Below are 56,854 nucleotides of genomic sequence, written 5' to 3'. Positions count from 1 at the left end.
ACAGCGGCCGGGTTCCAGCGCACGACCTCCTGGCCGCGGGTCACGGTGTCGCCCTTGTTCACGAGCAGCTCGAAGCCCTCGCCATTGAGCTGCACGGTGTCGATACCGAGATGGGTGAGCACCCCGTGCCCCTCGGAGTCGACGACGACGAACGCATGCGGGTGCAGCGATACGAGGACACCGTCCACGGGCGAAACAGCGGCGGACGGCTCACGCACCGGATCGATGGCGGTACCGGGACCCACCATCGCTCCGGAGAACACCGGGTCGGGCACAGCCGCGAGTCCGATGGCGCGTCCGGCAAGAGGGGACGTCACGGTGGTCATGGGAAGCCTCCCAGGGGTGGAGATTCATCAGGCCGCCGTCACTACCTGTCCTGGACGGCGCACCGTTCAGAAGCGTAAGTCATAAGAACTGACGGTTCCGCATGAGAGACGCCGGTTGCCGTCCGCGAGTCCCGCTGAATCGATTTGCCTCGCCCACACCAGAGCTGTACTGTCTGACACCTGCCCCGGACGGCCAGGACGCAATCAACTGCGTCAGGTTGAGGTGGGCGGCACTCCTAGCGCCTTGATCGCGACTTAAGAATTGCGCTTTCCGCATGCTTGCGGAAAGTAGCGGTTCGAAATCCGGAAAAGGAAATCCGCTAAAGTAGTGATTACGCCGAAAGGCACGGCAACGCAAATTGCCGGACCACGGCGTAACCCCCTCCGACGGGGATTCGGAAACGAATTCGGACCGGCAACGGACCGAGAATCGGATCTGCTAGAGTCGGAAAGGCCCAAAGCGAAAGCCAAACGGCCGGGCCCGCTCCAACAGGGCGCCGGAGACGGAAACGGATCTGGTAAGGTTGGAAACGCGAAGAAGCCGAAAGGTGGAAACGCACCGGCGAAAATCGGGCCCGCAAGGATCTGATAGAGTCGGAAACGCAAGACCGAAGGGAAGCGCCCGGAGAGCCTGGTGAGACAGGCACAAAGGAAGCGTCCGTTCCTTGAGAACTCAACAGCGTGCCAAAAGTCAACGCCAGATATGTTGATACCCCGTCCACCGGAAACACTTCCGGAGGATGAGGTTCCTTTGAAAAGTCCATCGGCGCCCATGTGGTGCGGATGGCACACACAGCGAGGACGCTGTGAACGACCGGACCTATTCCGTCTGGTCGTTCCGCTCTCGTGTGTGTTTCACCCGATTACGGGTAAACATTCACGGAGAGTTTGATCCTGGCTCAGGACGAACGCTGGCGGCGTGCTTAACACATGCAAGTCGAACGATGAACCTCTTTCGGGAGGGGATTAGTGGCGAACGGGTGAGTAACACGTGGGCAATCTGCCCTTCACTCTGGGACAAGCCCTGGAAACGGGGTCTAATACCGGATATGACTACCGACCGCATGGTCTGGTGGTGGAAAGCTCCGGCGGTGAAGGATGAGCCCGCGGCCTATCAGCTTGTTGGTGGGGTGATGGCCTACCAAGGCGACGACGGGTAGCCGGCCTGAGAGGGCGACCGGCCACACTGGGACTGAGACACGGCCCAGACTCCTACGGGAGGCAGCAGTGGGGAATATTGCACAATGGGCGAAAGCCTGATGCAGCGACGCCGCGTGAGGGATGACGGCCTTCGGGTTGTAAACCTCTTTCAGCAGGGAAGAAGCGAGAGTGACGGTACCTGCAGAAGAAGCGCCGGCTAACTACGTGCCAGCAGCCGCGGTAATACGTAGGGCGCAAGCGTTGTCCGGAATTATTGGGCGTAAAGAGCTCGTAGGCGGCTTGTCACGTCGGATGTGAAAGCCCGGGGCTTAACCCCGGGTCTGCATTCGATACGGGCAGGCTAGAGTTCGGTAGGGGAGATCGGAATTCCTGGTGTAGCGGTGAAATGCGCAGATATCAGGAGGAACACCGGTGGCGAAGGCGGATCTCTGGGCCGATACTGACGCTGAGGAGCGAAAGCGTGGGGAGCGAACAGGATTAGATACCCTGGTAGTCCACGCCGTAAACGTTGGGAACTAGGTGTGGGCGACATTCCACGTCGTCCGTGCCGCAGCTAACGCATTAAGTTCCCCGCCTGGGGAGTACGGCCGCAAGGCTAAAACTCAAAGGAATTGACGGGGGCCCGCACAAGCAGCGGAGCATGTGGCTTAATTCGACGCAACGCGAAGAACCTTACCAAGGCTTGACATACACCGGAAACGTCTGGAGACAGGCGCCCCCTTGTGGTCGGTGTACAGGTGGTGCATGGCTGTCGTCAGCTCGTGTCGTGAGATGTTGGGTTAAGTCCCGCAACGAGCGCAACCCTTGTTCTGTGTTGCCAGCATGCCCTTCGGGGTGATGGGGACTCACAGGAGACTGCCGGGGTCAACTCGGAGGAAGGTGGGGACGACGTCAAGTCATCATGCCCCTTATGTCTTGGGCTGCACACGTGCTACAATGGCCGGTACAATGAGCTGCGATACCGCGAGGTGGAGCGAATCTCAAAAAGCCGGTCTCAGTTCGGATTGGGGTCTGCAACTCGACCCCATGAAGTCGGAGTTGCTAGTAATCGCAGATCAGCATTGCTGCGGTGAATACGTTCCCGGGCCTTGTACACACCGCCCGTCACGTCACGAAAGTCGGTAACACCCGAAGCCGGTGGCCCAACCCCTTGTGGGAGGGAATCGTCGAAGGTGGGACTGGCGATTGGGACGAAGTCGTAACAAGGTAGCCGTACCGGAAGGTGCGGCTGGATCACCTCCTTTCTAAGGAGCACTTCTTACCGACCTCTGGTTGGTCAGAGGCCAGTACATCAGCGAATGTCTGATGCTGGTTGCTCATGGGTGGAACGTTGACTATTCGGCACACTTGATTGGTTGTCACTAGTACTGCTTCGGCGTGGAACGTGGGGACGAGTGAAGTGGGTCGGGCACGTTGTTGGGTATCTGAGGGTACGGACCGTTGAGTCTGGACCTTCGCGATGCCGGCCCCGGTAAAGGTCCGCTTCGGCGGGTTGTGACGGGTGGCTGGTCGTTGCTTGAGAACTGCACAGTGGACGCGAGCATCTGTGGCCAAGTTTTTAAGGGCGCACGGTGGATGCCTTGGCACCAGGAACCGATGAAGGACGTGGGAGGCCACGATAGGCCCCGGGGAGCTGTCAACCAAGCTTTGATCCGGGGGTGTCCGAATGGGGAAACCCGGCAGTCGTCATGGGCTGTCACCCGCTGCTGAACACATAGGCAGTGTGGAGGGAACGCGGGGAAGTGAAACATCTCAGTACCCGCAGGAAGAGAAAACAACCGTGATTCCGGGAGTAGTGGCGAGCGAAACCGGATGAGGCCAAACCAGTCACGTGTGATACCCGGCAGGGGTTGCGTGGTTGGGGTTGTGGGATCTCTCTTTCACAGTCTGCCGGCTGTGAGACGAGTCAGAAACCGTTGATGTAGGCGAAGGACATGCGAAAGGTCCGGCGTAGAGGGTAAGACCCCCGTAGCTGAAACATTAGCGGCTCGTTTGAGAGACACCCAAGTAGCACGGGGCCCGAGAAATCCCGTGTGAATCTGGCGGGACCACCCGTTAAGCCTAAATATTCCCTGGTGACCGATAGCGGATAGTACCGTGAGGGAATGGTGAAAAGTACCGCGGGAGCGGAGTGAAATAGTACCTGAAACCGTGTGCCTACAAGCCGTGGGAGCGTCGCGTTGAGTCTTCGGATTCAACGTCGTGACTGCGTGCCTTTTGAAGAATGAGCCTGCGAGTTTGCGGTATGTTGCGAGGTTAACCCGTGTGGGGAAGCCGTAGCGAAAGCGAGTCCGAATAGGGCGTTGAGTAGCGTGCCCAAGACCCGAAGCGGAGTGATCTAGCCATGGGCAGGTTGAAGCGGAGGTAAGACTTCGTGGAGGACCGAACCCACCAGGGTTGAAAACCTGGGGGATGACCTGTGGTTAGGGGTGAAAGGCCAATCAAACTCCGTGATAGCTGGTTCTCCCCGAAATGCATTTAGGTGCAGCGTCGTGTGTTTCTTGCCGGAGGTAGAGCACTGGATAGGCGATGGGCCCTACCGGGTTACTGACCTTAGCCAAACTCCGAATGCCGGTAAGTGAGAGCGCGGCAGTGAGACTGTGGGGGATAAGCTCCATGGTCGAGAGGGAAACAGCCCAGAGCATCGACTAAGGCCCCTAAGCGTGTGCTAAGTGGGAAAGGATGTGGAGTCGCAGAGACAACCAGGAGGTTGGCTTAGAAGCAGCCATCCTTGAAAGAGTGCGTAATAGCTCACTGGTCAAGTGATTCCGCGCCGACAATGTAGCGGGGCTCAAGCACACCGCCGAAGTCATGTCATTGCAGCAATACTCCTAACGGAGGCTGTGATGGGTAGGGGAGCGTCGTGTGCCGGGTGAAGCAGCCGTGGAAACGAGTTGTGGACGGTTCACGAGTGAGAATGCAGGCATGAGTAGCGATACACACGTGGGAAACGTGTGCGCCGATTGACTAAGGGTTCCTGGGTCAAGCTGATCTGCCCAGGGTAAGTCGGGACCTAAGGCGAGGCCGACAGGCGTAGTCGATGGACAACCGGTTGATATTCCGGTACCCGCTTTGAAACGCCCAATATCGAATCCATTAATGCTAAGGCCGTGAAGCCGGCCTGGAGTCTTCGGACAAAGGGACGTGGTGGAGCCGCCGATCCAAGGTGGTAGTAGGTAAGCGATGGGGTGACGCAGGAAGGTAGTCCAGCCCGGGCGGTGGTTGTCCCGGGGTAAGGGTGTAGGCCGTGTGGTAGGTAAATCCGTCACACGTTAAGGCTGAGACCTGATGCCGAGCCGATTGTGGTGAAGTGGATGATCCTATGCTGTCGAGAAAAGCCTCTAGCGAGTTTCATGGCGGCCCGTACCCTAAACCGACTCAGGTGGTCAGGTAGAGAATACCGAGGCGTTCGGGTGAACTATGGTTAAGGAACTCGGCAAAATGCCCCCGTAACTTCGGGAGAAGGGGGGCCATTGCTGGTGATGAGTTTTGCACTCTGAGCTGGTGGTGGCCGCAGAGACCAGCGAGAAGCGACTGTTTACTAAAAACACAGGTCCGTGCGAAGCCGTAAGGCGATGTATACGGACTGACGCCTGCCCGGTGCTGGAACGTTAAGGGGACCGGTTAGTCACATTTCGGTGTGGCGAAGCTGAGAACTTAAGCGCCAGTAAACGGCGGTGGTAACTATAACCATCCTAAGGTAGCGAAATTCCTTGTCGGGTAAGTTCCGACCTGCACGAATGGCGTAACGACTTCTCGACTGTCTCAACCATAGGCCCGGTGAAATTGCATTACGAGTAAAGATGCTCGTTTCGCGCAGCAGGACGGAAAGACCCCGGGACCTTTACTATAGCTTGATATTGGTGTTCGGTTCGGCTTGTGTAGGATAGGTGGGAGACTTTGAAGCGGCCACGCCAGTGGTTGTGGAGTCATTGTTGAAATACCACTCTGGTCGTGCTGGATGTCTAACCTGGGTCCGTGATCCGGATCAGGGACAGTGTCTGGTGGGTAGTTTAACTGGGGCGGTTGCCTCCTAAAGAGTAACGGAGGCGCCCAAAGGTTCCCTCAGCCTGGTTGGCAATCAGGTGTTGAGTGTAAGTGCACAAGGGAGCTTGACTGTGAGACTGACGGGTCGAGCAGGTACGAAAGTAGGGACTAGTGATCCGGCGGTGGCTTGTGGAAGCGCCGTCGCTCAACGGATAAAAGGTACCCCGGGGATAACAGGCTGATCTTCCCCAAGAGTCCATATCGACGGGATGGTTTGGCACCTCGATGTCGGCTCGTCGCATCCTGGGGCTGGAGTCGGTCCCAAGGGTTGGGCTGTTCGCCCATTAAAGCGGTACGCGAGCTGGGTTTAGAACGTCGTGAGACAGTTCGGTCCCTATCCGCTGTGCGCGTAGGAGTATTGAGAAGGGCTGTCCCTAGTACGAGAGGACCGGGACGGACGAACCTCTGGTGTGCCAGTTGTCCTGCCAAGGGCATGGCTGGTTGGCTACGTTCGGAAAGGATAACCGCTGAAAGCATCTAAGCGGGAAGCCTGCTTCGAGATGAGTACTCCCACCCCCTTTGAGGGGTTAAGGCTCCCAGTAGACGACTGGGTTGATAGGCCAGATATGGAAGCCCGGTAACGGGTGGAGTTGACTGGTACTAATAGGCCGAGGGCTTGTCCTCAGTTGCTCGCGTCCACTGTGTAGGTTCTGAAGTAACGACCTGTGTCATGTCCGGGTTGTCATCTTCATAGTGTTTCGGTGGTCATTGCGTTAGGGAAACGCCCGGTTACATTCCGAACCCGGAAGCTAAGCCTTTCAGCGCCGATGGTACTGCAGGGGGGACCCTGTGGGAGAGTAGGACGCCGCCGAACAATTTTTGTTAAAGCCCCTCGGGAACGAAAGTTCCCGGGGGGCTTTTTCGCGTTTCGGTGATCTTGGGACCCGCGGCACGGCGCCGCCGGCGGGGCAGGTAAGGTCAGGGGGCATCGTTGGTACATTTCCCCCAGGAGGCTTCCGCGTGGAGGTCCAGGAGACGCGGGTTCAGACGGATCGCGTCCTCACCATCCCGAATATCCTGAGCATGGCTCGCCTCCTCGGCGTGCCGTTGTTCCTGTGGCTGATCCTGTGGCCGGTATTCGGCGGCCCGACGGCCGATGGCTGGGCGCTGCTGGTCCTCGCGCTGAGCGGTGTGAGTGACTATCTGGACGGCAAGCTCGCCCGGCGCTGGAACCAGATCAGCAGCCTGGGCCGGATCCTCGACCCGGCCGCCGACCGCCTCTACATCCTCTCCACCCTCGTCGGGCTGACCTGGCGCGAGATCCTGCCGGTCTGGCTGACCGCGGCACTGCTGGCACGGGAAGTGATGCTGCTGATCGCGGTCGGATTCCTCGGACGCCACGGTTACGGACCGCCCCAGGTGAACTTCCTGGGCAAAGCGGCTACGTTCAACTTGATGTACGCCTTCCCGTTGCTCCTCCTGAGCAGCGGAAGCGGCTGGCTTCACACACTTGGCACCGTTTTCGGATGGGCGTTCGCAGGATGGGGTACGGCGCTGTACTGGTGGGCAGGAGTCCTCTACGTGGTCCAGGTCCGCCGACTCATCAAAGCGGACACCACGGCCGACTGAGCTTTCCGGACCGGCAGCTGGTGCCAAGGCCCGGCGCCCGTACGCGATAACAGGAACAGTGGGCGAGCTGGACAAGTGAAGTCGGCAAGACCGTCGTCTCTTAGAGGAGGACGCTTCCGACATGAAGGCCGTTGTGATGGCCGGCGGCGAAGGAACACGCCTTCGCCCCATGACGTCCAGCATGCCCAAGCCCCTGCTTCCGGTCGTCAACCGGCCGATCATGGAGCATGTGCTCAGGCTGCTGAAGCGGCATGGTCTCAGTGAGACCGTCGTGACCGTGCAATTCCTTGCTTCTCTCGTCAAGAACTATTTCGGCGACGGAGAAGAGCTCGGAATGGAGCTCACCTACGCCAACGAGGAAAAGCCGCTGGGCACCGCGGGCAGCGTGAAGAACGCCGAGGAAGCCCTCAAGGATGATGCCTTCCTCGTCATCTCCGGTGATGCCCTCACCGACTTCGACCTCACGGATCTGATCCGGTTCCACAAGGAAAAGGGCGCGCTGGTCACCGTCTGCCTCACGCGGGTCCCCAACCCGCTCGAGTTCGGTATCACCATCGTCGACGAGGCCGGCAAGGTCGAGCGCTTCCTGGAAAAGCCCACCTGGGGTCAGGTCTTCTCGGACACCGTCAACACCGGCATCTACGTCATGGAGCCGGAGGTCTTCGACTATTTCGAGCCCGATGTGCCGGTCGACTGGTCCGGGGATGTCTTCCCGCAGCTCATGAAGGAAGGCAAGCCGATCTACGGCTATATCGCCGAGGGCTACTGGGAAGACGTCGGTACGCACGAGAGCTATGTGAAGGCCCAGGCCGATGTGCTCGAGGGCAAGGTCGATGTGGAAATCGACGGTTTCGAGATCTCGCCGGGCGTATGGGTCGCTGAGGGCGCCGAGGTCCACTCCGACGCGGTGCTGCGCGGCCCGCTGTACATCGGCGACTACGCCAAGATTGAAGCCGGGGTGGAGCTGCGGGAGCACACCGTCGTCGGCTCCAATGTCGTCGTCAAGAGCGGTGCGTTCCTGCACCGGGCCGTGGTGCACGACAACGTCTACATCGGGCAGCAGAGCAATCTGCGCGGCTGTGTGATCGGCAAGAACACCGACATCATGCGGGCCTCCCGGATCGAGGACGGCGCCGTCATCGGTGATGAATGCCTGATCGGTGAAGAGTCGATCGTCCAGGGGAATGTGCGGGTCTATCCGTTCAAGACCATCGAGGCCGGCGCGTTCGTCAATACGTCGGTGATCTGGGAGTCCCGTGGCCAGGCGCATCTGTTCGGCGCCCGCGGGGTGTCCGGGATCCTCAACGTCGAGATCACCCCGGAACTCGCGGTGCGGCTCGCGGGCGCGTACGCCACCACCCTCAAGAAGGGCTCCACGGTCACCACCGCGCGCGACCACTCCCGTGGTGCCCGGGCGCTCAAACGCGCCGTGATCTCCGCGCTTCAGGCCAGCGCCATCGACGTACGGGACCTGGAGAATGTGCCGCTGCCGGTCGCCCGCCAGCAGACCGCGCGGGGCAGCGCCGGCGGGATCATGATCCGTACGACGCCCGGGGTGCCGGACTCCGTGGACATCATGTTCTTCGACGAGCGGGGCGCCGACCTCTCGCAGGCCAAGCAGCGCAAGCTCGACCGGGTCTTCGCCCGCCAGGAGTACCGTCGCGCCTTCCCCGGCGAGATCGGTGATCTGATCTTCCCGGCCAGCGTTTTCGACTCCTATACGGGGTCGCTGCTGCGGGCCGTGGACACCACGGGCATCGGCGAGTCCGGGCTGAAGGTCGTCGTGGACGCCTCCAACGGCAGCGCGGGCCTGGTCCTGCCCAGCCTTCTGGGGCGGCTCGGCGTCGACTCCCTGACCATCAACCCCGGGCTCCATGAATCCCGGCCGACCGAGACCGCCGACGCCCGGCGTGCCGGGCTTGTCCGGCTCGGCGAGATCGTGGCCTCGGCGCGGGCCGCCTTCGGGGTGCGCTTCGACCCCGTCGGTGAGCGGCTCTCCCTCGTGGACGAGCGCGGCCGGATCATCGAGGACGACCGCGCGCTGCTGGTCATGCTGGATCTCGTCGCCGCCGAGCGGCGGGCCGGCCGGGTGGCGCTGCCGGTGACCACCACCCGGATCGCCGAGCAGGTGGCGGCGTATCACGGGACGCAGGTGGAGTGGACGACCACCTCGCCCGACGACATGACCCGGGTGGGCCGCGCCGACGGCACGGTCTTCGGCGGGGACGGCATGGGCGGCTTCATCATTCCGGAGTTCAGCAGCGTCTTCGACGGCGCGGCCGCCTTCGTCCGGCTGATCGGCCTGGTCGCCCGTACCCAGCTCACGCTCAGCCAGATCGACGCACGGATCCCGCGCGCGCATGTCCAGCGCCGCGACCTGGCCACCCCGTGGGCGGTCAAGGGCCTGGTCATGCGGCATGTCGTCGAGGCCGCCGGCGACCGGGACGTGGACACCACCGACGGCGTACGAATCGTGGAGGCCGACGGCCGTTGGGTCCTGGTGCTGCCGGACCCCGCTGAGGCGGTCACGCACCTGTGGGCGGAAGGGCCGGATGACGCCTCCGCTCAGCAGCTGCTGGACGAGTGGTCCGCCGTAGTGGACAGCGCAGGACGCTGACCGGGGCCCCACCGGCGGGCCGTGCATCGGCACGCCGGTGGGGCCATTGGGAGACCGCGCGGCCGACGTGCGACGATGTGCGGCATGTCGCAGCAGCGCCCCGATCGGAGCAACCCGAACACGCCGGCCGCGCGCCCCGATGCGTCCATGTCGCTGCTGACCAACGTGATGGATCACAGTCTCGACGACGGATACGCGGAGGCCGCCGCACGGAAGTCCGAGACCGGGGTGCGGGGACTGCCGCGGACCTTGCGGGCGAAGCTGGGACTTGCGGCCGGTTTGGTGCTGGCCGCGCTCGTGGTGACCGTGGGGGCGGCGCAGGCGCGGATATCAGCACCGACGCTCGCCAAGGAGCGCGAGGAACTGATCAACCGCATCCAGAAGGGCACCGGCGAGGCGGACCGGCAGCAGAAGCGGGTCGACGCGCTCCGGGACGACGTCAGCAGTATGCAGCGCGAGGCGCTGAAGAAGCACGGCGGCGACAAGGCCGAGCTGCTGGCCCTGCTGTCCGGCTCGACGCAGGTCACCGGACCCGGCGTGAAGCTCGTCGTGGACGATGCGAAGGGCGCGGCGTCCAGCGGCGGCGGTCCGCGTGAGAGCAGTGGTTTTTCGGACACCGGGCGGGTACGCGACAGAGATATGCAACGCGTCGTCAACGGCCTGTGGGCATCCGGTGCGGAGGCCATCTCCGTCAATGGACAGCGGCTTACCTCACTCTCGGCGATCAGAGCCGCGGGAGACGCCATACTGGTCGACAACAAGCCACTGGCGCCGCCTTATACGGTGCTGGCGGTGGGGGACGGGCAGCGGCTGAGCACCGCGTTCCAGGACAGCGCCGATGGTCAGTACCTGCACGTGCTTCAGGAGAACTACGGCGTGCGCACCAGGATTTCCGCTGAGAACGAGGTCACGCTGCCGCCCGCGCCCAGCTTGATCGTACGTACCGCAAAGCCGCAGGCCGGTGCCGCCAAGGCGGACGGCGCCGACACAGGGAAGGGCACATCGTGATCGCCGTATTGGGCCTCATCGTGGGAGTCGTGGTCGGACTTGTCGTCCGACCCGTGGTGCCGACGGTGGTCGAGCCCTATTTGCCGATCGCTGTCGTCGCGGCGCTGGATGCCGTGTTCGGCGGTCTGCGCGCCATGCTGGACGGCATCTTCGACGACAAGGTCTTCGTGGTCTCCTTCCTGTCGAACGTCGTCGTCGCCGCGCTGATCGTCTTCCTCGGCGACAAGTTGGGTGTCGGTTCCCAACTTTCCACCGGCGTCGTCGTGGTGCTGGGTATCCGGATCTTCTCCAACGCGGCCGCGATCCGCCGGCACGTCTTCAGGGCGTGAGGCGGATGACCGAGGACGAGACGCCGGAGCCGGAGAAGAGCCCGGAGCAGGACAAGAAGCCGGAACCGGAGAAGAAGCCGGAGCCCGCGGAGAAGGCGGAGCGGCCGGAGCCGGATGAGGACCACGGGCCGGCCGGCCGTCGGCCGATGCCGCCCGAGAGCCGGAAAGGTCCCGAGCCGGCGGAGTCCGGTGACGAAGCCGAAGCTCAAGAATCGGACAGTGCTGGACAGAAGCAGGGCAAAGGGGCAGACTCCTCGACTCCGGACGTCGTCGCCGAGGACGACGGGAGCGCGGAACGCCCGAAGACCGGTCGGGAGCGGCTGGTGGCGAGCCTGTGGCCGCCGCGGCTGACCCGGGCTCAACTGATCGTTGCGCTGCTCCTGTTCATCCTCGGCCTCGGCCTGGCGATTCAGGTACGTTCCACAAGTGACAGCAGTGCGCTGCGAGGTGCGCGCCAGGAGGACTTGGTGCGCATTCTGGACGAGCTGGACAACCGCTCCCAGCGGTTGACCGACGAACAGCGGCGCCTGGAAGGGCAGAAGACCGAGCTGACGAACAGCTCGGACCAGGCCGAGGAGGCCCGTAAGCAGACCGTGGAGAAGGAACAGCAGCTGGGTGTGCTGGCCGGGACCGTCGCGGCGCAAGGGCCCGGCATCAACCTGACCATCGACGACCCGACGCACTCCGTCGAGGCGGACAAGCTGCTGGACACCATCCAGGAGCTGCGGGCGGCCGGCGCGGAGGCCATCCAGGTCAACGATGTCCGGGTTGTTGCGGACAGCTATCTCTCGGACGTCCGGGGTGGCGTGCAGATCGATGGCAAGCGCGTCATGCAGCCGTTCCGCTTCAAGGTCATCGGCAAGCCGGAGGACTTGGAACCGGCGCTGAACATCCCCGGCGGAGTGGTCCAGACGCTGGAAAAGGAGCAGGCCAAGGTGTCTGTGACCCGTGAGAGGAAGATCATTGTGAACGCCTTGCGAGAGGCGAAGCGGCCTGACTACGCTCGGTTGTCATCTCAGTGAGGCGTGCACGTATGTCGAGTGCCCGGGAAGGGCATGAGGTAGCGGGGGGTCGACGCACCGTGCGTGTGGTGTGTGGTGGAAACTGTTTGAAGGCCACGGACGTTCACAGGATGTCCGGATGGGCCGGTGTGTGCATCGAGGGTTCGTCCTGCCCCACGGGCGGGTCTATTTCGTTCAAGGGGAATCGCCCGTGAAGTTGTTTGGAAAGCTGTTCGGCAAGAGCGCACGCCAGGAGGGCGGCAGCGGCTCCGCGCGGCATGCCGCTCCGCGCCAGCCCGACGAGAGCGGTGCGGCCGAGGGTCGTCCGCTCTTCCGTGATGAGGTCAGCGGTCCGTCCGGGGGGTACGGCGCGGGTTCTGTTGACCCCTCCGGTGCCGGCCGCATAGGTTCCCAGGAACCATCAGCCGCACACACGGGTGGAGGGTCGGCCTTGCCGGTTTGTACGAGGTGTGGGAACCAGAACGCCGAGGCGAGCCGGTTCTGCTCCAACTGTGGTGCGCCGCTGCGTGCAGGGGTCCAGCCCGAGCGGGCGTCGGAGACGACGTCGACCATCTCCATTTCGGGGCTGGAGGCCTACGACTCGGAGACCACGGGCCAGAATCTGGCGCCGTCGCTGTCCCCTGAGGCCCAGGCGGCCGTGGATGCTCTCCCGTTGGGGTCGGCGCTGCTGGTCGTCCGCCGGGGGCCGAATGCGGGCAGCCGCTTCCTGCTGGACAGCGAGCTGACCACGGCGGGTCGGCACCCGCAGGGCGACATCTTCCTCGACGATGTGACGGTCTCGCGCCGTCATGTGGAATTCCGTCGCGGCCCGGACGGTCTCTTCACGGTCGCCGACGTCGGCAGCCTGAACGGCACCTACGTCAACCGTGAGCGGATCGACTCCGTTGCCCTCGCCACCGGCGACGAGGTCCAGATCGGCAAGTTCCGCCTGGTCTTCTACGCGAGCCAGCGAGGCGCCGGTATCTGACCGGCCGGGGAAGGCATATGCGCGATACACCGAAAGGCGGCGCCGGTTCTGCCGGTGCCGCCTCCTCGGACGGCAAGCCGGTCAGCATCGGTACGGTGCTCACCCTGCTGCGCGGGGAGTTTCCCGAGGTCACCATCTCCAAGATTCGCTTCCTGGAGGCCGAGGGGCTGGTCGAGCCGAAGCGCACGCCTTCCGGATACCGCAAATTCACGCAGGCGGATGTCGAGCGGCTGGCCGCCGTCCTGCGGATGCAGCGGGACCACTATCTGCCGCTGAAGGTCATCCGGGAGCATCTGGACGCCCTGGAGCGCGGTGAGCAGGTACCGCTGCCGGCCCCGGCCGCACCCTCCCGGGATCTGGTCGAGGGCGTCCACGACCCGGGTACGGAGCGCCCCACGGCTGCCCGGATCGGCCGGGCCGAGCTGCTGGCCGCCGCGGAGGTGGACGAGGCGGCGCTCGCCGACTGGGAGTCGTACGGACTCATCGTCCCTCATGACGACGGCGGATACGACATCGAGGCCGTCACGGTGGCCAAACTTGTCGCGGACCTGGGCCGTTTCGGTCTGGAGCCGCGGCATCTGCGTGCGGTGAAGGCGGCGGCCGAGCGTGAGGCGGGCCTGGTCGAGCAGGTCGTTGCACCCCTTCGGCGGCACCGTAACCCGCAGACCAGGGCGCATGCCGAAGCGACCGCCAGGGAGCTGGCAACGCTGTCCGTACGGCTGCATGCGGCCTTGGTGCAGAGCGCTCTGCGGGTCCGGCTGTAGTGAGCAAACGAGTGCCCGACTACCCAAACCGGCCGGGCACGTCCTAGGGTTGCTGTGTGAACGAGCTCGACGTCGTGGGTGTCCGGGTGGAAATGCCTTCCAGCCAACCGATCGTGCTCCTGCGGGAGGTGGGAGGCGACCGATACTTGCCCATTTGGATCGGGCCAGGGGAGGCCACCGCCATCGCCTTCGCCCAGCAGGGCATGGTCCCTGCCAGGCCGCTGACGCATGACCTCTTCAAGGACGTGCTCGAAGCGGTGGGCCAGGAGCTGACGCAGGTCCGCATCACGGATCTGCGCGAGGGGGTTTTCTATGCCGAACTTGTCTTCGCGAGCGGGGTCGAGGTCAGTGCGCGTCCGTCGGACGCGATAGCGCTGGCCCTGCGCACCGGAACGCCGATCTTCGGTACCGACGGTGTGCTGGACGACGCGGGGATTGCCATCCCGGACGAGCAGGAGGACGAGGTGGAGAAGTTCCGCGAGTTCCTCGACCAGATCTCGCCCGAGGACTTCGGGACCAACAGCCAGTGATACCGGCCAGGCGAACCGCCTGTTTCCGGCCAAACAGTCAGCCCTTCCCCGTGCGGGGTCACGAGAAACCACTCGTAGGGTGATTATCACTCGGCGTGGCGAGCGCGGCGATCGTTGACGCACCCCGAGTGACTGCATACCGTCGATGTGGCAGGTCCCGTCCGGGACGTGGAGGACGGAGGGCGGCGTGGCAATCACCGGCGACGGTATGGCGGCGGAAGGGGCGTTGCCGCTCCACTCGGGCGCAGCAGCGAACCCTGCCCCGGCACCGGCCGCGGCGGTGTCGGGGGACTGCGAGGCGCAGAACATCGGCTATCGCGGCCCGACCGCCTGTGCGGCAGCGGGCATCACTTACCGGCAGCTCGACTACTGGGCGCGTACGGGCCTGGTGGAGCCGAGCATCCGGCCGGCCTACGGCTCCGGCACCCAGCGGCTCTACAGCTTCCGGGACGTCGTGGTCCTGAAGATCGTCAAGCGGCTGCTGGACACCGGGGTGTCGTTGCAGAACATCCGCACCGCCGTCCAGCATCTGCGCTCGCGTGGGCTGGCGGATCTGACGCGGATGACGCTGATGAGCGATGGCGCGACGGTCTACGAGTGCACCTCGCCCGACCAGGTCGTGGACCTGCTCCAGGGCGGCCAGGGCGTCTTCGGGATCGCCGTGGGCGTGGTGTGGCGGGACGTGGAGGGCGCGCTGTCACAGCTCCACGGGGAGCGCGTGGACACCGGCGAGACGCTGGTCGGGAAGAACCCGCACGACGAGTTGGCACGGCGCCGCAACCGGGCCGGCTGAGGCCCCGGCGGAGCGCGCGGCCCGGCATCGGGCCGATTGTCAGTGGCATGGGGCAGCATCGGAGATGTGAGACCTGCCCCGACGATTCTGCATCTGGACATGGATGCGTTCTTCGCGGCCGCCGAGCAGGCGGCCAAGCCGAGCCTGCGCGGTAAGCCCGTGGTGGTCGGCGGTGTCGGCGTGCGTGGTGTGGTCTCCACGGCGTCGTACGAAGCCCGGGTCTTCGGGGTCCGTTCCGCGATGCCGACGGCCCAGGCGCGTCGGCTGTGTCCCAACGCCGCTTATCTCAGTCCTCGCTTCACGCTCTACCGCCAAGTGAGTGACGCAGTGATGGAGCTGCTGCATGCGCTGTCGCCGCTGGTGGAGCCGCTGAGCCTGGACGAGGCGTTCGTCGACCTGGAGGCGGGCGGGGTGCCGGCCGAGACGGCGGCCGTACGGGCCGTGGGGGAGAAGCTGCGGCGGGACATCCGCTCCGCGACGGGGCTGACCGGCTCGGTGGGGCTGGCCGGGGCCAAGATGCTGGCGAAGATCGCGTCCGAGGCGGCCAAGCCGAACGGGCTGGTGGTGATCGAGCCGGGCACCGAACGGGAGCTGCTGGGCCCGATGACGGTGCGGACGCTGCCCGGGGTGGGTCCCGCGACGGCCGAGACGCTGCGCCGGGCCGGGATCCACACCGTCGCGGAGACCGCGGAGGCCGGTGAGGCCGAGCTGGTGCGGCTGCTGGGCAGGGCACACGGCGCGGGGCTGTATGCGATGGCGCTGGGGCAGGACGACCGGCCCGTGGTGGCCGAGCGGGATGCGAAGTCCATCTCCGTCGAGGACACCTTCGAGGTCGATCTGACCGACCGGACGCGGGTGCGGAGCGAGGTGCTGCGGCTGGCGGACCGCTGCGTACAGCGGCTGCGGGCGGCCGGGCGTTCCGGTCGCACGGTGGTCATCAAGGTGCGTAACTACGACTTCTCGACGCTGACCCGGTCCGAGACGCTCCGGGGGCCCACCGACGACCCGGCGGTGATACGGGAGGCCGCTGTGCGCCTGCTGGAGACGGTGGATACCACCGGCGGGGTGCGGCTGCTGGGTGTGGGTGTCAGCGGGCTGGCGGACTTCACACAGGAGGATCTGTTCGCCCAGCTGGCGACGGAGCGGGAGGCGGCGGAGGCCGCGACCGCGGCGGCCGTGGAGCAGGCCGACGGGGAGCGGGAGCCGCACGAGGCCGAGGAGGAGCGGCCGCGGCGCTGGTATCCGGGGCTGGACGTGGTCCACGACGAGTTCGGCGCGGGCTGGGTGCAGGGGAGCGGGGTGGGGAGAGTGACCGTCCGCTTCGAAACGCCATGGTCCGCACCGGGGAGGGTGCGGACCTTTGCTGTCGAGGACCCGGCGCTGCGGCCGGGGGAGCCCCTGCCGCTGGTGGGCGGGGCGCCGGCCGACGGTCAGTCGTCCGAGCCGGCGATCTTGCCGAAGTTCTTGTCGCCGGAGCCGGGGGACACCGGGTCGGTCGGGGAAGAAATATCCAGTCGGTAGTGGTGATAGAGCTGAAGTTCCTGCTCAGGGGAGAGATGGCGGCCCACGCCGAAGTCCGGTGCGTCCTTGATCAGCTTGCGGTCGTAAGGGATGTGCAGGCCCTCACCGACCATCTTGCTGGGCTCCAGGGGGACGAACGCATCCCGGCTGAAGAGTCCGGTGCGCACGGCCGCCCACTCCGGTTCCCCCGTCGCATCGTCGAGGTAGACCTCGTCGATGGTCCCTATTTTCGCGCCATTGCGGTCGAACGCTTTGCGGCCGATCAGGCTTCGGGGATCGATATCGGTTTGCACGGCCCCTCCAATTGGTCGCAACTGCCCTCTGACAACTACCAAACGGCACATTTCATGCCCCGGCCACTCGAAGGAGCCTTCGAGAGCCACGCTGGTAGGCTGGCGAATGGCCGCAGACCCCGTGCGGGAGAGTCCTTGTCGTTCGCGACCAGGGCGCCGAAGGAGCAAATCCTCCCCGGAATCTCTCAGGCACACGTACCGCATGGACGAGGTCACTCTGGAAAGCAGGGCGGGCCGCGGAAGCCACAGTGCCGGGACCCCTCCTCACCGACGGTGAAAGCCGGACCGCCATGCGCGGGCCGGTGAAGCTCTCAGGTTGAATGACAGAGGGGGAGGCCGTCCGGGCACCCGTGCCGTGGTGCCCCTCGTAGGTCGTACCGACCAGGAGGCCCCCGCAGATGACCACCAATCGCATCTCCTTGACCGAGCTGGAACGCGGCACCCCCTTCGAGCGCCGGCACATCGGTCCCGATCACGCGGCGCAGGCGAAGATGCTCGCGCACATCGGATTCGGGTCGCTGGACGAGCTCACCGCCACCGCCGTACCCGATGTGATCAAGAGCGCCGAGGCGCTCGGCCTGCCGCAGGCCCGTACCGAGGCCGAGGTGCTCCAGGAGCTGAAGGACCTGGCGGAGCGCAACGAGGTCCTGGCGTCCATGATCGGTCTCGGCTACTACGGCACGTTCACCCCGCCGGTGATCCTGCGCAACGTCATGGAGAACCCGGCCTGGTACACGGCGTACACGCCCTACCAGCCGGAGATCTCGCAGGGCCGCCTGGAGGCGCTGCTGAACTTCCAGACGATGGTCGCCGACCTGACCGGACTGCCCACCTCCGGTGCTTCACTGCTGGACGAGGGCACCGCCGCCGCCGAGGCGATGGCGCTCTCCCGCCGGGTCGGCAAGGTCAAGCAGGGCGTGTTCCTGGTCGACGCCGACTGTCTGCCGCAGACCATCGCCGTGATCGAGACCCGTGCGGAGCCCACCGGCGTCGAGGTCGTGGTCGCGGATCTGTCCGACGGCATTCCGGCCGAGATCGCCGAGCGCGGGGTGTTCGGTGTGCTGCTTCAGTACCCGGGTGCCTCCGGCGCGGTGCGGGACCCCCGCGCCGTCATCGAGCAGGCGCACGAGCTGGGTGCGATCGTCACCGTCGCGGCCGATCTGCTCGCCCTGACGCTGCTCACCTCGCCCGGTGAGCTCGGTGCGGACATCGCCGTCGGCACCACCCAGCGCTTCGGTGTCCCGATGGGCTTCGGCGGGCCGCACGCCGGCTTCATGGCCGTCCGTGACCAGTTCGCCCGCAGCCTCCCCGGCCGTCTGGTGGGCGTCTCCGTCGACGCCGACGGCAACAAGGCCTACCGCCTGGCGCTTCAGACCCGTGAGCAGCACATCCGCCGGGAGAAGGCCACCAGCAACATCTGCACCGCGCAGGTGCTGCTCGCCGTCATGGCCGGGATGTACGCGGTCTACCACGGCCCCGAGGGCCTGCGGACCATCGCCCGGCGGACCCACCGCTACGCCGCGGTCCTCGCCGAGGGCCTGCGGGCCGGCGGGGTGGAGATCGCACACGGCACCTACTTCGACACGCTGACCGCGCGGGTGCCCGGCCGGGCCGCCGAGGTCGTCGCCGCCGCCCGTGAGGCCGGTGTCAACCTCCGGCAGATCGATGCGGACCTGGTCGGCATCGCCTGTGACGAGACCACCGGGCGGGCGCAGCTGGCCGGCGTCTGGGGTGCCTTCGGGGTGTCCGGCGACGTCGAGCAGCTGGACGCGGCCGCCGCCGACGCGCTGCCGCAGGGGCTGCTGCGCCACGACGACTACCTCGCCCACCCGGTCTTCCACGAGTACCGCTCCGAGACCGCGATGCTGCGCTACCTGCGCACCCTCGCCGACAAGGACTACGCGCTGGACCGCGGCATGATCCCGCTCGGCTCCTGCACGATGAAGCTGAACGCCACGACCGAGATGGAGCCGGTCACCTGGCCCGCGTTCGGTCAGCTGCACCCCTTCGCGCCGGCCGAGCAGGCCCAGGGCTACCTCACGCTGATCCAGGAGCTGGAGGAGCGGCTGGCCACGGTCACCGGCTACGACAAGGTCTCCATCCAGCCGAACGCCGGATCGCAGGGCGAGCTGGCCGGTCTGCTGGCCGTCCGCGCCTACCACCGCGCCAACGGCGACGAGCAGCGCACGATCTGCCTGATCCCGTCCTCGGCGCACGGCACCAACGCCGCCAGCGCCGTGATGGCCGGAATGAAGGTCGTCGTCGTCAAGACCGGTGAGGACGGCGAGGTCGACACGGACGATCTGCACGCCAAGATCGAGAAGTACCGTGACGAGCTCGCGGTCCTGATGGTGACCTACCCCTCCACGCACGGCGTGTTCGAGGAGCACATCACCCAGATCTGCGCGGCGGTGCACGAGGCCGGCGGTCAGGTCTACGTGGACGGTGCCAACCTCAATGCGCTGGTCGGGCTCGCCGAGCCCGGAAAGTTCGGCGGCGATGTCTCGCACCTGAACCTGCACAAGACCTTCTGCATCCCGCACGGCGGCGGTGGCCCCGGCGTCGGCCCGGTCGGCGTACGCGCCCACCTGGCGCCGTACCTGCCCAACCACCCGCTGCAGCCCACCGCGGGCCCCGAGACGGGCGTGGGGCCGATCTCCGCGGCTCCCTGGGGCTCGGCGGGCATCCTGCCGATCTCCTGGGCGTACGTCCGGCTGATGGGCGGCGACGGCCTCAAGCGCGCCACTCAGGTGGCGGTCCTCAGCGCCAACTACATCGCCAAGCGGCTGGAGCCGCACTACCCGGTGCTCTACACGGGCCCCGGCGGCCTGGTGGCGCACGAGTGCATCATCGACGTCCGGCCGCTGACCAAGGCGACCGGGGTGAGCATCGACGATGTGGCCAAGCGGCTGATCGACTACGGCTTCCACGCGCCGACGATGTCGTTCCCCGTGGCCGGCACGCTGATGATCGAGCCGACCGAGAGCGAGGACCTCGCCGAGCTGGACCGGTTCTGTGACGCGATGATCGCCATCCGCGCGGAGATCGAGAAGGTCGGCTCGGGGGAGTGGGACAAGGACGACAACCCGCTGCGCAACGCCCCGCACACCGCGGGCGCGCTCGGCGGCGACTGGGCGCACGCGTACTCCCGTGAGGAGGCCGTCTTCCCGGCCGGTGTCGTCGCCGCGGAGAAGTACTGGCCGCCGGTGCGCCGCATCGACGGTGCCTTCGGCGACCGTAACCTGGTCTGCTCCTGCCCGCCGCTGGACGAGTACGACAACTGAGTCACGGCAGCATCAAGGGCCCTCGGCAGATCTGCCGGGGGCCCTGTGGTACGTGGCGCGCGCGGCGGGTCAGGCAGCGGCGATGACCCGGGCGCGGTGCGGGGCGATGACCTGCCCGTCGGGGAGCAGCTCACCGGTGTCCTCGAAGAGCAGGACGCCGTTGCAGAGCAGGCTCCAGCCTTGCTCCGGATGGTGCGCCACAAGGTGTGCGGCCTCCCGGTCGGTGGAGTCTGCGGACGGGCAGGGCGGTTGGTGCTGACACATGGAAGTTGTCTTTCGCTGCGGTGAAGTGAACGTCGTCGTGCGGCTCGATGAGGTGTTCATGGCCGCTCCCCCGTTTCTGTCGGTCGGTCCCAGTGTTGCCCCACGGACGGGATTCCGCAGGGATTTCGCAGCAGCGGTACTCACTCGGTAGGGACGCGTCACCCATGCGGGCGGTTGCTCCCAATTGCACTCCTCCCCAAGAGGGTTGGGAGTGGTATCCGCGGACTAGGCCGCCTGGGTGAGCGCGACAGAGCGCCCCGTGACCGGACGGGGTCGGGGAGCATGCTCGGGCGCGGCGGCAGGCGCCGGAAGCGGCGCGGGGATCCGCGCCGGCGCCGGTGGATCAGGCGGGTTCGGCGAGGAGCGGGGCGGGCGTGAGCCGCAGGGTGAGCCGGGGGAGCAGATCGGCGATGCGCTGCGGACGGTGTGCGGCGATACCCGGTGGGGCGGGGGCCAGCGGTACGAGCAGGTCGCCGGGCGCGGGCAGCCCCTGGGCGCCGTCGGAAATGAGGTCGTGATGCAACCACAGCGTGAGCATGTACAGCTCGGGGACGGACAGCAGCCGCGGCTGGTAGGGCGTGGCCAGTGACTCGGCCTGTGCCAGTGCCTGCTCGGTCGCCGCGACGTAGGGGCCGCCGCAGAAGCGCCCGAAGGTCCAGCCGTCCGCGGTGAGCACCGTCTCGGCGGTCGCCACGGCACGCTCTCCGCCGCGGACCAGGAAGCGCCATCCGGCCAGTCGGGTGTGCGGGGCGCCGCCGGCCCGGCTGACGTCGTCCCAGACATGGACGGGCAGCGGGTGGTCGGGGCTGAGCGGACCCTGATGGGCGCGCAGCGCGGAGACCGGGGCCTCGCCGACCGCGGTGGGCGAGCCGAGAGCGGCGAGAACGCTGCGCAGGGCGGGTGCGGGGGCAGGGGGGAGGTGCAGCGGCATGGTGGGTCGCCTCTCACTTCGGAGACACGGTGCAGCGTGGCTCGGAGACACGGTGGAGCGTGGCGGGTGCAAACGGCGTTGTCTGCGGGCGGGTCAGAGCGTGGCCGGCCGGGGCGGCGGCCGGGCGGGGGCAGCCGCTGAGCCCGGTGTCGGTGAGATCACCGAGACGCTGGGCGCCAAGTCTCTGCCTCGTCACCGGAGTTTATACGACGTATGTTCTGAAATTGTTTCGGCTACCGGCCTTGTGGATTTCCGGCAAGGTGAAATCCGGACCGCTGCGCGAGGCGCTTTCCACCGCTTTGTGCGGCGTTTTATGGACGCCACCTTGTATTGCCTTGCCGGCGCGGTAGGCCGGAACTCGTCGTTGTTTCTCACGAGTGAATTGCCGCGGGCGAGTGCCTCGCGGATATGCCTATGGGCAGTGCCGGACGCTGCATCACTTCGAGCCTATCGGCACCGGCATGCCCCCGCCGCGTTATTGATCAGATTGCCGGGGCATCATCGACCGTAGCGCGAGCCCCGGCGGTGTCGGGGACGGCCCCAAGCGGCCCGTGGCCGCGGGCTGTTCACTCGAGGAGGGACCCTTCGATGGGGGAGAAGGTCGCCGCGGACGGGATCGACCTGGCGGACCGGGAGCGTTATCGAAGAAAGCTGCACGACTGTCTTGAGGGATTGCACAGGCTCCTGGTGGAGAAGAGGTTCGACCGGCCCAGGAATCTCATGGGTCTGGAGATCGAACTCAATCTAGCCGGCGCCGACGGGCTGCCCCGCATGATGAACACTCAAGTGCTGGAGCGCATCGCCAGTGGTGATTTCCAGACCGAACTCGCCCAGTGCAACCTTGAGGTCAACATCCTGCCGCACCGCCTGAGCGGCCGGGTGCTGGACCAGCTTGCCGAGGAACTCCGTACGGGACTCGGCTATGCCGAAAGGAAGGCCAGGGAGGTCGCCGCCAGGATCGTGATGATCGGTATTCTGCCGACGCTGCACGCCACCGACCTCACGGCCGCCAGCCTCTCCGAGAACGACCGCTACGTCCTGCTCAACGACCAGATGCGGGCCGCCCGCGGCGAGGACTTCGCCCTGGACATCCGCGGCGTTGAGCACCTGGTATCCCGCTCGCCCTCGATCGCCCCGGAAGCCGCCTGTACGTCCGTCCAGCTGCATCTCCAGGTGACACCGGGCCGCTTCGCCGCTGTCTGGAACGCGGCACAGGCCATCGCCGCCGTCCAGGTCGCGGTCGGCGCCAACTCGCCGTTCCTGTTCGGCCGTGAGCTGTGGCGGGAGTCCCGGCCGCCGGTCTTCCAGCAGGCCACCGATACCCGCTCGCCCGAGCTGCAAGCCCAGGGGGTGCGACCCCGCACCTGGTTCGGTGAGCGCTGGATCGACTCCGCATACGACCTGTTCGAGGAGAATGTGCGGTACTTCCCGCCGCTGCTGCCGGTGTGCGGGGCGCAGGAGCCGCTGCGGATCCTCGCTGAGGGCGGGGTGCCCGACCTGGCCGAACTGGTCCTGCACAACGGCACGATCTACCGCTGGAACCGCCCCGTCTACGCGGTCGCCGACGGCGTCGCCCACCTCAGGGTCGAGAACCGGGTGCTGCCGGCCGGTCCCACCATCACCGACGTCATCGCCAACACCGCCTTCTACTACGGCCTGGTGCGGGCGCTTGCCGAGGAGCCGCGGCCCGTATGGACGCGGCTCCCGTTCGCCGCCGCGGCCCGCAACTTCGACACCGCCTGCCGGTACGGCATCGAGGCCGCCCTGGAGTGGCCGCGTCCCGGGCGGGCGGGCGGTACCGCCGAAATCTCGGCCGTACGACTCGTACGCAAGGAGCTGCTGCCGCTGGCGGCCCGCGGGCTGGACGCCTGGGGGGTGGAGCCGGCCGACCGGGACCACTTTCTCGGCATCATCGACGAGCGCTGCCGGCGGCGGGCGAACGGGGCGTCCTGGCAGGCCGCGGCCTTCCACCACGCCCGGCGCCAGGGCCTGGACCGGGACGCCGCGCTCGCCGCGATGACCCGGCGCTACAGCGAGCTGATGCACACCGGGACGCCGGTGCACACCTGGCCGGTCGCCTGGCCGGCCGCCGGGCGTCCGGCCGTACCGGGAGCACGGCAGGCGGCAACGGAAGGGGCGTAGCCGGGGCCGCGAGCCGCTCAGCGGGGGATGTTGCTGCCCGCCGCCATGATGGCCTTGAGCATCACCTGGTGGATCTGCGACGGGTCGCTGACCCGGTGCGTCGAGCCGCCGGTCGGTGCCACGATGCGGTTCAGGGCGGAGGTATCGGCCTCCGGGCCGATCGCGAGGGCGATCAGCGGCACCGGCCGCTTCGGGTCGGAGAGCTTCTTCAGCTCGCCCACCAGGGCGTCCAGGCCGATGCCGTGGGCGTCGTCGTTGGCGCCGTCGGTGAGGATGACCAGCGCGTTGAACTTCCCGCTCGCATAGGTCGAGCGGGCCTTCTGGTACGCGGCGAGCGTGGTGTCGTACAGGCCGGTGGCGCCCTGGGGTTCCGGGGCCAGCGCGCCGAAGGCGTCGGCGAGCGCTTCGCGGTGGCTGCTGCCGTCCTTGTCCCGGCCGCCGAGCCGTTCGGTGGGGGAGAGCTCCACGTAGTCCTTGTCGCCGTCCAGTGAGGTGGCGAACTTCCACAGTCCGATCTCGTCCTCGGAGGTGAACGTGGTCAGCGCCTGGAGGAGGGAATTCTTGGCGAGGTCCATACGGGACCGGCCGTTGTGCCCCGGGACCGGGGCGCCCATGGATGCCGAGGCGTCCACGACGGTGGAGAGCCGGGCGCTCTGCACCGTGATCGTCCACATGCCCATCAGGGCCTGGAGTTCCTTCGCCGTCGGCGGCTCGGCGGGGGCGGCGGAGTACGGCTGGGGGTCGCGCCCGCCGGCCGCCTTGACCACCTTCGGTTCCGCCTCCCCGGTGGGGGCCCGGAAGCCGAGCCGGCGCAGCGCCCGCTGTCCGGCGGGCTCGCTGAGCAGGGTCAGGAAGCGGTTGGCGGCGCGGGAGCGTTCGGGGTCCGTCTCGCTGTTGTCGACCAGTGTGTAGGGGTAGTCGAGCCGGGCCGTGCCGTCCTCGGGGTAGAGCAGGTCCAGATCCGGCCCGCTCTTCGTGCGTGTGTTGTGCGCGAAGGCGGCCTGCTCGGACAGCAGCAGCGCCTGGTTGCGGCGCGGATCGCTCTGCTCGGCACCGGAGGCGTCGCGGGGCAGGGTGGCCATGGCCGGCCCGTCGCCGTCCGCGGCACGTTGGTTGAGCAGCCGCGCGGTGGCGGCGGTGCGGGTGTCGGCCGTGACCCGATCCGGTGCCTTCTTGGTGTTGGCGGCGCTGATACGGGCCAGGGAGAGCAGGCCGGTGGCGCTGTGGGACGGGTCGGCGACACCCAGGTGCAGCGCGTCGCCGGACGCCGTGGCCCGGGTCAGTTCCGTCCAGGTGTAGGTCTTCTCCGGCCAGCCCAGCGACCTGGCGGCCCGGGGGACGGCGCCCAGCGCGACCGGGGACGAGGCGATGATGCCGGCGGTGGTCAGCGGGGTGCCGCGCTCCGCGCCGACCCGGTCGACCCACAGGCTCGAATCCGGTATCCAGACCTGGAATTCGGGATCGACCGGCCGCTGTCCGAAGGCGTCGGCGACCTCGTGGGCGGACCGCGAGGTGACCCTGACGTCCAGACATCTGCCGTCGGTACGCGCCGCCTCCTGCCGCGCCGACTTGGCCACCGCTTCGACCGCCGGGGCGATATCGGGCGAGGCGGCCACATCGAGCCGGGTCACGTCGCCGCCGCACGGTCCGCCGAACGGGAGCAGACCGCTGTCCAGCGCCACGACCGTGCCGGCGGCGGCGGTCAGCACGAGGCCGGTGGCGAGGACGAGCGCGCGGGGACGGGCTCCTCGGCGGGCCCCCGTGCGCGCCGGTGCGGATCCGTCGGGCAAGCTGTGTCGTCCCATTGCGGTAGCGCCTCTCCTTCTCGGAGCTCGACCGGGATGCGCCGGTGGGGGAAAACGCGCCATCGGGATGGCGCCCGTCCCCGGCCTGTCGTGCGCGATCTTCGTAACTGCTGCCGAGACCCTAGCGGGGCGGTGGTGGCGATGAGGTGGTAAATGCGGAAGCGGAGGAAGTGTGCAGTCGGATACAAGTCCTGTGGCCGATGCGGACGTTCCAGGTCAAGGGCCTGGTGACGGGCTCGTCGAGGAGCCGTCCCGCAGCATTCTGCGGAGCGAGACATGGATCGTGCTGGCCCTTTCGCTGGGGGCCAGCGGGGTGTCGGCGCTGATCAGCTTCATCGGTTCGGTGACCAAGCCCGGCGGTCTCAAGGACCAGGCGGCGACGCTCAACGGCTCCCATGCGCCCGGCCGGCCCTGGCTGGATCTCGCCTGGCAGCTGTTCGGTATCGCGAGCGCGCTGGTGCCGGTGGTGCTGGTGGCGCACCTGTTGCTGCGGGAACGGGCCGGCGGCCTGCGGGCGATCGGTTTCGACCGGCGGCGGCCCGGCTTCGACCTGAGCCGCGGCGTCGCGCTGGCGGCCGTCATCGGCGGCAGCGGTCTGCTGCTGTACCTGGGCGCGCGGGCGGCCGGATTCAATCTGACGGTGGTCCCCGAGGCGCTGCCCGCGGTGTGGTGGAAGATCCCGGTGCTGATCGCCTCCGCGGTGCAGAACGCCGTACTGGAGGAGGTCATCGTCGTCGGGTATCTGCTGCGCAGGCTGGGGCAATTGGGCTGGTCGCCGCTCGCGGCGCTCGCGGCCAGCTCGGTGCTGCGCGGTTCCTACCACCTCTACCAGGGCATCGGCGGCCTCGTCGGCAACATGGTGATGGGCGTGCTCTTCGTCCTGCTCTACCGGCGGTGGGGGCGGGTCGGCCCGCTGGTCGCCGCCCATGCGCTGATCGACATCGTGGCGTTCGTCGGCTATGCGCTGCTCGCCGGACGGGTGGGGTGGCTGCCGACGCCGTGAGCAGGCGGAGGCGCGTGGCACCGCGGTGCCTGCCGCGCCTCCCCAGGGACGACGCCGGGTGGGCCGGCTCAGTCGGTGGCCAGTAGTTCCCCGTCGATGACCGTGACCGCCGACCCGGTCAGCAGCGTACGGTCGCCGCGCAGCTCGGTCCGTACGAAGCCGGTGCGGGCGCCGCCCTGTAGACCCACCAGGGCGGTACGGCCCAGGCGTGCCGACCAGAACGGCGCGAGCGCGGTGTGCGCGCTGCCCGTTACCGGGTCCTCGTCGATGCCGACGTTGGGGAAGAAGCAGCGCGAGAGGAAGTCGTAGCCGCTGTCGGGGTTTTCGGCCCGCGCGGTGGCGATCACCCCACGGCCGCCGTGCCCGGCGAGCGCCTTGAGGTCCGGGGCCAGTGCCTGTACGGACTTCTCGTCGGCCAGCTCGACCAGGAGATCGCCGACATCGGGGCCGGTGTCGTGCGCGGAGCGGATCTCGGTGCCCAGCGCGCCCGCGACCACCGGCGGTACCTCGACGGGGGTGAGCGGGGCGGTCGGGAAGTCCATGGTGATCGCGCCATGGTCGTCGGCCGTAGTGGTCAGCACCCCGCTGCGGGTGTGGAAGCGGACCGTACCGGTGGCCGTCCCCGTGGTGTGCAGGACGTGTGCGGTGGCCAAAGTGGCATGCCCGCACATGTTCACCTCGGCGACGGGGGTGAGCCAGCGCAGCGCCCAGTCGGCGTCCCCGCCCGCGGGCAGCGGATGCGCGAAGGCGGTCTCGGAGAGATTGACCTCGGTGGCGACCCGCTGGAGCCAGGCCGTATCGGGAAAGGCGCCGGAGTCGAGGAGTACGACTCCCGCGGGGTTGCCGGCGAAGGGACGCTCACTGAAGGCGTCGACGATGCGAATCCTCATGGCCGCGAGCGTAGGCGCGCCGCAGAGCCACCGGCCAAGGCCAATCCGGGAGAACTGGCCGGGAATCCGGGCCGCGGTGGCCGGTGGGGGTGGCGTTCCGGGTGTGCGTGAGGCGCTGACGAGATGCGGGAAGGGCCTTGCTTCGACGAACAGTCCCGATATATCGTTGAGGCATCGCGACCGATCAACGATAGAGAAATGGAGGACGTCATCATGCGTTCCCAAGGACAAGAACACGGACATGAGCATCGGCATGAGCACTGCGGACCCGGGCGCCACGGCGGCCACGGCGACTTCGCGGGTGGCTGGGAGAGGCGGCGCTCGGCCTTCGGCCCGTTCGGCCCACCGTTCGGTGGCCCGCCCTTCGGCGGCGGCCGGGGGCGCGGCGGACCGCGCGGCCGGGCGCGCCGAGGCGATGTGCGCGCCTCGATCCTGGCGCTGCTCAAGGACCGTCCGATGCACGGCTACGAAATGATCCAGGAGATCGCCGAGCGCAGTAGTGGGGCGTGGAAGCCCAGCCCCGGCTCGGTCTATCCGACGCTTCAGCTCCTGGAGGACGAGGGGCTGATCGCCAGCGCCAGTGAGGGCGGCAAGAAGCTGTTCTCGCTGACCGACGCCGGGCGCACCGAGGCCGACAGCGGTTCGGACGCTCCCTGGGAGGATGCCGGCCGCGGCGTCGACTGGGAGGCGATGAACGAGATCCGCAAGGCGGGCGGCGGTCTGGTCGAGGCGTTCCGGCAGGTGTGGGCCACCGGCAGTCCCGAGCAGCGGGAAAAGGCCATGGCGGTGGTCAACAAGGCGCGCAAGGAGCTGTATCTGATCCTTGCCGAGGAAGACTGAGCGCGAAGTGCGCAGAGGCGCGGGCTTCGGGGGCCGGGGTGAGGGGCGGTCCCCGAAGCGTCAGGTGACCAGGCCGGCGAGCCTGCGCAGCGACTCGTTCAGCGCGGCGCTCGCCGAGTCCTTGAGCTTGCCGGCCATCAGGGAGACCGCGGCGCCGGTGAACGTGCCGTCGATCCGGACGGCCGTCGCCCCGCCGTCCGGGGTGAGTGCGTAGCGCATCCCCAGGGTGACGCCCATCGGGCCCTTGCCCTCGATGTCGAGCAGCCGGCCGGGCTCCAGTTCCCGTACGGTCCAGGCGACCTCCGCCGGGAAGCCCATCAGCTTCATGTTCTCCTCGTAGCCGGCGCCTACTTCGAGCGATTCCGGGCCGCCCTTGGGGAACGCGGTGTGGGTGGCGTTCCACTCGCCGTAGGAGTCGAAGTTGGTGAGCTGCTCCCAGACCTTCGCGGCCGATGCCTCGATGCGGGCCTGCGCGGTGACTTCGGCCATGCGATCACCCCTTCAGTGACGATCCCTGGCTGGTGCCGCGGAACGTAGCCCTGCCGGGGTGAAGGTTCAATAGCGCGGACCGCACTGTCCTGATGGGTCGTCAGTTATGGGGTAGGTGGTCCGGCGGCGGCGGTGGCGGGCGGTCGCCCCCCGCCCGTATGTCTGACCTCCACGATTTCCGCACATCTCCTCCGTGAGGATGAGATCGCGCGGGGACATGCGCAACCAGCGTGGGAGACGCAAATGCTTCCCGCCGGTGATGTTCCGGTCCTCAGGGGCTGGTGGGGTGGGTGCTGTGCAAAACCGTACTGCGTACAGGGGTGGCGACAGCCCCGCCCCGGAGGACCTTGAGACCCGGCTCACCGTAGAGCTCGCGTCGGTCATATCCGCGGCCCGCAGGCGAGCCACCCGTGATGGCGACCGGCAGGTCGACACCGCCCATCTGCTGCACGGCCTCCTGGAATCGGACCCCGCCGTACGCGCCGCTTTCGACGGCGGACCGCAGGTCGCGCGGCTGCTCGGCTACCTCGTCCAGCGCAGCATCGGCTACGGACTCCAATGGCACGGCACCGTCGAGGACTCCGGCGCGGTCCCCGTGGTCGCCGAGGGGGCCGTCCCCGGATGGTCACCGGCCGCGGCCGCCGCCTTGGACGGCGCGCTGGACCGCGCCCATGCCCGCTACGCCACCCGCGCGGGCTGCCTCGACCTGCTTGCCGCTCTGGTGGACGACCCGGAATCGCGGGCCGTCGAGGTGCTGTGCCGGGCCTCCGTCGACACCGCCCGGCTCGCCCACCGTCTCGACGGGGAGCGCCCCGGCCAGGACTGACAGGGGTCTGGGGGGTGTCACTGCTGACGACGGCTGCCATGATGGCCGGATGCACGCGTCTTCGGGGAGCTCGGCTGGAGCACTGTCCGGCTCGGGCCAGGGAGCTTCCGGGGCCATGGAGGCCCAGCAGTCATCGCCCGCCCTCGGGGTGCGCCGTCGTCGGGCGCCCGGCGGACGCGGCGCCGGCCTCGGTATCGCCCTGGTGTCCGCGCTCGCTTTCGGCGGTTCGGGCGTCGCCGCCAAGCCTCTGATATCCGCCGGTCTCGAACCGCTCCAGGTCACCTGGCTGCGGGTGGCCGGGGCGGCGCTGGTCATGCTGCCGCTCGCCTGGCGCCACCGGAATCTGCCGCTCCGTCGGCCCGCGCTGCTCGCGGGCTACGGGCTGCTCGCCGTCGCCGGTGTCCAGGCGTGCTACTTCGCCGCGCTCTCCCGTATCCCCGTCGGGGTCGCGCTCCTCATCGAATATCTGGCGCCCGCACTGGTACTGGGCTGGGTGCGTTTCGTTCAGAAGCGGCCGGTCACCCGGGCCGCGGCGGTCGGCGTGGTGCTGGCCGTCGGCGGACTGGCCTGTGTCGTCGAGGTCTGGTCCGGGCTGAGCTTCGATGTCGTCGGCCTCGCGCTCGCGCTCGGTGCGGCCTGCTGCCAGGTCGGCTACTTCGTGCTCTCGGATCACGGCTCCGACGGCGACGATGCGGTGGACCCGCTCGGTGTGATCGCCTACGGCCTGCTGATCGGCGCCGTCCTCCTCACCGCGATCGCCCGCCCCTGGGGCATGGACTGGGCCGTGCTCGGCGGCGGCGCGGACCTGAACGGAATCCAGATGCCCGCCGTTCTGCTGCTCGCCTGGATCGTGCTGATCGCGACGGTGGCGGCCTACCTCACCGGTGTGGTGTCGATCCGCCGGCTCTCGCCCCAGGTGGCCGGGGTGGTCGCCTGTCTGGAGGCCGTCATCGCGACGGTGCTGGCCTGGGTCCTGCTCGGTGAGCATCTTTCCGCACCGCAGATCGTGGGCGGGGTGGTGGTGCTGACCGGCGCCTTCATCGCGCAGTCGGCCAAGCCGAAGACGACGGAGACCGTACGGGTCGCCGGTGCGGGCACGGGCGGCGGCGCGAGCGTCCCTGGGGACAGCGGTTCCCCGGAGTCCCCAGGAGGCGGCGGCTCCCCGGAGTCCCGGGCCACCCCGGCGTCCTCGGCCCGGACCGGGGACGACTTGTCGGCCGGCTTCCCGGCGACATAGGGTGTCGATCATGCATTCGACTGTGTTGCCCCCTCCCGCCGCGTAACGCGGGCGGCGGCCTCCGAGGAAACCTCGGCTCGGGCTGATCCCGAGCCGCCAGGGCCTGTCCGAGCCTGATGCGCCGGACGGACCCTTGTCGCTGCCTGCACACGGGACCACGCGACCATTCCACGGCGCATGACGCCGTCCTGGATTTCCCGGAGCACCTCTCCCATGCATGCCACTGATTCCTCCGCCCTTCCCGTGGGCCGGGGGCTGCTGTATGTCACCTTCGCCGCGACCGCCTGGGGCACCGCGGGCGCGGCCGCCGCTCTCCTCTACCGCGGCAGCGGACTGGGCCCGCTCGCCCTCACGTTCTGGCGCACCTTCGGCGGGCTGGTTCTGCTGCTCGCCGTACGGGCGCTGCTGCGCCGCCGGTCGCGTACCGCCGCCGCGGCTGCCCCGTACGAGCCGCTCGGCCGGCGCCTGGCCCGGATCGTGCTGACCGGCGTCGCCCTCGCCGTCTTCCAGGCCGCCTACTTCGCCGCCGTCGAGACCACCGGGCTGGCCGTGGGCACCGTCGTCACCATGGGGGCGGGGCCCGTCCTCATCGCCATCGGGGCACGGGTCACGATGGGCGAACGGCTCGGCGCGGGCGGAGTCCTGGCGGTCGCCGGGGCGCTGGCCGGGCTGGCGATCCTGGTCCTCGGTGGCGACGGCGGTGCCAATGTCCGTCCGGCCGGGGTGGGCTATGCCCTGCTGTCGGCGGCCGGCTGTGCCGCGATGACGCTGATCACCCGGCGGCTGGGCAAGGGCGGCGGCACTGATCCGTACGCCTCGACGGTCAGCGCCTTCGCGGTCGGTGCGCTGTGTCTGCTGCCGCTCGCGGCGGTGGAGGGGCTGTGGCCCCAGGCGCACGATCTGGGGCGCAGCCTGTGCCTGCTGGCCTATATCGCGGCGGTGCCGACCGCGCTGGCCTACGGGCTGTACTTCGCCGGACTGGCCGCCGTGCGCGCCGCGACCGCGTCCGTGATCTCGCTGATCGAGCCGGTGTCGGCCGCGGCCATCGCGGTGCTGTTCCTCGGGGAGCGGCTCACCATGGCGACGGCGATCGGAACGGGTGTGCTGCTGACGGCCGTTGCCGCGCTGGCGGTGACCGAGGCGCGCGGAGCGGTGTCGGCCGCGCGGTCGGTGGCTCCGGTGGCGGGCTGAGGGTGCGGGTGCCCGGCCGGCGGTGGTCGGCCGGGCACCCGTATGTCGGGGGCCGTGCGTCCGGGCCCCGTGCGTCCGGGGCCCCGTGCGTCCGGGCCCCTCGGAACGGCGGGGCAGGGGGAGCAGGTCAGGAAGCGGGCTTCCCCGTGGCCAGTCTGCGCTGCTGGTGGATGCGCGCCGCCGCGTCCCCGGGGCCGTCGCGCTCGGCGAGGCGCTCCGAGATGCCGTGCTGGACGGCCTCGCTCCGCTTGCCCCCGTACTTGAACTTGGCGCGGACCTCTCGCACTTCGAGGCGCAGACCACGGATGCCGGACAGCAGCCGCCCGTATGGAGCGGCCTCCGCCGCGACCGGCGCCGAGCCGCCGTCCGGCTGGAAGTGCCCCATCTGGCGTCGCAGCAGCGCCGCCTTCTCCTCCGGGTCGTCCACCACATGGGCGGTGCAGGTCAGCTGGACCGCGGCGTAGAAACTGGTGGGAACGCCGTGCTCGGGCGGCTGGTCCTCGGCCGCCTGCCAGGGGCCGGGGATGAAGGTGTAGTCGTCCACCACGCTCAGCAGCACCTTCGGCCGGTCCTCCAGCGCGCTCCAGAGGGGATTGGGCCGGGCCAGATGTGTGACGGCCTCGTGGCGGGCCGGGTCGTAGGCGAAGTGCAGCGGCTGGAGCATCGGTGGTTCGCCGGGCCGTCCATTGGCGGCCAGCTGGCCGAAGTCGTGTGCCGCGAGCCACTGTTGCCACTCGGCGTCTTCGGTGGGGGCGTCCCAGGGGTGGATCAGCACGGTGGCTCCTCAGCGGGCGGAGAGATATGCCGGCTCGGGCGTGCCGGGCGCGAGGTCGTCGGAGGGTATGGGGGCGCCGTACGCGGGTGCCACGGGCAGGATGCCGCTCCAATACGGCAGCGCGAGATCCTCCGGCTCGTCGTTGGGCCCGCCGGTGCGGATCTTGGCGGAGGCCTCGCGCAGGTCGAGACGGATCACGGAGGTGGCGGCCAGCTCCTTGGCGTTGCCCGGCCGGGAGTCCGCGGCGCGCCCGGGCAGCACATGATCGACGAGTGCGTCGAGTGCGGTGGTCTTCTCCTCTTCGTCGGTGACCTGGTGTGCGGTGCCGTGCACCACGACGCAGCGGTAGTTGATGGAGTGGTGGAACGCCGACCTGGCCAGTACCAGACCGTCGACATGGGTGACCGTCACACACACTTCGAGGCCGGGGTCCGGTGCCGCGCCGGCCATCCGCAGCGGGCGGGATCCCGTGGAGCCGTGGAGATAGAGGCGGTCGCCGACCCGGCCGTAGAGGGTCGGCAGGACGACCGGGGAACCGTCGCGGACGAAGCCCAGATGGCAGACATAGCCCGCGTCGAGGATGGCGTGCACCGTGTCGTGGTCGTAGGCGGCGCGGTCGCGGGCACGGGTGGGGGTCGTGCGCTCGGTCGGTTCGTACGCCTTGGCTCGGGCCATTGCGATCTCCATTGCACTAGTGCATAATAAAGTTTGTGCTAGGAGAGTATCTGATCGAAGGGCGGCGCGCATCGGAGATTGCCGCCAGCGTCGAGCGGGCCGTCGGTGCGGGCCGGCTCCAACCGGGCGAAGTGCTGCCTCCGCTGCGGGAGTTGGCCGTCTATCTCGAGGTCAATCCGAATACGGTCGCGGCGGCATACCGCTCCCTCCGCGACCGAGGGGTGATCGAGACCGCGGGCCGGCGCGGCAGCCGGGTGCGCCCGCGCCCGGCGAGCACCTCACGTGAGGCGCTGCGGGTGGAGGTGCCGCCGGGCGTCCGGGACGCCTCCGACGGAAACCCCGATCCGTCCCTGCTGCCCCCGCTCGAACGGGCACTGGCCGAGGCCGCCGCACGCAGCGCGCGGCGCCCCGTGCTCTACGGCACACCGGCTGTGGACGATGACCTGGCCGTTCTCGCCCGCGCGGCCTTCGCCGCCGACGGGGTGCCGGAGGCGCCCGTCGCCGTCACCAGCGGCTCGCTCGACGCCATAGAGCGGGTGCTGGCCGCCCATCTGCGGCCCGGCGACGCCGTGGCGGTGGAAGACCCGGGGTGGGGCAGCCTCCTGGACCTCATCCCGGCACTCGGGCTGCGCCCCGTCCCGGTCGGAGTGGACGACGAGGGCCCGCTGCCCGAGCAGTTGGCGCGCGCGATCCAGGAGGGCGCCCGTGCCGTCGTCGTCACCGACCGGGCGCAGAACCCCACCGGCGCCGCCATCGACCGCGCCCGCGCCACCGAACTCCGCACCCTCCTGGCCGAGTACCCCCACCTCCTCCTCATCGAGGACGACCACGGGCACGGCATCGTCGACCTCCCGCTCCATCCGCTCTCCGGGGTCACTGACCACTGGGTGCTGGTCCGTTCGACGGCCAAGGCGTATGGCCCGGATCTGCGGCTCGCCGTGCTCACCGGCGATGCGCTGACCATCGACCGGGTGTGCGGCCGCCAGCGCCTCGGGCCGGGCTGGATCAGCCATCTGCTCCAGGACGCGGTCGTCCACCTGTGGCGGACCTCCGCGATCGACCCGAAGGCGGTGGCCGGAGCGTACGGCCGGCGACGGGACGCGCTGATACGCGCGCTGGCGGAGCGCGGAGTCCCGGCCCGCGGCCGCAGCGGTATGAACGTCTGGGTGCCCGTCCGCGACGAGACCGGCGCGGTGGCCCGTCTCCTGCACGCCGGCTGGGCGGTGGCCCCTGGCGCACGCTTCCGCCTGCACTCGCCACCCGGCATCCGCATCACCGTCTCCGGCCTCTCCGACGACGACATCCTCCCGGTGGCAGACGCCATTGCCTCGGCGACGGGGGTGGGGGAGGCGCGGCGGTATGAGTGAGGGGTGAGGAGGCAGTCCGGGCCGTGCGGCGCACAGCTGACCCCGGGCCGGGTCTTGAGCTCGCTCGGGGGGGGCGGTGAGGGGTGGGTGAGGCTCTGCGCCTCGTCCGCCTCGGCCGCGACGCCCTTCGTGCTCCTCGCCCAGGATCGCAGCAGGGCACCGGGAGGGGGCGAACTGCCGGAGCAGGCTGGGTCGTTGGCGCCGGGGCGCGGGGGAGAACGGGCGGGAGCCCCCGAGACGGGGCTCGGGGGCTCGGCGGGGTTCGGGCCGGGTACGGACGGGTGTCGTCAGGCAGAGGTGGTGTCGGTCCGCGGGGGTGCCGGGCGCCTCCGGCGGGGCCTGCTCTGGGTGAGGGCGGCGCCGGCCAGGATGATGAGGGCGCCGACCGGGGTGTTCCAGCTGAGCTGTTCGTGCAGGAGTGCCACGCCCGCCGCGGTGGCGATCACGGGGACGAAATAGGTGACCATCTGCGCGGTGGTGGGGCCGACCTCGGCGACCAGGCCGTACTGGATGAGGAAGGCGAGGCCGGTCCCCAGGGCGCCCAGGGCGAAGACGGCGAGCAGCGGGATGAGCGGGTAGCCGGCCGGTGCGGAGGTGAACAGGGGTGTCACCACGGCCAGTTGGGCGGTGGCCAGCAGGAGCTGGGCGCTGGACATGGACAGGTGGGAGTGCTGGGTGCCCGCCAGGGTGCGGCGGACGTAGATCCAGCCGACGGGGTAGCTGAGCGAGGCGCCGAGCGCCATCAAGGTGCCGGTCAGATCCGTGCCGGCGAAGCCCTGCCAGGCGCCGAGCACGGTGAGCACGCCCAGAAATCCGAGGCCGAGGCCCGCCACCCGGCGCCGGGTGGGGCGGTCTTCGGAGAGCGCGACGACCGACAGCACCATGCCCCACAGTGGTGAGGTGGCGTTGCAGATGCCGGCCAGTGTGGAGGGGACGGTCAGCTCGGCGTACGCGAAGAGGGAGAACGGCAGTGCGTTGAGGAAGAACGCGGCCACGGTCAGGTGGGCCCAGGTGCGGGCGGACCGGGGGAGCCGCTCGCGCTTGACGGCGAGGACGGCCAGCAGCACCAGAGCACCGAACCCGACCCGGCCCAGGGTCACCTGGAGCGGGGCGAAGCCCTGGGTGCCCACCTTGATGAAGAAGAAGCTGAAGCCCCAGATGAGGGAGAGGACGGCGAACCGGAGCTGCCAGCCGCGGGCACGGCCGCCGGCCTTCGGGGCCGCGGTCGCGGTGGTGTCGCGGAGCGAGGCGACTGCGGGGGCCGCGGTGGTGGCGGCGTCGCTGTCGGCCGCGGCGCACGCAGTCGTGGCCGAAGGGTTGGTGGTGGTGTCGGCGGAGGCGGTGGGTGCGCCGGTGGCGGTGCTCATGAGGTCCACGATGCGGGGTACAACTTCGTAGCACAAGCGAGAATTCGTGGGGGGTATCGCTTAGCATTGCTTATATGTTGAACCTTGATCGCCTACGGACGCTGAGCGCGGTCGCCCGCCATGGCTCGGTGAGCGCGGCCGCCGACGGGCTGCATGTGACGACCTCGGCCGTCTCGCAGCAGATCGCCAAGCTGGAGCGGGAGACCGGGCAGCAACTACTGGCGAAGAACGGGCGCGGGGTGCGGCTGACCGACGCCGGAAGGCTGCTCGCCGATCATGCGACACGCATCCTTTCGCAGGTCGAGCTGGCCCAGGCCGAGCTGGAAGCGCACCGCGGCCAGGCGGTGGGCGAGCTGCGGCTGGGCGCCTTTCCCACCGCCGCCCGCGGGCTCTTCCCGGCCGCGCTCGTCACCCTCCGCGCCGAGCACCCCCAGCTGCGGGCGCGGCTGACGGAGATGGAGCCGGACGAGTCGGTCCGTGGAGTGGTGCGCGGCGACATCGATCTGGCGGTGGTCCTGGACTGGTACAACCGTCCGCTGTCCCTGCCCGACGGGCTGGCGAAGGCCCCGCTGCTGGATGATCCGGCCGATGTGGCGATGCCGTCCGCCCATCCGCTGGCCCGGCGGCGGTCCGTGGAGCTGGAGGAGTTCGCCGACGACGAGTGGATCTCCTGGCCACAGGGGGAGTTCTGCAATGAATGGCTGATGTTCACGCTGCGCAGCAAGGGCATTGAGCCGCGGGTCGCGCACATGGCGGAGGAGCACGGCACCCAGCTCGCCCTGATCGCGGCGGGGCTGGGTGTCGCGGTGGCTCCGCGTCTCGGCCGTGGGCCGGTGCCGGAGGGCGTGAGCGTGGTGCCCGTACGTCATACGATGCGCCGCCATGTCTATGCCATCTGGCGCGCGGATGCCGACCGCAGGCCCTCGATCCGGGCCGCCGTGGGGGCGCTCCGCACGGCCGGGAAGAACCTGGAGGACTCCTGAGGCGGCCACCGCCGGTGGCCCCCGGCTCCTTCAGGCAGGCGGCACGATGCCGCGGATGATGCCCAGGTCCAGCAAGTCCTGTGGGCGGATGCGGAGTTGGTCCGCCGTCTCGTGGACCTGGGTCTCGTCGCGTTTGAGGATGGCCGCGGCCAGTTCCGGGGCGATCACGGAGAAGTAGCTGTCCGGTGTGGCCCAGAGCCGGTCCGGTGCGGCCAGGGCCAGCGCGCCGCCCGAACCGCCTTCGCCGATGAGCAGGGAGGTGACGGGCACCCGGGCGGTGGCGAGCGCCGCGAAGGTGTCGGCGATGGCGGCCCCGGCGCCGGCACGCTCGGCCGCCGCATCGTTGGCGGCTCCCGGTGTGTCCACGAGGGTGAGGACCGGGATGCCGAGCCGGTCGGCGAGCCGGACGAGCCGCGCCGCGGTACGGAACCCGGCCGGGCGGGTGGCCGTACCGCACTGGGCGGCGAAGGCGATGGTGCGGCCCTGACGACGGCCGAATCCGCACCGTATCCCGGGGTCGACGCCGCCGCAGCGGTCGCCGCTGATCTCCTCCCGGTCGTCGAAATAGGCACGCAGATACGCTTCGGCGCGCGGCCGCCCGGAGGCACGGGCACGGACCACCGCACCCCAGCCGGTCTCCGGCAGCCCGGGCGGGCCGAGCGCCGCCGGCGGGGGTGCCGGCTCCATCGCTCCTGTACCCAACACCCTTGGCGTGCCCAGTAGTTGCAGCCATCGTTGAAGCGTGGCCCGCAGCCGGTCGGGCGGGACGACGGCGTCGATGTGGCCGGAGGCAAGCTGCCCCTCGGCGCTGTAGGCAGCGGGGTCGGCATCCGGGGGACGCACCCGCGAGCCCGCGAAGCCGACCTGGGCTCCGGGGAGCGCGAGGATCACATCGGCGGCCGCTCCGAGGGTGGCCCAGCCGCCGCCGGTCGTCGGGTCGCGCAGCACCGCGAGCTGTGGGAGCCCGGCGGCACGGTTCAGCGCCGACTGCCGTGCCACCCGCTGGAGTTGGGTCAGCGCGCGCATCCCCTCCTGCATCCGGCTGCCGCCCGTGGCGATCAGTGAGACGACCGGCAGGCCGTTCTCGCGCGCATGGGTGTAGGCGGCCTCCAGCCGGTCGCCGGTGCGCTCGCCGAGGGAGCCGCCCAGATAGCGGAACTCGAAGGAGAGCACGACCGTTTCCCGGCCGCCTATCGTGGCCAGGGCGGTGACCACCGACTCGTGCTCGCCGGTACGCTCCCGGGCGCGGGCCCGCGCGTCGTCGTAACCGCGCCAGCCGAGGGGCCCGTCCGGCGTGGACGACGCCCCGGGCGCGGCGCCACGACCGTCCGGCACGGCCGCCTCGTTGGAGGTGTCCGCCACCGCCGCGATGGCTTGACGGGCGGTCAGCCGGGCGCACGGCAGCGTCGCGGCGCCGACACCGGCACTGCCGCCCGGAGCGCCTTCGAGGGCCGCAGCCCCCTCGCCGTCACGGCGGTCGTCGGCCTCTCCGGAGCCCGCCTCCCTGTCCCCGGCTCCGCTGCTTCCACCGCTACGCATGGAGCTCACGCTTGAGGATCTTGCCCATGTCGTTGCGCGGCAGGGCGTCCAGGAAGTGCACGGTGCGGGGCCGTTTGTGCGGCGCGAGCTGGCGGGCGACATGGTCGGCGAGTTCCTCTGCGGAGGGTGCCGGGCCGGCGTCCGGACCGGTCTCCGCCACGATCCAGGCGACGATCCGCTCGCCGAGGTCCTCGTCCGGCGCGCCGGTGACGGCGGCCTCGGCGACACCCGGGTGGGCCAGCAGCGCGTTCTCGATCTCGCCCGCGCCGATCTTGTAGCCGCCGCTCTTGATCAGATCGGTGGCCTTACGGCCCACGATGCGGTAATTGCCGGCGGCGTCGCGGACCGCCATGTCGCCGGTGCGGAACCACCCGCCGTCGAAGGCCGCGGCAGTGGCATCGGGGCGGTTGAGGTACTCGACGAAGAGGTTCGGGCCGCGCACCTGGATCTCGCCGACCGTCTCGGAGTCGTTCGCCTCGAGGGCCTGGCCCGCCTCGTCGACGAGCCGGACATACACCCCTGGGAGCGGTACGCCGACCGTGCCCGCCGCTTCGGGTCCGTCCGCCCGGACGCTGGTGTTCATGAGCGTTTCCGTCATGCCGTAGCGCTCGATCACCCGTCGGCCGGTGGCCGCCGTGATCCGCTCATGATCGGTCAGCGGCAGCGCGGCCGAGCCGGAGACCAGCAGCCGGGCCCGGGAGAGCGCCTTGGCGAGCGCGGGATTCTGCCCTGCCTCGGCAGCCAGACGGTGGTACATCGTCGGCACGCCGAACAGCATCGTGCCCTCGGCGGCGAGCTCCCGGGCCACCGCCTCGGTGCTGAAGCGCCCCAGGTGGTGAACGCTGCCGCCGCGGCGCAGCGGCCCGAGGATGCCGAGGATCAGCCCATGGACATGAAAGAGCGGGAGGGCGTGCACCAGCACGTCGTCGGCGGTCCACTGCCAGGCGTCCGCCAGCGCGTCGAGGGTGTGTGTCAGGGCGCGCCGGGGGAGGACCACGCCCTTGGGCGGACCGGTCGTGCCGGAGGTGTAGACGATCAGGGCCGGTGCCTCATCGCCCGGTTCGTTCGGCAGCGGGGCCGGCCCGGCCTCCTCGGACGGCGCCGCGGCCTCGATGCCGATACGGGACAGCGCGGCGAGCGGGCCAGGCAGCTCGGCGTCCGGCTCGGCCAGGACGAGCGAGGGCACGCTGTCCGCCACGATGTGCGCCAGTTCGCTCTCACCGATCTTCGGATTGACGGGCACCACGGCCACCCCGGCGAGCAGCGCCGCCACCGCACCGACCGCGGTCTCCAGCGTCGGCGTCGCCCACAGGGCGATACGGGTCTCACCGGCGATCCGTTCGGCGAGCACACCCGCCGCCGAAGCCAACTCACGATGGCTGAGGCTGCGATCGCCGAAGCGCAGCGCGGGTGCGGGCGAAGCGTCGCGCAGCGCGGGGAAGAGCACGTTCACCGGATCTCCTTCGTCCTCGTCGGCACCCGGCCACCTCGCGGCCGGGCCGCCCCGCTCGCGCACCTGCCGGTACCGAACGGGCTGACCCAGACCACTCTCGCAGAGACCACTGACATGACGGCTTCGGTGTGGGCGTTGGCGTGGGATTCGGCGCTGCGACTTTTCGATACGGCGGCATCTGATCTTGGTGGTGGACACCAACCGCCGGCGGCACTCCGGTCGCGGCCGGCGCCCGCGCCCTCACCCCTCACCCCGGGATCTTGCGGAAGTCCCACGACGCGACGGACTCGGGCGTCAGCCGCAGCCACGCATGCCGGCCGTCGTGCGGCATCGCGGACATCCCGAAGTACTTCTCCGCGAAGAGCCGCTCCGGGGCGTCCAGTTCGGGGCACGGCTCGCCGGTGCGCGGCGCCTCGGCGACGAACTCCGCACGGCCCGCCAACTCGGCCCCGCGCAGCTCGCCGTACCCGTGCCCGTCATCGACGACCACCGCGATCCGCGGGTCCTTGCGCAGCTGGGCCCACCGCTTGCTGCGGGTGATGGAATAAAGCCACAGCGCCGTACCGTCCCAGACGAACCACAGCGCCCCGACGTGCGGCGCGCCGTCGCCACCGACCGTGGCGACCCGGCAGGTGCGCTGCGCCGCCAGGAAGGCGTCGAGCTCGCCCTGCGTCATCATGATCCGGCGCCCACGCCGCTGTGTGTCGGCCATCCGTCATCACCTTCCGCCGTGCGCCGCTCATGCGGCACGGTCCCGGTCACCCGGCGCCATCTCTGAGTTATCTGACTGTGTGTCAGAAAGCATGCGGGCTCTTCCTGATGTACGCAATGGCCGCTAGCCTCGGGCGGCCTTTAAGGGGCTCGCCCGACCCACGGGGACCAGGCCCGCCAGAGAGGGATGCGATGCCTTCGGACACTGCACGGCTCATGGGTCAACTGGACCCGGCCGCGACGGTACTGCTCACCGTCGAATGCCAGCGCGGGGTGGTCGGCCCTGACAGCGCTCTGCCCGAACTCGCCGACGCGGCCCGCGAGTCGGGGGCGCTGGCGAACGTCGCCCGCCTGGTGGCGGCCGCCCACGAGGCCGGCGTCCAGGTGCTGCACGCAGTCGCCGAACGCCGCCCCGACGGCCGCGGCAGCAGCCACAACGCCCGCCTGTTCAAGGCGGCCGAACGACTGCCCGTCCAACAGCTCACCGGATCCGCCGCGGTCTGTATCGCCGACCCGATACCTGTCTCCGGCGACGACTTGGTGGTGCGCAGGCTGCACGGCCTCTCGCCGATCGCCGGCACCGACGTGGACGCACTGCTGCGCAACTTCGGGTGCCGGACCCTGATCATCGCCGGAGTGTCGGCGAATGTGGCCATTCCCAACGCCGTCTTCGATGCCGTGAACCTCGGCTACACGGCCGTCGTACCCGCAGACGCCATCGCGGGCGTACCTGCCGACTACACCCCTGCGGTGATCCGCCACACGCTCGCCCTGGTCGCCACCGTCACGACCACCGATGAGGTCCTGACCGCCTGGAGCCGACCGCACCAGGACGACTGATCGAGATCGAGCTACGGAATTCGTTGCCAAGGGAGCCTAGGTCAACGGAATTAGAAAGGTACCTAGCCGCATGCGGATGTAATCAGTAGGCTCCGGGGAAGCTTCCGGGCTCACCCCTCAACTACGCCCGTTCCACTACCAGCTACGGCTCAGCCCCCGGCACCGGCACGCAGTCGCCACACCCAAGGACAGCCATGCCGCCACCCCCGCACGACCGGCCGCTGCCGGAGACCGAGCGCACACGCCACCGCCGTCTTCGCGAACAGGGCAGCCTCGACCGTGCCGACCTGGACGCGATCCTGGCAGCAGGCTTCGTCTGCCACCTCGGGGTGAGCGTGGACGGCACTCTGATGGTCGTGCCCACGGTCTACGGCTCGGACGGCAGCACGCTCTACTTCCACGGCTCCGTCGCCAGCCGCAGCCTGGTCGCGTCCCCGGGGGCCGCCGTGTGCGTCACCGTCACCCACGTCGACGGACTGGTACTGGCCCGCTCGGTCTTCGAGCACGGCGTCAATTACCGCAGCGCCATGGTCTTCGGCGTCCCCCGCCCGGTCACCGACCCGGACGAGAAACTCGAAGGGCTGCGCTGCCTCACCGAGCAGGCCACACCCGGCCAGTGGGACTACGCCCGTCGCCCCAGCCGCAAGGAACTGGCCGCCACCGCCCTGCTCGCACTCTCCCTGGATGAGGCATCGGTAAAGGTACGCACCGGTCCCCCCGACGATGGCGACAGCCCTGACGCGGAGCTGCCGGTGTGGGCCGGCGTCCTCCCCCTGCACCCTTCCTGGGGCGCCCCCGAACCGGACCCCCTGCTCACCCCGGGAATCGTCGCACCACCCCACATCGCCCCACGCTCGGCGGCCCAGTAGCGGCCGGCCGCTCCTCGCTATCCGAACTGGCCCACCTGGTAGTCCCCGGCGGGCTGCTGGGTGATGACGTTCCCCCGGTTGAAGGCGTTGATGAGGGCGATGGCGCACACCAGGGCGGCGAGCTGTTCCTCGTCGTAGTACTTGGCGGCGTTCGCCCACGCCTCGTCCGTGACGCCACCGGCCGCGTCGGCGATACGGGTGCCCTGCTCGGTCAGCTCCAGGGCGGCGCGCTCGGCTTCGCTGAACACCGTGGCCTCCCGCCAGGCCGCGACCAGGTTGAGGCGCACCGAGGTCTCGCCTCCGGCGGCGGCTTCCTTGGTGTGCATGTCGATGCAGCCGGCGCAGCCATTGATCTGACTGGCGCGGAGCTTCACCAGTTCCTGTGTCGCGAACGGCAGCGTGGAGTCCGCGAGCGCCTTGCCCGCGGCGATCATGTGCTTCATGGTCTTGGCGGCGACCGGGCTGGCCATGAGGTTCAACCGAGCAGTCATGCTGCACTCCTATGGGCTCGTGGTTGCTGTTGCCCCCTTGGACGGGACAGCTTGACGAGATGTGACACGGGCGGAAGAGGAAGCGGGGCGTCGTCGCCCATGCCCAGGGTGCTGTGGTCTGCTTTGCGGGAGCCGCCCGTAACGGAAAATCGCCACGGCCAAGACCGCAAACCACGCTCCGACGGAGGTCAGATGGATGCGCTGGGCCAGGCCATGGCCGCCCGGGTGTCCGAAGAAGGGGCCGACCGTAAGGATTGCGGCCGTCATGGAGACCGCCAGGAGCCACGGTCCCCAGCGGCGCACGAGTTCCAAGGGCGGGTGGCCGTGTCGGGAGGCGATGATGAAGAGCGCCATAGAGGCGAACAGGGCGAAGTGAACCATGCCGCTGGTTGTGGTGTGCCAGGGGCTGCCTTCCGGGCAGCCGCGTTCCACCGAGGGTGCGCAGTGCAGTGGCAGCAGCACGTCGGCGATGGAGAACATCCCGAAGGCTACGGTGGCCGCGCCCCCGGCCGAGGATCGGCCCCCGGGCAGAATGCTCCAGGCGAGGGCTCCGCCTGTCGCCACCAGCACCGCGCAGGAGATCTCCACCAGGCTGAACAGGAGCCGGTAGGGCTGGTCGGCAGCGAAGAGCTCGCTGACGTAGGAGTCGCGCTGGTGCAGCCCCGTGGGCAGGAAGAACTGGAGCACCCAGTCGTTGTAAACCAGCGACGCCGTCAGCAGCAGCCCTGCCGAAGCCGTCCCCCGCGCCGGCCGCAGCCTCACCGGTACCGAACGGAAGTGGAAGCGGACACCGCACCCTCCTCACGTATCGCCGAACGCTGTCCGTCGGCCGGCCACCACAGCGCGCAAAACTCAAGCCCCCTCATGGTTGCTGCCCGAACCTGCACCTACGCATCTCTGGCATGGCCACCTTCACCCGAACAGCCGACGGCCGTTCCATTGCGGCGCCGATCCGTTTATGGGTGTGCGGGGGAACGCCGTGCGGGCGAGAGGGCAAGAAGTCCGCTGGGGCCGGCGCGCGGTCGGGTTCGCTCGCTTCTACGGTGAGAAAAGGTGCTGCCGGTCGTCCGGAGAGGTCTGTGCCGGCCTCCGAGGATTCCGTCGTCGTGAGGAGTGCGTGATGGCCCGCTGCCGGAGAGCGCATTCTCTTTATGGGCGCACTGCTGTGGTGACCGGGGCCGCTCGCGGGGTGGGGAATGCGCTGGCTTGGGAGCTGGCTCGACGGGGGGCCCATCTCGCCCTGCTCGATCATGACGGGGATGCCCTTCGCCGGGTGGCGTCCTCCTTGCCGACCGAAGTGCATTGGTGGAGCGTCGATGTCACTCAGGACGGGGCCATGGCCCGGGTGGCGGAGGCGGTTCGCGAACGGCTGGGGGAGGCGAGTGTCGTCGTGGCGAACGCGGGAATCGCCGAAGGCGGGCCGTTCGCGGAATCCGATCCGATGACATGGCGCCGGGTGATCGAGGTCAATTTGATCGGCAGCGCGATTACCGCTCGCTCTTTCTTGCCGGACCTGCTGTCCACTCGCGGATACTTTCTTCAGGTGGCCTCACTGGCGTCCATCGGTGCGGCTCCGCTGATGAGTTCGTACTGCGCTTCCAAAGCCGGCGTCGAATCCTTCACACAGTCGTTGCGTGCCGAACTCGCTGCGCAGCACGTCCGGGTGGGAATCGCCTATCTGAATTGGATCGAGACCGACATGGTCCGGGATGCCGACCAGTACTCCGTGCTGCGCGAACTCCGTGCCCATATGCCGCCGCCGGCCAGAAAGGTCTACCGCCCGGAGTGGGTGGCCGACCGGTTGGCAACTGCGGTGGAACGGCGCTCGACCGCTGTGTACGCGCCCGCCTGGCTCCGTACTGTGCAGGTGGTGCGCGCCGCACTGCCGATCGTCGTCACACACTTCTCCCGCCGGGAACTCCCACGGCTGGCTGCCCGTACCTCCTTCGAAGCGACGGGTCTGCTCGGGGCTGGAGGGCGAGCGGATGCCGACGCCGCCCTGCGCCGGGCTGACGCCGAAGACAGCCCGCAGTGACCGCACGCGCCCGGCATCGCCGTCCATCGGGGGGCGTTGCGGCGCGAGCCACCTTCTCGGGGGTGAGCTGTATCAGCGCGCGGTCTCTTCCTGAGCGAGGCATTCCCGCAGTCGGGCTGATGTGGTGAAGAGGTGGCCGCGCATGCCGATCGCCTCGGCGGCCCGCACGTTGTCCTGGCGGTCGTCGACGAAGAGGATGCGGCCCGGTTCCTCTCGCAGGGCCTGCTGGCACCACCGGTACGCGTCCGGCTCGGGCTTGGCGTGGCCGATGCGGCAGGAGAAGGCACGTACCTGGAAGTGGTTGAGCCAGGTATGGCGTGCCAGGTAGTAACTCGCCAATTCCTCGGGGATGTTGGAGAGCAGTGCGAGGCGCCGACCCTGTGCCGCGAGCTCTTCGATGAGGGCCACCATGGTGTCGTCGACGGCGCTCCAGCCGGCGATGTCGGCCTCGATCAGCTCTGCGATCCGGTGGTCGTCGAAGTGAGTGCCCAAGCAGTCGGCCACCTGGCGCCAGTAGCCGGGTCCATGTGTTTCGCCGCGGTCGTACGGCGGGCGCAGCGCCCAGTAGGCGTCCCAGAAGGCCGCGGCGGAGACGCCCGCCGTCCGCACCAGCCGGTCCTTGCCTTCGGTGGACTGGGGGCGTGCGATGACGCCGAAGAGGTCGAAGAGCACGGTGCTCATGTGGTCACACCTTCCGTACGGTGACGCCCGCCGCGCTCAGGTGGTCGGCCTGGTCGTCCGGTGCGGAGTCATCGGTGACGACGGCGTGCAGGGCCGGGGCGGGGGCGACGAAAGCGAGGGCGGTGCGGGAGAGTTTGGCGGCTTCCGCGACGGCGATCACGCGACGGGAAGAGGCGATCGCGGCGCGTTTGACGGCGGCGTCGTCCAAGTCGTAGGCGGTCAGGCCGTTTTCGGCGTTCAGTCCGCAGCAGCCGACGATCGCGGTGTCGAAGCGCAGGGCGGCCAGGGATGCCTGGGTCAGGGGGCCGGTCAGCGCCAGTTCGCCCGGCCGGGGCCGGCCGCCGGGTACCAGCAGGGTCAGCTGTGGCGCCTCTGTCAGTGCGGTCACCGCGTGCAGGGAGAGGGGCATGACGGTCAACCGGCGGTGGGCCAGCGCACGGGCCACTTCCAGGCAGGTGGTGCCGCTGTCGAGGACGACGGACTCTCCGTCGGCTACCAGCCGGGCGGCCTCGACGGCAATGCGCCGCTTGACCTCCGTCCCCTCCTGGGCCCGCAGCGCGAACGGCGGTTCCTCGCCGCGCAGCAGCAGGCTCCTGGCGCCTCCGCGGTAACGCTCCAGTACCCCCTGGGAAGCCAGAACTTCCAGGTCACGGCGGATGGTCATCTCGGAAGCGCCGGTGAGCCCGGCCAGCTCCGCGACGCCGATGCTGCCCGCCTCCCGTACCGCCTCAGTGATCTGCCTCAGTCGATCTGTGCCAGCCATAACCCAGATTGAACATCGATCGCGTTCGAATAGCAAGCTTTCGAAAGCTGAACTTGTTCGCTATGTTCGAAGTGTGGAGAGAACACTGCGGCTCGGCCGCCTGGCCACCTTCGCCTACTTCGTCCTGAACGGCTTCCTGATGGGGATGTGGATCGTCCATATCCCCGATATCGAGCACCGCGCAGGGATCAGTCATGCCGTACTCGGCTGGCTCCTGCTGCTGCTCGGCGCCGGAGCCTTCGCCGGTATGCAGCTCGTCGGCCCCCTCACCGACCGCTTCGGCGCCCGTACGGTCGTACCGCTCAGCGCGGCCCTGTGCAGCGCCGGTGTGGTCCTGCCGGGATGGGCGGCGAACGCCTGGACGCTGGGGGCCGCGCTGCTGGTGCTCGGCCTCGGCAACGGCTGCCTGGATGTCAGCATGAACGCCCACGCCATCCAGGTCGAGCGCGGCTACCAACGGCCCGTCATGTCCGCCTTCCACGCCGCCTTCTCCATCGGTGGCGTCCTTGCCGCGCTGGTCGGCGCCCGCATGCTCAGCTGGGGCTGGAGTCCGGTGGCGAACCTCGGCACGGTGGCGCTTTTGGGGCTGGCGATTGCGGTGGTGGCAACCCCTGCGCTGCTCGGGCCCGGCGGCACCGATGTCCCCGAGACCCCTGAGACCCCCGATGGCGCTGCTGCCGCGAAGGGCCGGCGCAGGACCAGGACTCCCAGGCGCATCTGGGGGCTCGCCACTCTCGCGCTGATGGTCATGCTCTGCGAAGGCGTAGCCAATGACTGGAGCACGCTCCATCTGCGCAACGTCCTGGGGGCGCCGGCCGCCACCGCCGCCCTCGCCTACGGGGCCTTCTCCACCGCCATGACCATCGGCCGCCTGCTTACCGACCGGGTGGCCGCGCGTTTCGGCTCGGTGGCCGTGCTCCGCTACGGGGCGTCCGCTGCCGCACTCGGTCTGACCGCGGCGTCGCTCTCCTCCTCGATCCCCTTGACCCTGATCGGCTGGACACTGTTCGGAGCCGGACTGTCCGGTTGCGTCCCCCAGCTCTTCAGCGCCGCGGGCCACGCCGACCCGGACGCCGCCGGCGCCAACGTCTCCCGCGTCGCGGGCCTCGGCTACGTCGGCATGCTCGCCGGCCCCGCGATCATCGGCCCGCTGACCCAGCTCATGCCGCTCCACCTCACGTTCTTCCTGCCCGTGGCATTCTGCGCGGTCGCCGCCGCCACGGCCGGCCTCCTGCGGCCCCGTAACGCCGCCCCCGCACGCCTGGAGGCCGGAGGCGGCGCGACCGATTCCGGCAAGGGCCCGGCCCGTGCAGCCCCTCGTTAGTCGGTGGCAGCGGCCGGCCTGGTGCCGTACTCCGGTGTCTCCCGGGCCGGTAGTCCCCGCAGCAGGCTGTCCAGGAAGAGGTCGAAGCGGAGCGGTGCGTCGCCGAGGAGCCGCTGTTCCTGGGCGCCGAGCCAGGTGACGAGCGCGGTGCCGAACACGTACCAGCTCTGCTCGGCGAGCTCGGGGTCCGCACCGGCCGCACGGAATGCGGCGACGACGGCATCCCGCATCGTGAAGAAGCCGCGCGTGTGCCGGTGGGGGCGGGAGATGCGGGTGGCGTAGCCGGGAATGGACAGGAACTCGTCGTGCGCGGCCCAGGCGAGGCGTCCCAGCCACTCGCGCCACGTGTCGGGTGTCGGTGCGTCGGCGGGAATGATGCGGTCGATGACCGTCTCGCTGATCAGGTCGATGACACCCTCCCGCCCGGAAACCCAGCGGTAGAGGGCGGAGTGCGAGACCTCGAGCCGGGCCGCCAGCTCCCGCATGGACAGCGACTCCAGATCGCCGGAGGAGAGCGCGGCCGCCACGATCGCGCCTCTGCTCAGCCGCGCGGGCGGGCCGGGTCGTTTGCCGGGACGAGTCATGCTCCGGACCTTACCGACCCCCGAGAACGTTCGGTGACGGCCCGCCAGGCTTCGTAGTGACCATTGGTCTCTATTGAGTTAGGGTCGCCTTACTAACTTCTCCGGGTTCTCTGTGTGGAAAGGAGGGAGTGCTGTGTCCGTGCGCACGGAAAGGGACGCGAACCCCCGCAACGGAACGACCCGGCGCCCCGCGAAGGCTGCGACGCCGGGACTGCTCCTGCTGCTCGCCTGCGGTGCGATGTTCCTGGTCATCCTCGACGCCACGATCGTCTCGGTGGCGCTGCCCGCGATCGGCTCCGAACTCGGCTTCACAGCTGCCGAATTGGGCTGGGTGGTCAACGCCTACACCCTGACCTTCGCCGGCTTCCTGCTGCTCGGCGGCCGATTAGCCGACCTCTTCGGCACCCGTCTGCTGCTGGTGACCGGCTTGGTGGTCTTCACCGTCGCCAATCTGTGGTCCGGACTCGCCGCAGATCCGGCGCAGTTGGTGACCGCCCGCGCCGTTCAGGGCATCGGCGGGGCGCTGCTGATGCCCGCCACGCTGACCGTCGTGCACCAGGCGTACGGCGATCCCGTGCGACGTGCCCGCGCGCTGGGGCTGTGGAGCATGGTCGGGGCGGTCGGCGCCGCCGCGGGAACGGTGCTGGGCGGGGTTCTCACCGATGTGTTCGGTTGGCGCTGGGTGTTCGGGATCAAGGTCCCCATCGGTCTGGCCGTTGCCGTCACCGGGTGGCTGATGCTGCCCCGACGAGCCGCCACCGAATCGGCCCCGGCGCGCCGCCGCATCGATGTGATCGGGGCGCTCCTGGTGACGGCCGGGCTCGCGGCCCTCGTTCACGGTGTCGTGACGCTGCGCGCAACCGGCACGCGCGACGCCGCGTTCGGCAGCCTGGCCGGAGCCGTCACGCTGCTCGTGCTCTTCCTTGTCCACCAGGGGCGTTGGGCGCGCGACCCCCTCGTGCCGCTGCGCATCTTCACCAACCGCTCGGTCAGCAGCGCCAACGTCGTCGTCTTCGGTCTGGGCGTCGCCTACCTCGCCAGCCCCGTGCTGCTCGCGCTCTACCTGCAACAGGTGCTCCACTACAGCCCCACCCGGGCGGGATTCGGCTTTCTGCCCTCCGCCTTCGCCGTGATGATCGGTGCCCATCTGTCCGGCCGTCTCACTCCGCGCTGGGGCACCCGCCGCACCGCTGCCGTGGGAACGGCCGTCTCGGCTGCCGGCTTTCTCTGGTTGTCGGGCATCGGAGCCCACAGTGCGTTCCTGATGGACATCGCACTGCCCTCGCTGCTGTTCGGCCTCGGCGCCGGTGTGGCATTCACCCCCATCACCGTGGCGGCCACCGGTGGTATCGACCCCTCGATGACCGGGCTGGCCTCGGGGCTGCTCAACACGACCCGCCAGGTGGCCACGGCACTGGGTATCGCCGTGCTCACCACTCTCGCTGAGGCCCGTGGGGGCGCCCCCGGCTACGCCCTGGCCTTCACGGTGTCAGCGGTAATCACCCTCCTCGCCTCCCTCGCTGCCGCGGTGTGGATGCCGCCCCGCGCCGAACCTGCGCGCTCTTCGGCTGCATGACAGGGCGTTGATCCAACGGTGGTGAGTGCGGATCCGCTCCGACGGTGTCTGATCGGCACCGCTGCGCGGACGGTGGGCGAGGCTGCTGCGCGGGCGGGCGCGGGGCGTGGTGGGGGAGCGAAACGGGCCGTTCTACCCGCTGCCCTTCCGCTCCCGCAGGAAGAAGTCGCTGAAGCGCTGGGTCCGGTCGCTGCGCCGGCTGTCCGACTCCTCTTTCACGATGCCGCACAGCTGCTGTGGTGTGTGCCCGGAGAGGGCCCGGAACTCCCGGCTCATGTGGGCCTGATCGTGGTAACCGCCCAGGGCGGCGAGTTGGGCGAGGGAGGGGCAGCCGCTGGAGGCGATGGCGAGCGTGCGGTGGAACCGGAGGATTCTGGAGACCGTTTGGGGCGGGATGCCGACGTGCTCGCGGAAGAGACCCTGGATGCGTCGGCTGCCGCGGCCGGTGGTGTGCGTCAGCTCGCGTAAGGTCACGCCGCCGTCGCGGGTGCAGAGCAGGTTCCAGACCTCGGTGATCAGCGGGGAGGCCGGCGGGCCGGCCGCGAGCTGTCGGGCGAGGAGGGAGTCGAGAATCGCCCAGCGCCGGGGCCAGTTCGGCGCGGCCGCCAGCTGTTCGGTGATCCTCGTGGTCCAGCCGGTGCCCATCACCTCGTCCGGCTCGACCACCGCCCTCGCCAGGTGGTGCAGGGGGACGCCCATGCAACGGTGGGCGCCGAGCGGGGTGAAGTCGACTTCGACCGCATGACCGGGGCCGAGGTACCCGGCCAGGACGGGGGCGGTCTGGATGCCCGCGATCATGGCGGGCCATCCGCTCGACGGCCCGGCCCGGTTGAGGCCGTCCGTGATGTGCAGAGGGTCACCCCAGCCCAGGAGCAGGGTGACCGCGGCGGAGGGGAGCGAGAGCCGGGGCGGTCTGGGCCCTGCCATCCGGTAGCCGCGATAGCGGAGCACCTGCCCGCGCAGCCACCCAGGCGCGGCGCGGTCGATGCTTTCGCCCTGGTCGCCCAACTCGCCCGCCGCCACGTGCTGCTTCGTCACCCTGGACCACCCCCGTCAACTCCCCAAGCACGATTGCGCTTTCGTACAAGACCCAGGTTGCCCCCGGGGCCCAGGCTGTGGCGGTGCGAACAGTCTCTTTGGGAGGGATTTCTCCATGAAGCTCAGCATTCGGGTGGCCGCGGCCGCCGTGGCGTCGGCGTCGTTCGTCCTGGGCGGGGCGCCAGCCGTGCCCGCCGACGCCGCGACACCGGCCGGGGCGGGCGCTGCTCCCGCCGTCCAGCGGCCGGCCGACGCGGTCGAGACGTACGGGAACATGGCCACCGGGTCCTGTCTCGACGACAGCCAGTACGGCCTGCGCGGCTACGCCTGCAACGGCTCCGTCTTCCAGAAGTGGAACGTGCACAAGTGGGCCGACAACACGCGCCAGTTCCGCAGCCTCGCCACCAATGAATGCCTCTACGACGACGGCGTCACGCTCGACACCCGCTCGTGCAACTCGTCCCGCCAGCAGAGCTGGTTCGTCTTCGTGAAGGGCGACAAGCTGACCTTCCAGAGTCAGGCCACGGGGGAATGCCTGGATGACAGCCAGTTCGGGCTCCGTACGATCCGGTGCAACGGCGGTCTCAACCAGACCTGGCGCTAAGCCGCCGGTGGGCTGGAGGGGGTCGGGCCGGCGCCTGGTGGGGCCCGCGTGCCGGCCCGGTTGGGATCAGCCGAGGTCGGAGACCAGAGCGGCGGCGAGCTCATCCGGACGGGCGGCGAACGGCGAGTGGCTGCCGGGTAGTTCGCGGACCGTGAAGGGGTTGTCGGGTGCGAAGGCGTCGGCCTCGGTGATCATCAGGTCCTGCATGGCCGGCGTGGCAGCCCAGTCCTCGGCCAGCCGGAGGAACGTACGCGGTATGCGCCCCCAGCGGGCGGCCGTCAGGTGAACGGGCGTCGTCACGAGGGCAAGCGGCAGGTCGGGGCTGAGGGCGCGGCGCCAGCGGACGAACTCCTCGGTGGGCACGTCGTGGTAGTAGGTCTGCCGCATGTCCTCGATGTACGAGGGATCGGCTGACAGCGGGTTGATGCGGAGGGCGCCGAGGCTCTTCATGTCGCCGATGCCGAGCCCCCGGCCGCGGGCGGTCGTGGTCTGCTCCGGGGTGCTCAGGTAGTCGGTGAAGCGCGGGCGCCCGGCCGGGACGCAGGCGGAGAGGTAGACGAGCCGGTCGACGAGGTGCGGAGCGGTCTCCGCGGCCAGGGACGCCGGTCCACCGCCCGCGCTGTGGGCCACGAGGACGACCGTGCGGAAGCGTCCGCGGACCTCCGTCAGCGTGGACAGGATGCTCGCGACGCACTCGTCCAAGGTCAGCCCGGCGAGCGCGGACTTCTCCGTGGCGAGGCCCGGTTGCCCGGGAAGCAGATATCCGGAAGGCAGCGGCGCGTCGAAGCCGTGACCGGGCAGGTCCAGCGCGACGCTCGCCGCGCCGCGGTGCGTCAGCGAACGCTGCGTGGCCGCCCAGTGCCAGGAGGAGTGCCAGGCGCCGTGGAGGAGGACGAACAGGGAGTCCGGGGAGGGCGCGTTCATCAGGGACGTCACCTTTGAGGGAGTGGGAGGGAGCGGGACGGAGTACGGGGGGGGGATGGCTCTTGGCCGACGAGGCCCGACGAGGCCCGACGAGGCCCGGCGAGGCCCGGCGAGGCCCGACGAGGCCCGACGAGGCCCGACGAGGCCCGACGACGATGACGACGATGACGACGGCGGCGGCTCGGCTCACGGGAGCCCCGGTGTGGCATGGGAGCACCGGTGCGAACCGTCGTGCCGCTCCATTCCAATCGGTCCGCGACGCGCGGCCAATGCCGATGCCGGACAGGGGGAGGCGCGATACCTCACAGGTATGGGGCAGGGGCTCTGATTACGCTGGGCGTATGGAAGCCCGTCATCTCCGCTACGCCCTCGCCGTGGCCGAGCACCAGCACTTCGGGCGGGCGGCAGCGGCCCTGGGCATCGCGCAGCCGCCGCTCTCCCGCCAGATCGTGGACCTTGAACGGGAGGTGGGCGAGCGCCTCTTCGACCGCACCCCCCGGAGGCGTGTTTCCGACCGCGGCGGGGACGGCGTTCCTGACGCCGGCGCGACGGGCGCTCTGCGAGATGTCGGCCGCGGCGGTCGAGGCCGGTCGCGCGGCGCGGGGGGAGACGGGCCGACTGCGTCTGGGCTTTATCGGCTCGGCCCTGCTCCAGTTCCTGCCGTCGGTCCTGCCGCCGTTCCGACGGGACCACCCGGACGTCCGGCTCGAACTGCGCGAGATGTCGACTGCGCGCAGCGCCGCCGCCCTGATCAGCGGCGAACTGGACCTGGCCATCGGACGGGGCGCCCCGCGCGGGCCGGGTGCCGAGGAGCTCGTCTCCGTCACCGTTGGCCGGGACCACCTGGTCACCGTGGTGGGTATCGGCCACCCCTACGCCGGCCGGAAGACGGTGGGACGGACACAACTCAGCCGCCAGCACCTCATCGTGGCGCCGGTGGATGACGAACCGGCCACCTACGCGGGCTTGCGCACCTTCCTCGGCGACGACGCGTCGGCTCTCGACACCGCCACCGAGGCGAGGGACCTGCACACCATCATCGGTCTGGCCGCGTGTGGGGTCGGCGCGGGCCTCGGCCCGTCGTGCATGCGCGCGGTCGCCCGGCCCGGCACCTGGTTCTGCGACGTGACTCCGCGGACGCCGCTGCCCGACCTGGTCCTGTCCTACCGGGGCGACGAACGCTCCCCGGTGCTCGCCGCGTTCCTTGCGGAGACCCGGCGTCGATCCACGGTGGGTGCTCGGCCGGGCCGCACGAAGAGGAGCGCGCGCAAGGGGCCCGGGGCGAGCGACTCCCCTTAAGGGGCGGCTGGCGAGCTTACGGCCGACGTCCCCACGCGGAGATCATGGGGGCCGTGGCCAGATCGAGTTGACCGGTGGCGACGTTGGCCAGGTGACGGTCGATCTCCTCGTCGGTGGCCAGTCCGTTCCCGGCCAGCTGGTGGCGGATCTGCCGGACCGTCGCGTCTTCCAGCACGGCACAGGCCGGCGAGGTGATGGGGAAGTACGCGTCGGCCTGGACCTGGTCCAGCCCGGCTTCGCGTAGCACCCTGGGCAGGGTCCGCCCGTACGCGAGGTCCGCGCCGCGTGCCGCCATCAGGGTGCGGAAGCCGGACCGCAACCGGTTGGCGAGCTGTTGTTCGGGGCCCGACTCGTCGGGGCACAGCAGTGGCTGCAAGGCGGGGTCGGCGTCCTCCAGGAGCAGCCAGCCGCCGGGCCGCAGCGCCTGGATCATCCGCCGCAGGGCCTCGGCGCGGTCGGCGACATGCACCAGGACCAGCCGTGCGTGCACGAGGTCGAAGCCGCCGGGCGGCGGCGGATCGGCCGCCACGTCGTGGGAGCGCACCTCGATCACACCGTCGGCGATATCGCAGGTCCAGGACACATCGATATCGGTGGCGAGCACCGTGCCCGTCGGACCGACCCGCTCGGCGAGCCCGAGGGGCACGGAGGGACCGCCGGCGCCGACCTCCCAACACCGCATGCCGGCACCGATTCCGAGCCGGTCGATATGGCGGAACGTCACGGGGTCGAACAACTCGGAGAGCGCGCCGAAGCGGATTCCCGCCTCCGACTGTTGGTTGTCCAGAAGGTATCCGCGGTCGCTCTCGCGTTCAGCCATGAGGCGATTCTGGCAGAGGATCGCAGGACGGACTCGACGAGGAGAATCCGCTGGTGTGCGTGGGACACACTCACACCCCCCTCGGCCCGGTCCGTGCGCGCGAAGAGGGTGCTTCAGCGGCTGGCGCCATCCCCCAACGCCCGTGCCCAACCCTTCAGTTGGTGGTCATCCAGGCCGGTGCCCAGCCAGTCGTGGTCGAGGTCGGCTCCCGGGAGGGACGGTACGACCGCGACGTGCAGTCCGGCGGCACGGGCCGCAGCGATGCCGGTGGCCGAGTCCTCGAAGGCGACAGAGCGCTGCGGGGCCGCACCGAGTGCCTCGCATGCCATCAGATAGAGGTCCGGTGCGGGCTTGGGGGAGGCTACCTCGTCGGCGGCGAACGTGTGCGTGAAGTGAACGGCGAGGCCCGCCGATTCCAGTGCCGTGTCCAGCAGTTCCCGGGGGCTGTTGCTGGCGACGGCTATGGGCACGGCCGCCCGGCAGGCGCGCACCAGCTCCGCTGCTCCGGGGAGGGCGGCGGCTCCCGCGGCCAGCTCCTTGCGGACTCGTTCCAGGAGCTCGGCGGCGAGCTCGGCACCGGCGCCGGGCCGCCCGAAGTAGTCCGCCATGGCCGCTGCCGAGGCCTCCACGGTACGGCCGATGACCAGCGCTTTCTGTTCGGGGCCGAAGGAGTGGCCGTGCGCGGCGAAAATGGCCGCTTCCGCGATGGTCCAGCAGACCTCGGTGTTGACCAGCAGACCGTCGCAGTCGAAGACCACGGCCTCCGCGCTGGTGGGGAGCGAGCGCATACGGGTGCCCTTTCACTTCTGGTGAGTTGGTTGCCTGTTGCCGCGGCCGTGTCTCATTCCCCGAGCGCGAGCCGGACCCCGAAAGCGGCGATGACCGTACCGGTGAGGCGGTCGAGATAGCGGCGCGCCGTGGGCTGTTGCAGGCGGTCCCGGAGCACATGCCCAAGGGTGATCAGTAGACCGGCCCATAGGACGGCCAGCAGGATGTGGATGCCGGTCAGAAGCACGCCCGCGGCGAGGTGCGAGGTGTCGGCGGGGAGGAACTGCGGGAGCACCGCGACATAGAAGGCGCCCATCTTCGGGTTGAGAAGGTTGGTCGTGATCCCCTGACGCCAGCCGCCGGGCAGGGAGTCGCCGGATCCTGATCCGGCTTCGGCCCCGCTCCCAGGTATCTCCGGTGCCTCGTTCCCCGAACGGCGCCAGGAGGCCCACAGCAGCCTGCCGCCCATCCACACCAGGTACGCGGCCCCGGCCCAGCGGAGAATCTCGTACGCGAGGTGGGACGCGGTGAGCAGCGCGGTCACACCGAGCGAGGTGAGGATGCCCCAGATCAGGGTGCCGCTCTGGATACCGAGGACCACGCCCCAGGCACGCCGGCGGTGCCCGAGCGCGGCAGTGCGCAGGATGAGGGCGGTGTCCAGCCCGGGTGTGAGGGTGAGGAGTCCCACCATCAAGGAGAAAGTCCACAAGGCGTCGATGGCGATCATGAGCGCTCACGATACGTCCGGAGCCATGGAACGGCTACATTTCTGCCCGGTATCGGGCAGGGATTGCACTTTTTGGTCGCTTGGCGCGTGGAAAGCGGTCCGGGCCTCCAAGCGGCTGAAGGCCGTTGTTCCACCACACGGCACAGGGCCACGGCCTCCGTCGGCACCCCGCCACTGGCCTTGAGTGCGGTGTGGCGCGCCCGCCCCGACCGCCTGCGGTGTGCGATCAGGAGAAGATCGCGTGCACCTGATCGACTGCTTCCGGCCCATAGCCAACCGTGCCCACGGGGACCGCGCCGTCGATCGCCTCGATGACGCGCCCGGCCCAAACGGGCCCGAATCCACCGCAGAGCTCGATCAGTTGTACGCCCTCGCCCACCAGGCGGCGCGCCACCTCAATGGCCTCCTCGGGCTTCTCCACCCCCACGAGGACAGTGCGGCACTTGCCTGTGTCCACGACGCTGACATCGCCGCCGGTGCCGCTGCCGGCCGCCGTGTAGATGAATCCCCAGTGTGTGAGCGCCATGTGCTCGGACCTCCTGTGACCGTCGAAGCCACCAGCCAAACAGAACCGGGGCAAAGACGTCCCGGATCGGAGGTGACCCATGTGTGATCCGCGCCTCACACCGCCTGCTCCCTGAGGGGCAAGCCACGGTCTTCGTCGGCTGGATGTGCTCGGCCCACCCCGCCAACCGGCCCACGAAGTCCGACGGCCGGCGCTCAACACGTACCAGGGGCAAATCGGAATATTTCGGTGTGCATGATCCTAGAGTGGCCTGGTGAACGGTGGCC

50 protein-coding genes, 3 rRNA genes, 1 pseudogene and 1 riboswitch (2 of these 55 cut by a window edge) are annotated in these 56,854 nt (G+C 69.2%); of the genes and pseudogenes, 30 read left to right on the top strand and 24 right to left on the bottom strand.

Translation table 11 applies throughout. From position 1 onward, the window contains the following. Positions 1-326, bottom strand: partial view of a PTS sugar transporter subunit IIA gene (locus CP981_RS04965; protein WP_018090628.1) — the 5' portion only. The gene continues 124 nt to the left of window position 1, outside the view; the window shows 326 of its 450 coding nt (coding positions 1-326); it begins with the start codon at positions 324-326; its stop codon lies beyond the left edge, outside the window. 876 nt (positions 327-1,202) lie between these two features. On the opposite strand from CP981_RS04965, the gene CP981_RS04955 reads away from it, so the two are divergent. The 13 genes from CP981_RS04955 (at position 1,203) to CP981_RS04890 (ending at position 16,654) form a co-directional block, all read left to right on the top strand. Next, a 16S ribosomal RNA gene (locus CP981_RS04955) occupies positions 1,203-2,731 on the top strand. 304 nt (positions 2,732-3,035) lie between these two features. Beyond that, positions 3,036-6,158, top strand: a 23S ribosomal RNA gene (locus CP981_RS04950). Between the two features lie 73 nt (positions 6,159-6,231). Further along, a 5S ribosomal RNA gene (gene rrf / locus CP981_RS04945) occupies positions 6,232-6,348 on the top strand. Together the 16S, 23S and 5S rRNA genes form the textbook arrangement of a ribosomal RNA operon. A gap of 146 nt (positions 6,349-6,494) precedes the next feature. Continuing rightward, entirely contained in the window at positions 6,495-7,103 is a 609-nt protein-coding gene (clsA, locus tag CP981_RS04940; RefSeq protein WP_085927400.1) for a cardiolipin synthase ClsA, read from the top strand. Positions 7,104-7,224: 121 nt separating this feature from the next. Next, complete coding sequence (locus CP981_RS04935; RefSeq protein WP_085927401.1) at positions 7,225-9,720, top strand: mannose-1-phosphate guanyltransferase; 2,496 nt, start codon at positions 7,225-7,227, stop codon at positions 9,718-9,720. A gap of 75 nt (positions 9,721-9,795) precedes the next feature. Beyond that, positions 9,796-10,728 (top strand): DUF881 domain-containing protein, encoded by a 933-nt coding sequence (locus CP981_RS04930; RefSeq protein ID WP_190146388.1) that lies wholly within the window; start codon positions 9,796-9,798, stop codon positions 10,726-10,728. After that, the gene (locus CP981_RS04925; RefSeq protein ID WP_042152041.1) at positions 10,725-11,057 is read left to right on the top strand and encodes a small basic family protein; all 333 of its coding nucleotides are present in this window, start codon (positions 10,725-10,727) and stop codon (positions 11,055-11,057) included. Before CP981_RS04930 ends, CP981_RS04925 begins: the two co-directional genes overlap by 4 nt. A gap of 5 nt (positions 11,058-11,062) precedes the next feature. After that, positions 11,063-12,079 carry a DUF881 domain-containing protein gene (locus CP981_RS04915; protein WP_208852894.1) on the top strand — a complete coding sequence of 339 codons (1,017 nt, stop codon included), beginning with the start codon at positions 11,063-11,065 and terminating at the stop codon, positions 12,077-12,079. A gap of 118 nt (positions 12,080-12,197) precedes the next feature. Beyond that, positions 12,198-13,046 (top strand): FHA domain-containing protein, encoded by an 849-nt coding sequence (locus tag CP981_RS04910; RefSeq protein WP_085927405.1) that lies wholly within the window; start codon positions 12,198-12,200, stop codon positions 13,044-13,046. 17 nt (positions 13,047-13,063) lie between these two features. Then, positions 13,064-13,810, top strand: a complete 747-nt coding sequence (gene ftsR, locus CP981_RS04905) for a transcriptional regulator FtsR (protein ID WP_085927406.1) — start codon at positions 13,064-13,066, stop codon at positions 13,808-13,810. A 56-nt stretch (positions 13,811-13,866) separates the two neighbouring features. Then, positions 13,867-14,340, top strand: a complete 474-nt coding sequence (locus CP981_RS04900) for a bifunctional nuclease family protein (RefSeq protein ID WP_006606439.1) — start codon at positions 13,867-13,869, stop codon at positions 14,338-14,340. 187 nt (positions 14,341-14,527) lie between these two features. Further along, positions 14,528-15,133, top strand: a complete 606-nt coding sequence (locus tag CP981_RS04895) for a MerR family transcriptional regulator (protein ID WP_018093277.1) — start codon at positions 14,528-14,530, stop codon at positions 15,131-15,133. Positions 15,134-15,199: 66 nt separating this feature from the next. Beyond that, a complete protein-coding gene (locus tag CP981_RS04890) occupies positions 15,200-16,654 on the top strand; it encodes a DNA polymerase IV (RefSeq protein ID WP_085927407.1) in 1,455 nt (484 codons plus the stop codon). On the opposite strand, the gene CP981_RS04885 is transcribed toward CP981_RS04890, so the two are convergent. Then, positions 16,564-16,947 carry a PRC-barrel domain-containing protein gene (locus CP981_RS04885; RefSeq protein WP_026170300.1) on the bottom strand — a complete coding sequence of 128 codons (384 nt, stop codon included), beginning with the start codon at positions 16,945-16,947 and terminating at the stop codon, positions 16,564-16,566. The genes CP981_RS04890 and CP981_RS04885 overlap by 91 nt on opposite strands. A 114-nt stretch (positions 16,948-17,061) precedes the next feature. Then, positions 17,062-17,158, top strand: a riboswitch (glycine riboswitch). A 187-nt stretch (positions 17,159-17,345) separates the two neighbouring features. Between CP981_RS04885 and gcvP the strand changes: the two genes are divergently transcribed. After that, entirely contained in the window at positions 17,346-20,231 is a 2,886-nt protein-coding gene (gene gcvP, locus CP981_RS04880) for an aminomethyl-transferring glycine dehydrogenase (protein ID WP_085927408.1), read from the top strand. A 69-nt stretch (positions 20,232-20,300) separates the two neighbouring features. Here gcvP and CP981_RS04875 read toward each other — a convergent pair whose 3' ends face one another. Together CP981_RS04875 and CP981_RS04870 are read right to left on the bottom strand one after the other, a co-directional pair. Further along, positions 20,301-20,495 (bottom strand): DUF5999 family protein, encoded by a 195-nt coding sequence (locus CP981_RS04875; RefSeq protein WP_042152060.1) that lies wholly within the window; start codon positions 20,493-20,495, stop codon positions 20,301-20,303. A 343-nt stretch (positions 20,496-20,838) separates the two neighbouring features. Then, the gene (locus CP981_RS04870) at positions 20,839-21,426 is read right to left on the bottom strand and encodes a hypothetical protein (RefSeq protein WP_085927409.1); all 588 of its coding nucleotides are present in this window, start codon (positions 21,424-21,426) and stop codon (positions 20,839-20,841) included. 588 nt (positions 21,427-22,014) lie between these two features. Here CP981_RS04870 and CP981_RS04865 point away from each other — a divergent pair. Further along, positions 22,015-23,568, top strand: coding sequence for a glutamate-cysteine ligase family protein (locus CP981_RS04865; RefSeq protein ID WP_085927410.1), 1,554 nt, complete (start codon positions 22,015-22,017; stop codon positions 23,566-23,568). A 17-nt stretch (positions 23,569-23,585) separates the two neighbouring features. On the opposite strand, the gene CP981_RS04860 is transcribed toward CP981_RS04865, so the two are convergent. After that, positions 23,586-25,373, bottom strand: a complete 1,788-nt coding sequence (locus CP981_RS04860) for a substrate-binding domain-containing protein (RefSeq protein WP_085927411.1) — start codon at positions 25,371-25,373, stop codon at positions 23,586-23,588. A gap of 193 nt (positions 25,374-25,566) precedes the next feature. On the opposite strand from CP981_RS04860, the gene CP981_RS04855 reads away from it, so the two are divergent. Beyond that, positions 25,567-26,376 carry a CPBP family intramembrane glutamic endopeptidase gene (locus tag CP981_RS04855; RefSeq protein ID WP_244329560.1) on the top strand — a complete coding sequence of 270 codons (810 nt, stop codon included), beginning with the start codon at positions 25,567-25,569 and terminating at the stop codon, positions 26,374-26,376. 68 nt (positions 26,377-26,444) lie between these two features. Here CP981_RS04855 and CP981_RS04850 read toward each other — a convergent pair whose 3' ends face one another. Next, on the bottom strand, positions 26,445-27,266 hold the full coding sequence (locus tag CP981_RS04850) for a PhzF family phenazine biosynthesis protein (protein WP_085927413.1): 822 nt from the start codon (positions 27,264-27,266) through the stop codon (positions 26,445-26,447). Positions 27,267-27,464: 198 nt separating this feature from the next. Here CP981_RS04850 and CP981_RS04845 point away from each other — a divergent pair, with 198 nt between their 5' ends. Next, complete coding sequence (locus CP981_RS04845; protein WP_190146370.1) at positions 27,465-28,106, top strand: PadR family transcriptional regulator; 642 nt, start codon at positions 27,465-27,467, stop codon at positions 28,104-28,106. 60 nt (positions 28,107-28,166) lie between these two features. On the opposite strand, the gene CP981_RS04840 is transcribed toward CP981_RS04845, so the two are convergent. Beyond that, positions 28,167-28,595: a type II toxin-antitoxin system Rv0910 family toxin gene (locus tag CP981_RS04840; RefSeq protein WP_085927414.1), complete on the bottom strand. Its 429-nt coding sequence runs from the start codon at positions 28,593-28,595 to the stop codon at positions 28,167-28,169. Positions 28,596-28,890: 295 nt separating this feature from the next. On the opposite strand from CP981_RS04840, the gene CP981_RS04835 reads away from it, so the two are divergent. From CP981_RS04835 to CP981_RS04825, 3 genes are all read left to right on the top strand, one after another. Further along, entirely contained in the window at positions 28,891-29,421 is a 531-nt protein-coding gene (locus CP981_RS04835; RefSeq protein ID WP_085927415.1) for a Clp protease N-terminal domain-containing protein, read from the top strand. Positions 29,422-29,536: 115 nt separating this feature from the next. Continuing rightward, complete coding sequence (locus tag CP981_RS04830) at positions 29,537-30,658, top strand: EamA family transporter (RefSeq protein WP_085927416.1); 1,122 nt, start codon at positions 29,537-29,539, stop codon at positions 30,656-30,658. Positions 30,659-30,871: 213 nt separating this feature from the next. After that, complete coding sequence (locus CP981_RS04825) at positions 30,872-31,849, top strand: DMT family transporter (protein ID WP_085927417.1); 978 nt, start codon at positions 30,872-30,874, stop codon at positions 31,847-31,849. 127 nt (positions 31,850-31,976) lie between these two features. Here the strand turns inward: CP981_RS04825 and CP981_RS04820 are convergent, their stop codons facing one another. Then, positions 31,977-32,624: an FMN-binding negative transcriptional regulator gene (locus CP981_RS04820; RefSeq protein WP_085927418.1), complete on the bottom strand. Its 648-nt coding sequence runs from the start codon at positions 32,622-32,624 to the stop codon at positions 31,977-31,979. A gap of 9 nt (positions 32,625-32,633) precedes the next feature. After that, complete coding sequence (locus CP981_RS04815; RefSeq protein ID WP_425282110.1) at positions 32,634-33,311, bottom strand: pyridoxamine 5'-phosphate oxidase family protein; 678 nt, start codon at positions 33,309-33,311, stop codon at positions 32,634-32,636. 23 nt (positions 33,312-33,334) lie between these two features. Here CP981_RS04815 and CP981_RS04810 point away from each other — a divergent pair, with 23 nt between their 5' ends. After that, positions 33,335-34,666, top strand: coding sequence for an aminotransferase class I/II-fold pyridoxal phosphate-dependent enzyme (locus CP981_RS04810; RefSeq protein WP_085927420.1), 1,332 nt, complete (start codon positions 33,335-33,337; stop codon positions 34,664-34,666). Positions 34,667-34,953: 287 nt separating this feature from the next. Here CP981_RS04810 and CP981_RS04805 read toward each other — a convergent pair whose 3' ends face one another. After that, positions 34,954-36,033 carry a DMT family transporter gene (locus tag CP981_RS04805; RefSeq protein WP_085927443.1) on the bottom strand — a complete coding sequence of 360 codons (1,080 nt, stop codon included), beginning with the start codon at positions 36,031-36,033 and terminating at the stop codon, positions 34,954-34,956. Positions 36,034-36,107: 74 nt separating this feature from the next. On the opposite strand from CP981_RS04805, the gene CP981_RS04800 reads away from it, so the two are divergent. After that, a complete protein-coding gene (locus CP981_RS04800; RefSeq protein ID WP_085927421.1) occupies positions 36,108-37,016 on the top strand; it encodes a LysR family transcriptional regulator in 909 nt (302 codons plus the stop codon). Positions 37,017-37,046: 30 nt separating this feature from the next. Here the strand turns inward: CP981_RS04800 and CP981_RS04795 are convergent, their stop codons facing one another. From CP981_RS04795 to CP981_RS04785, 3 genes are all read right to left on the bottom strand, one after another. Then, positions 37,047-38,555, bottom strand: a complete 1,509-nt coding sequence (locus CP981_RS04795; RefSeq protein ID WP_244329559.1) for a carboxyl transferase domain-containing protein — start codon at positions 38,553-38,555, stop codon at positions 37,047-37,049. After that, positions 38,548-40,008: an acyl-CoA synthetase gene (locus CP981_RS04790; RefSeq protein WP_085927422.1), complete on the bottom strand. Its 1,461-nt coding sequence runs from the start codon at positions 40,006-40,008 to the stop codon at positions 38,548-38,550. Before CP981_RS04790 ends, CP981_RS04795 begins: the two co-directional genes overlap by 8 nt. A 247-nt stretch (positions 40,009-40,255) precedes the next feature. After that, the gene (locus tag CP981_RS04785; RefSeq protein WP_085927423.1) at positions 40,256-40,720 is read right to left on the bottom strand and encodes a pyridoxamine 5'-phosphate oxidase family protein; all 465 of its coding nucleotides are present in this window, start codon (positions 40,718-40,720) and stop codon (positions 40,256-40,258) included. Between the two features lie 191 nt (positions 40,721-40,911). On the opposite strand from CP981_RS04785, the gene CP981_RS04780 reads away from it, so the two are divergent. Beyond that, positions 40,912-41,559 (top strand): cysteine hydrolase family protein, encoded by a 648-nt coding sequence (locus CP981_RS04780; protein ID WP_085927424.1) that lies wholly within the window; start codon positions 40,912-40,914, stop codon positions 41,557-41,559. 194 nt (positions 41,560-41,753) lie between these two features. Next, positions 41,754-42,428, top strand: a complete 675-nt coding sequence (locus CP981_RS04775; protein WP_085927425.1) for a pyridoxamine 5'-phosphate oxidase family protein — start codon at positions 41,754-41,756, stop codon at positions 42,426-42,428. A 17-nt stretch (positions 42,429-42,445) separates the two neighbouring features. On the opposite strand, the gene CP981_RS04770 is transcribed toward CP981_RS04775, so the two are convergent. Together CP981_RS04770 and CP981_RS04765 are read right to left on the bottom strand one after the other, a co-directional pair. Beyond that, a complete protein-coding gene (locus CP981_RS04770; protein ID WP_085927426.1) occupies positions 42,446-42,919 on the bottom strand; it encodes a carboxymuconolactone decarboxylase family protein in 474 nt (157 codons plus the stop codon). 9 nt (positions 42,920-42,928) lie between these two features. Beyond that, positions 42,929-43,681, bottom strand: coding sequence for a DUF998 domain-containing protein (locus tag CP981_RS04765; RefSeq protein WP_280116692.1), 753 nt, complete (start codon positions 43,679-43,681; stop codon positions 42,929-42,931). Between the two features lie 358 nt (positions 43,682-44,039). On the opposite strand from CP981_RS04765, the gene CP981_RS04760 reads away from it, so the two are divergent. Next, a complete protein-coding gene (locus CP981_RS04760; RefSeq protein ID WP_085927427.1) occupies positions 44,040-44,954 on the top strand; it encodes an SDR family oxidoreductase in 915 nt (304 codons plus the stop codon). 72 nt (positions 44,955-45,026) lie between these two features. Here CP981_RS04760 and CP981_RS04755 read toward each other — a convergent pair whose 3' ends face one another. Further along, a complete protein-coding gene (locus tag CP981_RS04755) occupies positions 45,027-45,635 on the bottom strand; it encodes an HAD family hydrolase (RefSeq protein WP_085927428.1) in 609 nt (202 codons plus the stop codon). A 4-nt stretch (positions 45,636-45,639) separates the two neighbouring features. Beyond that, positions 45,640-46,398, bottom strand: coding sequence for a DeoR/GlpR family DNA-binding transcription regulator (locus CP981_RS04750; protein WP_085927446.1), 759 nt, complete (start codon positions 46,396-46,398; stop codon positions 45,640-45,642). Between the two features lie 73 nt (positions 46,399-46,471). Between CP981_RS04750 and CP981_RS04745 the strand changes: the two genes are divergently transcribed. Further along, on the top strand, positions 46,472-47,722 hold the full coding sequence (locus CP981_RS04745; protein WP_244329557.1) for an MFS transporter: 1,251 nt from the start codon (positions 46,472-46,474) through the stop codon (positions 47,720-47,722). Here the strand turns inward: CP981_RS04745 and CP981_RS04740 are convergent. Beyond that, complete coding sequence (locus CP981_RS04740) at positions 47,719-48,306, bottom strand: TetR/AcrR family transcriptional regulator (RefSeq protein ID WP_085927430.1); 588 nt, start codon at positions 48,304-48,306, stop codon at positions 47,719-47,721. The two genes, CP981_RS04745 and CP981_RS04740, sit on opposite strands and share 4 nt — an antisense overlap. 133 nt (positions 48,307-48,439) lie before the next feature. Between CP981_RS04740 and CP981_RS04735 the strand changes: the two genes are divergently transcribed. Beyond that, complete coding sequence (locus tag CP981_RS04735) at positions 48,440-49,882, top strand: DHA2 family efflux MFS transporter permease subunit (protein WP_208852893.1); 1,443 nt, start codon at positions 48,440-48,442, stop codon at positions 49,880-49,882. 132 nt (positions 49,883-50,014) lie between these two features. Here CP981_RS04735 and CP981_RS04730 read toward each other — a convergent pair whose 3' ends face one another. Continuing rightward, positions 50,015-50,920, bottom strand: coding sequence for a helix-turn-helix domain-containing protein (locus CP981_RS04730; protein WP_244329556.1), 906 nt, complete (start codon positions 50,918-50,920; stop codon positions 50,015-50,017). 115 nt (positions 50,921-51,035) lie between these two features. On the opposite strand from CP981_RS04730, the gene CP981_RS04725 reads away from it, so the two are divergent. Further along, complete coding sequence (locus tag CP981_RS04725; RefSeq protein WP_085927431.1) at positions 51,036-51,524, top strand: RICIN domain-containing protein; 489 nt, start codon at positions 51,036-51,038, stop codon at positions 51,522-51,524. A gap of 66 nt (positions 51,525-51,590) precedes the next feature. On the opposite strand, the gene CP981_RS04720 is transcribed toward CP981_RS04725, so the two are convergent. Next, positions 51,591-52,448, bottom strand: a complete 858-nt coding sequence (locus tag CP981_RS04720) for an alpha/beta hydrolase (RefSeq protein WP_208852892.1) — start codon at positions 52,446-52,448, stop codon at positions 51,591-51,593. A gap of 341 nt (positions 52,449-52,789) precedes the next feature. On the opposite strand from CP981_RS04720, the pseudogene CP981_RS04715 reads away from it, so the two are divergent. Next, a pseudogene (locus tag CP981_RS04715) lies at positions 52,790-53,747 on the top strand (LysR family transcriptional regulator). A gap of 16 nt (positions 53,748-53,763) precedes the next feature. On the opposite strand, the gene CP981_RS04710 reads toward CP981_RS04715, so the two are convergent. From CP981_RS04710 to CP981_RS04695, 4 genes are all read right to left on the bottom strand, one after another. Further along, positions 53,764-54,567, bottom strand: coding sequence for a class I SAM-dependent methyltransferase (locus CP981_RS04710; protein WP_085927432.1), 804 nt, complete (start codon positions 54,565-54,567; stop codon positions 53,764-53,766). 113 nt (positions 54,568-54,680) lie between these two features. Next, entirely contained in the window at positions 54,681-55,355 is a 675-nt protein-coding gene (locus CP981_RS04705; protein WP_085927433.1) for an HAD family hydrolase, read from the bottom strand. 53 nt (positions 55,356-55,408) lie between these two features. Beyond that, the gene (locus tag CP981_RS04700) at positions 55,409-56,062 is read right to left on the bottom strand and encodes a LysE family translocator (protein ID WP_085927434.1); all 654 of its coding nucleotides are present in this window, start codon (positions 56,060-56,062) and stop codon (positions 55,409-55,411) included. Positions 56,063-56,288: 226 nt separating this feature from the next. After that, on the bottom strand, positions 56,289-56,588 hold the full coding sequence (locus tag CP981_RS04695) for a DUF6506 family protein (protein WP_085927435.1): 300 nt from the start codon (positions 56,586-56,588) through the stop codon (positions 56,289-56,291). A 250-nt stretch (positions 56,589-56,838) separates the two neighbouring features. Between CP981_RS04695 and CP981_RS04690 the strand changes: the two genes are divergently transcribed. Beyond that, a protein-coding gene (locus CP981_RS04690) for a TMEM175 family protein (RefSeq protein WP_244330005.1) crosses the window boundary here: on the top strand, positions 56,839-56,854 show its start. 635 nt of this gene lie beyond the right edge of the window; the window shows 16 of its 651 coding nt (coding positions 1-16); its start codon is at positions 56,839-56,841; its stop codon lies beyond the right edge, outside the window.

The sequence above is a fragment of the Streptomyces platensis genome (genome assembly GCF_008704855.1).
GTDB lineage: Bacteria > Actinomycetota > Actinomycetes > Streptomycetales > Streptomycetaceae > Streptomyces > Streptomyces platensis.
This window is presented reverse-complemented; position numbering and strand designations above follow the sequence as displayed.

Bases quoted from the DNA above. Each gene is read 5' to 3' on its own strand.
- CP981_RS04935 (WP_085927401.1), top strand. From the start codon at position 7,225: ATGAAGGCCGTTGTGATGGCCGGCGGCGAAGGAACACGCCTTCGCCCC.
- CP981_RS04930 (WP_190146388.1), top strand. From the start codon at position 9,796: ATGTGCGGCATGTCGCAGCAGCGCCCCGATCGGAGCAACCCGAACACG.
- CP981_RS04915 (WP_208852894.1), top strand. From the start codon at position 11,063: ATGACCGAGGACGAGACGCCGGAGCCGGAGAAGAGCCCGGAGCAGGAC.
- CP981_RS04910 (WP_085927405.1), top strand. From the start codon at position 12,198: ATGGGCCGGTGTGTGCATCGAGGGTTCGTCCTGCCCCACGGGCGGGTC.
- ftsR (WP_085927406.1), top strand. From the start codon at position 13,064: ATGCGCGATACACCGAAAGGCGGCGCCGGTTCTGCCGGTGCCGCCTCC.
- gcvP (WP_085927408.1), top strand. From the start codon at position 17,346: ATGACCACCAATCGCATCTCCTTGACCGAGCTGGAACGCGGCACCCCC.
- CP981_RS04875 (WP_042152060.1), bottom strand. From the start codon at position 20,495: ATGTGTCAGCACCAACCGCCCTGCCCGTCCGCAGACTCCACCGACCGG.
- CP981_RS04870 (WP_085927409.1), bottom strand. From the start codon at position 21,426: ATGCCGCTGCACCTCCCCCCTGCCCCCGCACCCGCCCTGCGCAGCGTT.
- CP981_RS04865 (WP_085927410.1), top strand. From the start codon at position 22,015: ATGGGGGAGAAGGTCGCCGCGGACGGGATCGACCTGGCGGACCGGGAG.
- CP981_RS04860 (WP_085927411.1), bottom strand. From the start codon at position 25,373: ATGGGACGACACAGCTTGCCCGACGGATCCGCACCGGCGCGCACGGGG.
- CP981_RS04850 (WP_085927413.1), bottom strand. From the start codon at position 27,266: ATGAGGATTCGCATCGTCGACGCCTTCAGTGAGCGTCCCTTCGCCGGC.
- CP981_RS04845 (WP_190146370.1), top strand. From the start codon at position 27,465: ATGGAGGACGTCATCATGCGTTCCCAAGGACAAGAACACGGACATGAG.
- CP981_RS04840 (WP_085927414.1), bottom strand. From the start codon at position 28,595: ATGGCCGAAGTCACCGCGCAGGCCCGCATCGAGGCATCGGCCGCGAAG.
- CP981_RS04830 (WP_085927416.1), top strand. From the start codon at position 29,537: ATGGAGGCCCAGCAGTCATCGCCCGCCCTCGGGGTGCGCCGTCGTCGG.
- CP981_RS04825 (WP_085927417.1), top strand. From the start codon at position 30,872: ATGCATGCCACTGATTCCTCCGCCCTTCCCGTGGGCCGGGGGCTGCTG.
- CP981_RS04815 (WP_425282110.1), bottom strand. From the start codon at position 33,311: ATGGAGATCGCAATGGCCCGAGCCAAGGCGTACGAACCGACCGAGCGC.
- CP981_RS04805 (WP_085927443.1), bottom strand. From the start codon at position 36,033: ATGAGCACCGCCACCGGCGCACCCACCGCCTCCGCCGACACCACCACC.
- CP981_RS04800 (WP_085927421.1), top strand. From the start codon at position 36,108: ATGTTGAACCTTGATCGCCTACGGACGCTGAGCGCGGTCGCCCGCCAT.
- CP981_RS04795 (WP_244329559.1), bottom strand. From the start codon at position 38,555: ATGCGTAGCGGTGGAAGCAGCGGAGCCGGGGACAGGGAGGCGGGCTCC.
- CP981_RS04785 (WP_085927423.1), bottom strand. From the start codon at position 40,720: ATGGCCGACACACAGCGGCGTGGGCGCCGGATCATGATGACGCAGGGC.
- CP981_RS04780 (WP_085927424.1), top strand. From the start codon at position 40,912: ATGCCTTCGGACACTGCACGGCTCATGGGTCAACTGGACCCGGCCGCG.
- CP981_RS04775 (WP_085927425.1), top strand. From the start codon at position 41,754: ATGCCGCCACCCCCGCACGACCGGCCGCTGCCGGAGACCGAGCGCACA.
- CP981_RS04770 (WP_085927426.1), bottom strand. From the start codon at position 42,919: ATGACTGCTCGGTTGAACCTCATGGCCAGCCCGGTCGCCGCCAAGACC.
- CP981_RS04760 (WP_085927427.1), top strand. From the start codon at position 44,040: ATGGCCCGCTGCCGGAGAGCGCATTCTCTTTATGGGCGCACTGCTGTG.
- CP981_RS04755 (WP_085927428.1), bottom strand. From the start codon at position 45,635: ATGAGCACCGTGCTCTTCGACCTCTTCGGCGTCATCGCACGCCCCCAG.
- CP981_RS04750 (WP_085927446.1), bottom strand. From the start codon at position 46,398: ATGGCTGGCACAGATCGACTGAGGCAGATCACTGAGGCGGTACGGGAG.
- CP981_RS04740 (WP_085927430.1), bottom strand. From the start codon at position 48,306: ATGACTCGTCCCGGCAAACGACCCGGCCCGCCCGCGCGGCTGAGCAGA.
- CP981_RS04725 (WP_085927431.1), top strand. From the start codon at position 51,036: ATGAAGCTCAGCATTCGGGTGGCCGCGGCCGCCGTGGCGTCGGCGTCG.
- CP981_RS04720 (WP_208852892.1), bottom strand. From the start codon at position 52,448: ATGAACGCGCCCTCCCCGGACTCCCTGTTCGTCCTCCTCCACGGCGCC.
- CP981_RS04710 (WP_085927432.1), bottom strand. From the start codon at position 54,567: ATGGCTGAACGCGAGAGCGACCGCGGATACCTTCTGGACAACCAACAG.
- CP981_RS04705 (WP_085927433.1), bottom strand. From the start codon at position 55,355: ATGCGCTCGCTCCCCACCAGCGCGGAGGCCGTGGTCTTCGACTGCGAC.
- CP981_RS04700 (WP_085927434.1), bottom strand. From the start codon at position 56,062: ATGATCGCCATCGACGCCTTGTGGACTTTCTCCTTGATGGTGGGACTC.
- CP981_RS04695 (WP_085927435.1), bottom strand. From the start codon at position 56,588: ATGGCGCTCACACACTGGGGATTCATCTACACGGCGGCCGGCAGCGGC.